Source organism: Mesorhizobium sp. M1403 (assembly GCF_040317695.1).
In the GTDB taxonomy this organism is placed as follows: domain Bacteria; phylum Pseudomonadota; class Alphaproteobacteria; order Rhizobiales; family Rhizobiaceae; genus Mesorhizobium.
This window is the reverse complement of the sequence record NZ_JAMYKY010000006.1, coordinates 1-57,671: the sequence shown is the minus strand read 5'-3', so window position 1 is coordinate 57,671 and position 57,671 is coordinate 1. Positions and strand designations below refer to the sequence as shown.

Below are 57,671 nucleotides of genomic sequence, written 5' to 3'. Positions count from 1 at the left end.
CGAGCCTGCGGGCATGCAGTGCGAGTTCCGGATAGGCGGCCGAGGTCACATAGCCGACTGATGATCTTTTGACGAAATCCGTTACGGAAAGCGGTCCGAAGGTTCGCGCCCACCGGCTGGTCGGCAGCACCGCATTGGGCCCGAGGACGAAGTTGGCGAGGGTCACCGGTGTATGCGGCCCCATGAGGATCTCGGCGGCTTCTGTGATACGTCCGAGATGCGCAAATGGCTCCGTTGACAGAATCTCGAGATGCTCCGGCGCATAGTCGTTGATGAAGCGGTAGCTGTCCTCCAGCGATTCGGTCAGCACAATACCGCCGCGTTTTCCGGTGAGCACGGCGCGCGAGAACTCCACGCGCTGTTCGGTCATCCGGGACCAGTGTTCCGGTATCGCAATCAACGCGGCTTCGGCGACCTTGCGGCTGTGCGTCACCAGATAGGCCGACGAATCCGGCCCGTGCTCGGCTTCGATCAACAGGTCAAGAGCGGCCAGGCCGCCGTCGACGCTGTCATCGGCAAAGATGATCGCTTCGGACGGACCGGCGGGGAGACCCGTGTTGATGATCGGGGACAACACGCTCTTTGCCGCCACCACCCACGGGCTCCCCGGTCCGACGATCTTGACGGCGGGCTTCACAGTCTCGGTTCCATAGGCGACAGCGGCAACCGCATGGGCGCCGCCGCACTTGTACACGGTCTCCACGCCGGCGAGGCGGGCGGCAACCAGCGTCGCGGCATCGACGGAACCATCCGAAGTCGCAGGCGTCACGATCGCGATCTGCGGAACCCCGGCAATCACCGCCGGAACCGAGGTCATCATCGTCACCGAGGGGAAGGCGCCTTTGCCGCGCGGAACATAAAGCGCAACCGAAGCGATCGGTGTGTATCGGTCACCCGCATAGGCGCCAGGCCGAACTTCCTTGAGCCACATCGTCTCCGGGCGCTGCTCCTCGTGGAAATGCCTTATGTTCTCGATGCCAAACCGGATACTCTCCACGACATCCTTGTCGACCTTGTCGAATGCCGCATCGAACTCCGCTTCCGAAGCTTTCAGTCCACCGTCGGCAACATCGGCTTTGTCGAGCTCGCGCGCAAACCGGAGCAAGGCCGCGTCACCTTCATTCTTGACGGCCTGGATGATTGGACGGACCTTTTCGATGAAGGAAGACAGATCTCCTTCGGCGCGTTTAAGTAAATTGGCCCGCTGATCGACACTGAGGGATGACAGGCGGTGGAAGCTGACGTCAGACATGGCGGCTCCTTTTCTTAGTACGCAATCACGGTTAGCGCTTGTCGATCACTTCTGGGACACGTCTCCAGCCCCCTGAAGCCTTCAAATCGATGCGAGAAAGCCTCCATCCACGGGAATGGACTGGCCCGTTATGTAGGCTGCCGCATCCGAAGCGAGGAACACCGCGATTCCGTGCAGGTCCGAGAGATCACCAAAACGGCGCTGCGGAATCTTGGCGAGCATCGATTGCTGCCATGCCTCGTTGCTGTAGAACACGTCTGTCATCGCTGTCCTGAAATAGCCAGGCGCGATGGCGTTGACCCGGATCCCGAGATCGGCCCACTCCGCCGCAAGCGCCCGCGTCATGCCGAGGAGGCCTGATTTCGACGAGCCGTAAGGCACCGCCGTGGGAATCCCGACCTCGGAGGTCAACGAGCAGAGATTGATAATGACGCCGGGCCGTCCGGCGTCTCTCATCTGCCGCGCGGCGGCTTGGGCGCAGAAGAAGGCGCCTTTGAGATTCGTATCGACAATCCTGTCCCACAAGGCCTCGTCGACATCGAGCGAGGGCCGGACCTCTTCCACACCCGCATTGTTGACGAGAATATCGAGACCTCCGAGCAGGCTGCCGGCCTCGGCTGTCGCCGCCCGGCATTGGTCGACATCGGTGACGTCCAGGGCGATGGCATGCGCGGCCCCGCCGGCAGTGCGGATGGCGGCCACCGTCTCCTCGAGCGAGGCCACGCTGCGCGCCGTGATCGCGACGTCGGCGCCGGCTGCGCTGAGCGCCTCGGCGATGCTGCGCCCGATGCCACGGCTTGCGCCGGTTACAAGCGCCTTCCTGCCTGACAGGTCGAAGAGAGATGCGTTGCGCATGTCATCCTCCTTGGTAATGTCGCGCTTGGACCGATCGCGTCGAGACTATCCGAATGCAGCTTATCTATACAAGCATGTACATCATGGCGGTAGTGCGCCATGCGGAACTTTGCTTGTCAGAGCGGCAGCGTATTGGCCGGCATCGGACCGGTCTGCGCGGTTCGCCGCAGCCCATCTGGAGTTCATCGGGAGGATAGATGAAGCGCGCAGTAGACCACGACGCGATGAGCGTGGTTGGTTATACCACCCCCTGGAGTGCGAAAGCAGGCCAGCAGATCAACCTCAGCCTGTCATGCGATCGGCCGATAAAGGCCACACGAATTTGCCGACTCGACAAGCCGGCTCCGGAATTTCTGGCCTGGCCCATCGAAGCGGTGGGTGAACCACGGCATCGGCATTTCGACCAAGGGTCGTTCCTGTTCGTGCGAGCCGGCGAACTGGCCAAAGTACAAGCCGTCCACGGCATTCGTTTTGAGCTGTTCCTCACGCGCAACGGAGGTGCGCGTACGATCCTGGAAGCAGGCGCCCTCGGGCTGCGCCTCCGCGACGGCGCATTTGCCCTGGAAATCGGCGGCGAAACCTTTGTCGAGAGGACGGCGCCAACTGGTGTGTGGCTCACTGTCGAGTTGGATCTGCGGCAGGAGCAGCCGCGTCTGCGGATCAAATCGCATGATCTCCTCGCGCCTTACGAACTTCGTGAAGGTTTTGGCAGCCCTGCGCGGAACCTTCAAGCGCACGGCATCCATTTCGGCGCAAGTGCTACTCACCACGAACCTACCCTCAACGCGAAATTTGCCGCGATCCGGCTCGAGACACCGCAGGGGACCATTGCCTGGGATTTCCCGACGCTGTTACCAACGCAGCCGATCCTGTCGTCGGGCAGAGCAGATCCGCTGCTCCTCGATGTGATCAATCAGCCAGCCTTCTGCATGACTTCGGCACGCTGGGACGGATCGAGCTTCGAACCTCGCTTCGTGCCGTCGCACTACGACGCTATCCATTGCCACGACGACGACATCGGCCCGCTTGAGTGGCCGGCATCGCACTGCGTGACAATCCCTGAAAACGCACGCCCAGGCGTCTACGCGTTCCAGATCGAATGGGAGGATAGCTACGAACGCGTGGTGTTCTTCGTCACCTCATCACAGGTTTCGTCGCCGCTGTTGTATCTCGTGCCGACGGCCACCTATCTCGCTTATGCGGACGAATATCTCCCAGATCATCTTTATGAATGGAAAAGCGACGACCGGGGACATCGCTTCGCGGTCGCCAACAATCTGAAGTCTCTTTACGACTACCACTCCGACCTTAGCGGCGTTTCTATCTGCTCCTACAAAAAGCCGAAAGTGACGCTCAGGGACGATTACGATTATCCCCTCTGCGGCTGCCCACACAATTTGCCGGTCGATCTGCACTTCCTCCGATTCTGCCACGACAATGGAATCGTGTTTGACGTCATGACCGATCATGATTTGCACGAATGCGGTATAGACGGTCTGCGTGGACACCAAGCGGTCGTCACCGGCAGTCATCCCGAATATATGTCGATCGAGATGGAGCAGGCGCTGCGGCAGTTTGTGGCCGAAGGCGGCAGCATCGCCTATCTCGGCGGAAACGGCTTCGCCGCCACTGTGGCTTTCAAGGACGATCTGATGGAGCTGCGGCGCTCGCCGCTGGAGGCCGGCCGCACGTGGGACGGCCCGGTCGCCGAACAAGCGCTGTCGATCACCAACGAACCAGGCGGCTATCTCCGCTCCCGTGGCCGCGGCGAATTCTCGCTGATCGGTGGCGCGATCTCACTGATGGGATTCGAAGGCGCACGCCCCTTCACGCGCACTGACGAAAGCCATGAAGCAGGATGCGCATGGCTGTTCGAAGGCGTTGAAAATGCGACCTTCGGTTCGGACGGCATCGTGCTGGGCGGTGCCGCGGGCTACGAAGTGGATGCGACGGATCCAGCCCTCGGCACATCCGCGGACACCGTCGTGATCGCGCGTGCGACGGGATTTCCCGACAGCTTCTTCCAGGATCCGACGCGCTGGTGCGAGGGCGGGGATACGCAACGCATCGCCCGCCGCTGCGCCGAAATGACCCTGCGAAAGCTCGCAGCAGGCGGCTTGATCTTTTCGGCAAGCTCGGTTGCCTGGTGCGGCGCGCTGCCAGCCGCAGGCGCCATGAACGATGTCGGCAGGATCACGTTTAATCTGCTTAACCGCCTCGGCGCGACGAAAGGAGAACCCGGCCGAGAAAATCGATAAGCTGATTGGTCTCATTACGAGAAAGACCGCATCCTCAAGTCGCTGAGCCCAGCCTTCAACCGCGCAATGCGGCCGCGACGAGGCTTTGCATCGAAGTGGTCGGACGACCGATCAGCCGCCCGAGGGCGCCTCCGTCATCGAACAACGCTCCGCGTGAGGCTGCGGCGTCGGTATCGGCCAGAAGCGCAGCGAGGTCGGCCGGCAGCCCGGCCCCCGCCAACACATCCTGATAGGCGGCTTGGGAAAAATCGTTGTAGGCGATAGCCTTGCCCGACTGCCGCGAGACCTCCGCCGCAAGCTCGGCGAGCGTAAAGGCTTGGTCTGCCGCGAGCTCGTACGTCTTTCCTGCATGGTCGTCGGTCGTCAGCACCACGGCTGCGGCCTCGGCATAGTCCCGCCGCGCTGCGGACGAGAAACGCCCGTCTTTCGCGGCGCCGACGAAGGCGCCGTGCTCCAGAGCCGCCGGAAGCGCCAGCAGATGGTTCTCGGTGTACCAGCCATTGCGCAGGATGACGGCGGGAACGCCCGAGTCCGCGATGACCTCCTCCGTCTGCCGGTGCTCGATTGCGAGCGTTGCGGAAGACGTGTCGGCATGCAGCATGCTGGTGTAAGCGATCAGCGAAACTCCGGCGCGTTGGGTTGCCTCGATCACCGCCCGATGCTGCGGCAGGCGGCCGCTGACCTCGGTCGACGAAATCAGTAGCAGTTTCTGGACGCCGGCGAAGGCCGGGGCGAGCGTGTCGGGACGGTCGTAGTCCGCCTCCCTTACGATCACACCGAGCTCCGCCAGATCGCTGGCCTTTGCCGGATTGCGAACCGCCGCGACGATCCGGTCGGCGGGAATGGTCTTCAGCAGTGCCTCGATCACGAGACGGCCAAGCTGTCCTGTTGCTCCAGTTATTGCATACATCGTTCAGTCCATTTCGTGGTTGTGTGATTGGAGAGCCTTCGAATAGCGGCCATCGTTACCATTGGAAACCACGTATCTTGCGGTTACCGCCATTTTCCGGTAACCAACTGGAAACTCCTCGAGAAGGGTGTGCGATGGTTCTCAAGGCGCGAAAGAAGGTGAAGGCTCCCCCCGGCTGCCCCATGTCGAGATGCATGGCGCTGCTTGGCGGCTGCTGGACACCCGAGGTGCTCTGGTCCCTGAGCGAAGGCCCGCGTCGGTTCTCGGAACTCCGCCGCGATATCCCAGCCGTTTCGGCGAAGGTACTGACCAGCAGACTGCGGGATCTCGAGGAGCGCGGCGTCCTCGGTCGCAACGTGATGGCGACCTCGCCGCCGACGGTGGAATATGAGCTGACCTCGTTGGGGCAGGAGCTGCTGCCGGCTATCAGGTCTATCGTGGAGGTCGGGTCGCGCCTGCTGCTCGGTGATTCTGTTCTTTAGAGAATCGCGAGCACATCAGAGAATCGCGAGTTTGTGGCGTCGACACTACTTTCGGCCTGCGCTTAACAGCGAGGATGACGCTTGATGTGCGTGTTGATCTGGTGGTGGAGCAGTTCCGCCCGCCCAGGTCAGCGTTCAAAATAGATGGCCAACCTTAGCCTCGGGTCATCATTTCGGACTGAAAGATACGGAGCGCCAAAGGGTGGTAATGCGCAGTGACTTGGGCCCTCCAGGAGTCTAAGCTAGCATGCTTCTGCCAGCACGAAGAAAAAACCGCCGCATGCTCCGCTTTCTTGCCGTTTACACCATGAAGCCCGAAGACCTCGCCCGCTTTCGCAGCCTGCCTAAGCCCGAGCAGGATACGATTGATGCCGTCGGCTTACAGCTGTGGGCGGACTGGGAGGAGAGAAATGCCGCATTTTTCCCCGATCGCGGCGGCATGGTCGGTAAGACGAGGCGCGTTACCAGGGACGGCATCGCCGACGCCGTGAACCCTTTCTGCGGCTATATTGTCGTCGAGGCCGATACCATCGATGCCGCCGCCCGCCTGTTCGAGAACCACCCGCATTTCACCGTCTTCCCAGGAGACGGCGTGGACATCATGCCCTTCCTCACCGACCCTGCTCCGACTTGAACATCCGCTAATCGCTTGCGATTTACCAGAAGGGGCGGCCGGCAACGCAGCCCACTCGGTCTCCCCTTGCACGCCGCCAGCCCGTCTGTTAAATACTGAACCATATGGTTCAGTATTTAATGCCCCACCTCGATGCCTCATTCGCCGCGCTCTCGGACGCCACCCGGCGCGGCGTTTTGGAGCAACTCGGACGAGCAGACGCCTCGATCACGGACCTTGCCGAAAAGTTCCACATGACCCTCACGGGCATGAAGAAGCACGTCGGCGTCTTGGAGAAGGCGGGGCTCGTCACCACGGAGAAGGTTGGGCGCGTGCGGACCTGCAAGCTTGGCCTACGCGCACTGGAGGAAGAGGCGGCATGGATCGAGAGGCACCGCCAGCTCTGGGACGCACGCTTCAACGAGTTGGACAAGGTTGTCGAGGAATTGAAACGGAAGGAGAAAGTCGATGGACGAAACAAGAGCTAGTGAGCCTACCCCCATGCAGAACCGCACGATGGTGGAACGGAAGTCCGACCGGGAGCTGGTCGTTACGCGAACCTTTGACGCGCCGGCACGCACCGTGTTCGAGGCTTGGACCAAGCCCGAGCTGTTCATGCGGTGGTGGGCACCGAAGTCGATGGGCATGTTCCTGCGTTCCTGCGAGATGGATGTTCGTGTCGGGGGCAGGTACCGTTTGGTATTCGGCCACGATGCCTCAAACCCTGACGAGTTCTTCGGTAGGTATATCGAAGTGACACCGCACTCGCGCCTCGTCTGGACCAATGACGAAGGTGGTGACGGTGGACCCATCACCACGGTGACCTTCGAGGAAAAAGGTGGCAAGACGCTGCTGGTCATGCACGAGCTCTATCCCTCAAAGGAAGCTCTCGACGCTGCCGGCACCGGGGCGGCGGATGCGATGGGCGAGACGTTCGAGCAACTGGACGAGCTTCTCGTCACGCTAGGCGCGAGCGTGCGACGGTGATGAAGTCGTCGATCTCCCGGTCGGCAGCCTGGATCTTCAACTAGGCGGAAGAGAACCCCGACGAGATCGTCGCCGCCCTCTGTGAACCTACGAGGCCAATCATCAAACTCATTGAGGTTTCGCCAACTATCGGGACCAATCGAGTGATTTTCGCACCTCGCGACGTTCGGCGACGCGCTCAGGTCGTCTCAAAAAGGACCGTCACCGCCCCAGCTAAGGCATTAGCCAGAGGCCATAGCGATCGACAAGTAACCGGTGTTGCACACACTCTGCCGCAGGCGGTGTGTTGTGAGCGCTGGCGTCCACTCGATTCCTGCCGAAATTCCGGCTAGCTTGGGCGATAGATGGCTCAGTTCTGGTCGGTGAATCATAATCAGACCGCCCGTCAAGAGATTGATGGGCAGCACTTTTGGTCCCCCAAGACCGAGAGCAATGGCGCGCGAAATGAGTTCTACAACAACATGCGCCGTGCGACGCCCGGTGACCCTGTCCTTTCGTATACCGATCAAGCAATTGACTATATGCGCAGGATAGCGGAATTCGCTTTCACCGCTCGGAAACCAATCAAGTTCGGAGAGGCCTTATTGGAATCAAGAGCGATGACTTCTGCCGATCTTTTGGACACCGCTTTCCCCTTCGATCCATCCCAAAACAACAACAGGGAGTCTCGACCCGCTCCCGCCGAGGCGATATTCGCCAATCCATCTAGTTTCGGACTCAGGCAATCAGAAAGTTATCTGACAGGCATTCCACAGAAGTAATACAAATTGAAAATCGCGGCCTCATGTTTCAAAACCAGGATGGTTTCGAAGCCGGCGGGTCGCTCACGGTCCTCAAAGCGAGAATTCTAAGAGACGTTCAACAATGACCCAGCACGCAGAAAACGCTCGAATTCTCATGTACAGCCACGACACGTTCGGGCTCGGCCATTTGCAGCGCTGCCGGACTATCGCGCATTCGCTGGTCGAGGATTTCCGCGGACTTCAGGTGCTTATCATTTCGGGTGCGACTATCGCTGGCGCCTTCGACTACCGCGCCCGTGTCGACTTCGTGAAGATCCCCAGCGTCATCAAGCTGCGCAACGGCGAATACACCTCGCTGGAAAAGGACATCGATCTGCATGAGACGCTAAGGATGCGCCAGTCGATCATCCGCCATACAGCTGAGACCTTCCGGCCGGATATCTTCATCGTCGACAAGGAACCGCTCGGCCTGCGCGGTGAGATCGAGGACACGCTGTCCTACCTCAAGACGCGGGGCACCACTCTCGTGCTTGGCCTGCGCGAGGTAATGGATGCGCCGCATCTGCTCGAAGCAGAGTGGGCACGCAGGGATGTGATGCGCAAGATAGGCCTGTTCTACGACAAGGTCTGGGCCTATGGCCCGCCGGATTTCTACGATCCGTTGACCGGCTTGGATGTGCCGCCGGCTGTCAGGGCAAAGATGAGGTTCGTCGGTTTCCTGCAACGGAGCCTGCAGCGGAACGAGTTGCCCGGCCACCGGCCCGAGGGCGACTATATCCTCGTTACCACCGGTGGCGGCGGTGACGGCGCCGAACTGATCCACGACGTCATCGATGCCTATCAGCAGGATCCGCAATTGCAGCATAGGGCCCTGATCGTGCTTGGGCCTTACATGCCGGCGCGCAAGCGCAACAAGCTGCTCAAGAAGGGGTCCAAGATCCCCTACATCAAGATCATCGAGTTCGACAACCGCATGGAAGACCTGATTGCCGGCGCCAAGGCGGTAGTGGCGATGGGCGGTTACAACACCTATTGCGAGATACTGTCTTTCGACAAGCCGGCGCTGATCGTGCCGCGCGTCGAGCCCCGCCAGGAACAACTGATCCGCGCTCGGCGCGCAGCCGAACTTGGCCTCATCGAGATGCTTTTGCCGGAGGAAGCCAAGGATTCCCAGCGGTTTGCCGATGCACTGGTGGCGCTGCCGGACCGGCCCCACCCATCACAGAGCAATCCGCATCTGACGCTGGAAGGGCTGCCTCATATTTCCGAAATCGTCGCGGAACTGCTCGACCGGCGGGCCGGCCATCACCTTTCGGTCATTGAAGGAATGACCTGAGTTGCAACATCGCAAGATCGTCGTGGTTCTGAAGGGCTATCCGCGGCTGTCCGAAACCTTCATCGCGCAGGAATTGCTCGGTCTGGAGCGCGCAGGGTTCGACCTGATACTCGTCGCGCTCAGGCGGCCGACCGACGAAAAACGCCACCCCGTGCATGACGAGATCAAAGCGCCGGTCCATTATCTGCCGGAATATCTGCATGAAGAGCCGCTGCGCGTGCTTCGCTCGCTGTTTGCCTATCTGCTGCGGCCGTGCTTCTGGCGCACGCTCGGATCGCTGGCTGCCGATCTCCCCCACGACTTTACGCGCAATCGCGCGCGCCGCTTCGGGCAAGCGCTCGTGCTGGCGGCCGAATGGCCGGAAGACGCGGGCTGGCTGCATGCACATTTCGCGCACACACCGGCATCGGTGACGCGCTATGCCAGCCAGCTTCGTGGCCTGCCCTGGACCTGCTCGGCCCATGCCAAGGACATCTGGACTTCGGCGGACTGGGATCTGGCCGGCAAGCTTTCCTCGGCGCGCTGGACGGTCACCTGCACGAAAACCGGCTTCGACCGTCTGAAAAAACTCGCTAACGGCAACTCGTCTATACATCTGAGCTATCATGGGCTCGACCTTGATCGCTTCGGCAGTTTCGGCGAGGCGCGAAAGCAGCATGACGGCTCGGCGCCGGACGAACCGGTTGTCGTTCTGAGTGTCGGGCGCGCCGTTGAAAAGAAAGGTTACGATACGTTGCTGCAGGCCCTTGCCCTGTTGCCCGGTGATTTGGCGTGGCGTTTCGAGCATATCGGCGGCGGCGAGGAACTGGAGCGGTTCAAGGCGCTGGCGCAAAAGCTCGGACTGGATGGTCGCGTCTCTTGGAAAGGCGCGCTTGCGCAGGAGGAAGTGCTTGAGCACTACCGCCGCGCCGACATCTTCGCCCTGGCCTGCAGGATCACCGCAAATGGCGATCGTGACGGTCTGCCGAATGTTCTGGTGGAGGCGGCCAGCCAGCGGCTTGCCTGCGTGTCGACCGATATTTCCGGCGTGCCGGAGCTTTTATCGCCGGATGAAACCGGGCTGCTGGTTCCGACGGAAAACGCAATTGCCCTGGCACAGGCGCTGGAGCGCCTGATCCGTGATCCCGTACTGCGCGCCCGCCTCGGCGACGCCGCAGAGCGGCGCGTGCGCGGCAATTTCGATCATATGGCAAGCATTGGACAGCTCAAGGAACTGTTCGAGCGGGAGTGGCGGGCCGCCGAATGAAGCGGCTGCGCGCTTTCTTCTATGTCCAGCACCTGCTCGGCATCGGCCATCTTGCGCGCGCCAGCCGCATTGCGGCGGCTCTGGTCGATGACGGGTTTGACGTGACCGTCGTGACCGGCGGAGCGCCGATCGCCGGGTTTCCGGGACTCGGTGTAAAATCTGTAATCCTGCCACCTGTCACCTCCGGTGATGAAGGATTTTCCGGACTTGTCGACCTGGAGGGCAACCCGATCGACGATGATTTCAAGAAATGGCGTTCAGAGATGCTGCTGCAGGCATTCCGGGATTGCAGGCCTGATATCGTCATTCTCGAGGCGTTTCCATTTGGACGCCGACAGATGCGTTTCGAACTCTTGCCGCTGATCGAGGCCATCGACGCGACGTCGCCCAGACCGCTGCTGGCGACGTCCGTCCGTGACATCCTTCAGGAGCGCGTCAAGCCGGGCCGAAACGAGGAAACGGTCGATCTCATCAACAGGCATTTCGACCTTGTTATGGTCCACGGCGATCCGGCTTTCGCAACCATCGACAAGACATTTCCGCTGGCTGGGGCGATCAGGGCCGAGGTCACCTACACAGGGCTCGTTGCCGCGCCGCCCTCGCCCGCGGCCTCCGAGCGCTTCGACGTTCTGGTGTCGGTTGGCGGCGGGGCTGCCGGAAAGAGCCTTGTCAGCTCCACCATCGCAGCGGCGCGGAATGCCAACAACGCTCGGAAATGGTGTTTGATCACCGGCCCAAACCTGCCGAAAGACGAATTTGACGCGATCGCACGCGATGCCACGCCGGGCCTGTCCATCTTCCGGTTCCGCGAGGATTTCGCCAGCCTGCTGACAGGCGCCCGCCTGTCAGTCTCGCAGGCGGGTTACAACACGATCTGCGATGTCCTGCGCGCGGGTTGTCGCTCCCTGCTCGTTCCATTTGCAGCCGGCGGGGAAACCGAACAGACGGTTCGCGCCCTGATGCTCGAAGAACTCGGTCTTGCAACGGTGCTGATGGAAAAGGACCTAACGCCTGAAGGTTTGGCGCAAGCGATCGAACAGGCGCTTGTGAGACCGACGCCATCCGCGCATCGTCTCGATCTGGAAGGCGCGCGTCGCTCCGCGCAAATCCTGCACGAGCGGTATCGAACATGGTCCCTAAAAGTGGAGCCCGGTTTCGGAAAAGCTCATGATCAAACAGACGATAGATCCTAGTCCTACTGCGTTACTGACTCAGTAGGACTAACGCACGTCGCGTCTGGTGAGTTTCGTGCGACGCGCTTCAAGTCTTGTTTTATGCATGTCGTTGTCCGAAAACCGCTACGCACTTTTGGGCGAAATACATTAAACAGTTCCAATCAGCATGAAGCGCGTATAATTTTTTGTCGGCAGTTCGCCGGAGAACCGCACCTCCCGTAGCGCCGCCATTGCTTCGAAGGTTGCAAGTGAAGCCACGCAGTTGATGTGCGTCGGCTCGCTGAAATAATCGTTCGATTGCAGCAGTACATTCGTGCCCCGCGGAAGCAGAGCAAGCCAGGCGCGCAGATCGGCTATGTGTTCGCAGCTCGTATTGACTATCAGGTCGGGCCGGACGGCCGCATAGTCGAGTGCGTACATATCTGCCGTTAGCGCCCGGAACCGGTCGCCGGCTTCCCGGTTGAGGGTCCGGGCGACCGGCGCGACTTCGGGATCGATGTCGATGCTATCGACCGCCGCGATGTCGAAGCGGGCGTCGTTGAAAAGCATTGCCGGCAATACGCCGTACCATCCACCCAGAACCCATATGCGCCCGAACCGGCCGCCGCAGCTTTCGAACAGCCTGTCGAGCGCCCACATCTTGCAGGCGACCTGCTTGTGGTTGAAGGCGTTGGCGATATCGGCCTTCGGATGCTTGGTGACGACGCGCGCCAGCCCTGCCACGAGAGGGCAGTTGACATAAGCAGCAATTCCCCGCGTGAGGTCCAAGGCTTGCTCGTGCCAGTCCATACCGGCATTGCGTGGTTGCGTGACATCCATCATATTTGTCTTGTATGTTGGGATTTCGGGCGACACAACGCAATCTTGCCTCCCGCAAGACTGTTTGATTCCGCGGACGTGATTATGCTGCAAGCCGCTTGGCTATTGCCCGGTGCCGGAGAGAGCCTGTTGCATCTGTCCGGATCATCGGCGTCCATCCGCCAGCACCAGCCGCCCAGCTGCGGCCTCGTGCTGCTCGGCTATTCGCCAACGCCCTGCGGAAGCCGCGAACCGTCTGGCCAGCTGCCTTCTTCGCTGATCAACAATGCCCATGTCGTTGTCATCGACCATGCGCCGGAACTGGATCGCGCCGCCTCGCAGGTTCCTTGCATCGTTGAGCGCAGGACAATGTCCGTGCACTGCAGCTTCGACTTTGTCGTTGGCGACGAAGAAATTGCCGATACGCCATTCGCCAGCAGGTGCGTTTACATCCTGCATCCTTTCAACTGAAGGGTCCGCAGTCGCATATGGAACCCAGCCTAGCCCGCTATATCTGGACGCACACCAAGAAGCAGCAGCTCTGGATATTGATGATCGTCGTGCTTTCGATGGTCCCGTATTTCATGTCCTTCGACCTACCGAAGCTGATCGTCAACGGCCCGATCCAAGGTAGGGGCTTCGAGCAACCGGGCGCGACCCAGCCATTCATGAGGCTACACTATAACCTGCCGTTCATTGGAGAGGTCCAGTTCTTCTCCGGTTTTCAGCTCGACCGCAAGGAGACCCTGTTTGCCCTGAGCCTTGTGTTCCTCTTGCTAGTCGTCATCAACGGCCTGTTCAAATTCTACATCAACACCTACAAGGGCCGCCTCGGCGAACGCATGCTGCGACGTATCCGCTTCGATCTGGTGGACCGTGTGCTGCGTTTTCCGCCGGTCTACTTCAAGCGGGTGAAATCCGCCGAAGTGGCGACCATGGTGAAGGACGAGGTAGAGCCGCTGGGCGGCTTCATCGGCGACGCCTTCCTGCAGCCGGTACTGCTCGGCGGCCAGGCGCTGACGGCCATGCTGTTCATCATGATCCAGAACGTCTGGCTCGGAATGATAGCGGTCGTGATCGTGGTGATCCAGATCGTACTCATCCCGCGAATGCGGCGGCGGCTGATCGTGCTCGGGCGCCAACGGCAGTTGACGGCGCGCGCGCTTTCGGGCCGGGTTGGCGAAATCGTCGACGGCATCGGCGCGGTTCACGTCCACGATACATCAAACTACGAGCGCGCCGACATAGCTGCCCGGCTCGGGCTCATCTTCAAGATCCGCTTCGATCTTTACCAATGGAAATTCATGGTGAAGTTCCTCAACAATTTTCTCGCGCAGCTCACGCCCTTTCTGTTCTATATGATCGGCGGGTATCTGGTCATCCAGGGGAGGCTGGACGTCGGCCAGCTCGTGGCCGTGATCGGCGCCTACAAGGACCTGCCGGGACCGATGAAGGAACTGATCGACTGGGATCAGGATCGGCAGGATGTCCAGGTCAAATATCAACAGGTCGTTGAACAGTTCACCGTCGAGGGTCTCATCGCGCCGAAAATCGGGGCATTGACGATCGACGATCCTGATCCGATGACCAATCCCCTATCGGCGATCAATCTGTCTATAGCAGACGATGGCGGTGCAATGCTCCTCAACCGTATCTCCCTCCAGGTCAAGCCGGGTGAGACGGTGGCGCTGGTCAGTACCGCAACAGGTGGAGCGGAGGCGCTTGCAGAAGCCTTCGCGCGGCTGAACTGGCCGGACAGCGGAAGGGTCGCTTCGGGCACCGACGACCTGCTTGAACTTCCCGAGGCAGTGACCGGCCGGCGCATGTCCTATGCCTCGTCGGATGTTTTCCTGTTCCAGGCAAGCCTCCGCGACAACCTGCTCTACGGGTTGAAGCATGCGCCGCTGACATCGGTGCCTTATGACGGTGCCGCGGCAGACCAGCACCGCTGGAATATCCACGAGGCGCGCCGGTCGGGCAATCCGGATCTCGATATCCACAGCGACTGGATCAACTATGCTTCCGCCGGGGCTACCGGCCCGCACGACCTCTTTGAAGCCGTGCGCCGGGTGCTCGACGCGGTTGTTCTGTCGCGCGACATTCTGGATCTCGGCTTGCGCTCTTCGGCCGACCTCACGCGTCACACGGAGCTTGCCAGGCGGATCGTTGAACTGCGTGCGGCGCTGCGAACCCGGCTGGAACAAGAGGGGCTGAGCGGACTGGTGGTTCCTTTCGAACCGGGCGCCTACAACAAGGAAGCAACGATCGGCCAAAACCTGCTCTTCGGCGCTGCCGCCGGCCCCGAACTGGCCGACAGGGCCCTGGCGGCCAATCCCTATTTTGCTTCTGTGCTGAGGCAAGCCGGCCTCGACCGCACGCTCTACGAAATGGGCTTGGAGATCGCCAAACAGGCGATCGAGCTGTTTGCCGACCTGCCGCCCGATCACCAGTTCTTCCAGCAGCTCGCCTTCATGAGCGCCGAGGAGATACCCGCCTACGAAACCTTGCTACAACGGCTCAAGAACCGTCCTCACGAGGCGGTTTCAGAGAACGATCGCGCCATGATCGTCACCTTGAGCTTTGCCTACATCGAGCCCCGGCATCGCTTCGGCCTGCTGAGCGACGAGCTGATGAGCAAGATCGTCGCTGCACGCAGCCGGTTCTATGAAAACCTGCCGCCCGAACTGCAAAATGCGGTCGAACGGTATGACCCTGCCAAATACATTGCCGCGGCCACCGTCATGGATAACGTCCTGTTCGGGCGTGTGGGCAACAACCATCCCGACGCACCGGACCGCATACGCTCCATCGTCTATGACATTCTTGACGAACTGGGGCTTTATGCCGAACTTCTGGATGTCGGCCTGGACTTCAACGTCGGCTCCGGCGGCAGGCGGCTGACCGGTGGACAGCGACAGAAGCTCGATGTTGCCCGGGCCCTGCTCAAGCGTCCCGATTTTCTCATTCTCAACCGGCCACTTTCGGCGCTCGACCAGCGCATGCAGGATAAGGTGCTGCGAAACGTGCTCGAGGAAGCCAGGCGCGACGGCCATTCGCCGGCAATTGTGTGGGTCGTGACGAATCCGGCAATGGCGATGATGTTCGATCGCGTTATCGTCTTCGACTCAGGTCAATTGGCGGAAGACGGAACACACGAGACACTTTTGGCAGGGAACGGTATCTTCAAGGAACTGTTGTCATAGAGCAACGGACATTCAGATGGGATCATTCTGCCGGTGCACGACATCGGGCTCGCCACCTTTCGCGTGGTTTGTCTCGCCGTCTCGAAAAGAGAATTGATTCCATCTGGGCGTCCGTTGCTCTAGTCTGGCAAACGCGAATTTTGGAAGGTTTGCGACAATGCTGCTCAAGGATGAAGTTGGAATGCTGCAACGCGTTCCCTTGTTCTCTGCCATCGAGCCGACAAAGCTCAAGCTGCTTGCGTTCACATCCGATCGTGTGAGCTACAGCGCCGGCCAGATCCTTTTCCGGCAGGGCGACGAGGGAGACGCCGCCTATGTCATCCTTTCAGGCAGGGCGGATATTCTTGTCGATTCCGACAGCGGACCGATAAAAGTTGCCGAACTGGAGCCAAATTCGATCGTTGGCGAGATCGCCATATTGTGCAACAGCTCCCGCACTGCCACCGTCAGAGCGGCAAGTCCGCTGGAAGTCCTGAGAATCCGCAAGGATCATTTCCTGAGGCTTATGAGGGAGTTCCCGGAAATGACCATCGAGATATTGCGGGTTCTTGCCGATCGCCTAAGCCATACAACCGCGGATCTGATCGACGCACGAAGCGCCAAATAACGAAGGACGTGCGCTCGATCCTCGCCGTCGTGACGGCACTGTCCTCTCGCTGAGAAGATCACCCGGAGAAAGCCTGTCTCGCCTAGCAGCAGTTGTTTGGATATGATGGGCGAAGGGGTAGCATGGACGACAACGTTTTCCTGGTCAGGTTTTGGGGTGTCCGCGGCAGCATTTCGGTATCAGGGCCAGAATTCTCTCGCTATGGCGGCAACTCAATCTGCGTCGAGATGCGATGCGGTAAGCATACGCTTCTGTTCGACGCAGGCTCTGGCCTACGGCCTGCCGGCGCGGCGCTTCAGGCGTTGGGCGTCACCGATTTCGACCTGCTTTTCACCCATTGCCATTACGATCACATCATCGGGCTGCCGTCTTTTGCGCCGATCTATGACCGGGGCGCCAAGGTTACGCTTTGGTCCGGGCATCTTGCAGGACACATGACCACCCGGCAGATGGTCGATGAGTTCATGCGGCCGCCGTGGTTTCCGGTGAAACTGGAGATCAGCAAGGCAAGCCTCGACTATCGCGATTTCGTATCCGGAGACGTGCTTCGCCCGCGCGAAGGGGTGGTGGTCCGAACCGGCAGTCTTATCCATCCGGGCGGCTGCATAGGCTACCGGGTCGAATGGGGCGGCCGCGTCGTGGCGGTGATCACAGACACTGAGCACGAGCCGGACAAACTCGATCAGACGGTGCTCGGCCTGATCGAAGATGCCGACCTCGTCATTTACGATTGCACCTACACCGAGGAGGAAATGGAACGCCGCCGCGGTTACGGGCACTCGACATGGCAACAGGGCGTCAAGCTCTGTGAGGCGGCCGGTGCGCGGGGGCTTGCGCTGTTTCACCACGATCCGACACGCACCGACAAGGAACTGGACAAGATCGAGAAACTGGCCAAGGACAGGTTTACCGGCGCTTTTGCCGCGCGGGATGGCCAGACGCTCAAACTTCCAGTCTCATTGCGCAAAAAGCGCTGAGCTATTTTCCTCTAGAGCGCTTCACCGTTTCACAGAAACGGCGAAGCGCTCTATCTCTTTGTTTTGACGCAATTCCGGACGGAAAACCGTTCACACTTTTCCTGGAATTGCTCTACCGGCGCTGCGCTCGATCAATGTCCTGATCGGAAGCCATGCGCAGGCTTCAGTCCGTGCGGTGACGGTGAACAGCCGTTCGAGGAAAAGCCAGGCCGATTCATCATGTACGAGATGGTGGGTGAGCAGACCGACCGGTTCGCCGCCATCGAATGCATGCTGCAATTGCGCGATGATAGCCTGAACCAATAGGCCGTGATCGCGGCAGCCGCGCGTGCCATGCCAATCCATGATGTCGACATTGCTGTTGATGACCGCCAGTGAAGCGCGCCTCGGCGGCCCATAGACCGACAATGCCGCAAATCCTATCGATCCAAGGTCGGATACCAAGCCGGCGTCAATCCTGTTCCAGGGTGGCACCAGCATCGGAACGGTACGTGCGCCGTGCAGGCCGGTTACGTGCGACAGCCCGCGAGCCAGATCATTGAGCACCGCCTCGCGTGGCCGATGCGCGCCGAGCTCCTGCTTTTTCTGGTCCTCGGTGGCATGATTTCGGTGCGCCCAGCCATGGATGGCGACCGTGGCATGCGGCGCCTCGTCAAGCCGGACGGCAAGCTTCTCATCAGTCAGGGCCGGAATGACGGCCAGAGTCACCGGAACCGCGAATTCACCGGTGAGGTCGAGCAGCCGATCAAGCGCAGGCGTCGGACCCACGGCGTCATCGTCGCGCAGCCAGAACTCTGCCTTGCGGTCTGCCCGTTGCCGGCACGCCAGTTCTTCCACCAAGGGCTGCCAGATCTGATCGGGTGTCATGAAACCGGGATCTTCGCAAGGAGTTCGGCCAGCCGCGCCACTGCAGCACCGAGGGAACGTTCTTCGAGGATGAAACGTCTGGCTTCCGCGGCCATGATGGTTCTTTCGTCGTTACGGGCCAGAAGCCTTTCAATGGCAGAAGCGAACGCCGCAACATCGCCCGGCGGGGTGAGAAACCCGGTCTGGCCATCCCGCACGACCTCCGGCACGCCGGCGATGTCCTGAGCCACCACCGGAAGGCCGGCGGCCTGTGCTTCAAGATAGGCAATGCCATAGGCCTCGCCGCAACCCGGCCAGACGTAAATTCCCCCACTGTAGAGGACATCCGGCACGGCGGCTGGCTCAATCGCGCCAAGCCATTCGATACGGGCGGCGGGCAAGCCGGCGAATTGCGCTTTGACCTCGTCACGGGCAGGCCCATCCCCGACGACCAACATGGTCCAGGGCAGGTGGCCGATCGGACCGAGCGCTTGCGCCAGCATGCGATAGCTTTCGACTTTGTCGCCCGGGCGCATCATGGCGACGGTAACGAGGCGCGTCGGACAACTCCGTGCCGGCGTTTCCCGGAATACCGATGTGTCGATGAAGGGCGAAAGCATGCCGAAAGCGGCGTCGGGAATCGCATCTGCCAGTCCCTGACGATCCCTTTGCGTGAAGCAGATGTTCAGCGCTGCCTGTTCGACGGCTCGCGCCACCAACGCTTGTATATCGGCCCACAAGCCGGTGTTGCGCCGCCTCGAATAGGAGGCTTCCGCTGTCACATAGGGGACACCAAAGGCCAACGCCAGCTCGGGCCCGATCAGGTCGGGCGCCTTGTAATAGGGATGATAGGTGAACCACAGATCGGGCTTGCCGTCACGATCCCAAAGCCTTGCCAGCCGCGCGGCTTCCTCCCGGGCCTCGATCTTGAGCGCGTCGAAACTTTTCGAATCCGGTTCGCGTAGATAGAAGCGTAATTCGGATGCTAGTTCGACGCTATGCCCTCCATGCTCCAGCGCCTTGACCAGCATCCGTGCCATCTGGCGGTCGCCGGAGGCAACGGGATGATTGGGCGACTTCAGCGGCGCGTAGAAGGCAATTCGCATCGCCGGACCCTATCATCGGAAAGCCTGCGCAAGTCAATTTCGAAGCATGATCGACTTCACCTTCAAGCAGTGGAATGTGCTATCTGATGCTCATGGAAACAGCTGCCGCGTCCGATCCGTTTGTCGCTTCCCTGCCGGTCTTCGCAAAGTTCGAAAGCGTTGCCGATATCGATAACTATCGGCCTCTCCCCGATGGCTGGGCGCTGGCCACCGCCGACATCGTCGGCTCGACCAAGGCGATCGGGGCTGGGCGCTATAAAACCGTCAATATGGCCGGTGCCAGCGTCATTTCGGCGCTGCTCAATGCGCTGGGTCGGCAAGATCTTCCGTTTGTCTTCGGCGGCGACGGCGCGCTCGTGGCATTTCCCGGCTCGGCGCTGGAGATCACCCGCAACGCGCTGGCGGCTGTCCAGAGATGGGTGGCGGACGAACTCGACCTGACCTTGCGTGCCGCAATCGTGCCGATAAAGGATATCAGAGCGCAAGGCCTCGACGTTCGCGTGGCGAGGTTCCAGGCCTCCGAAGCGGTCTTCTATGCCATGTTCGCCGGCGGTGGCGGCAGTTGGGCGGAAGCCGAGATGAAAGCGGGGCGCTACCGCATCGATCCTGCGCCGGCCGGCGCGCGGCCGGATCTGACCGGCCTCTCGTGCCGCTGGAACCCGATCGAAGCCCGGCATGGCGAAATCGTCTCGATCATAGCCATACCGGGGGCGTCGCGCGACGTGCGCGATTTTCAGTTTCTGGTTTCCGACATCATCGCCCTTGCCGGCAGGCAGGAACGCGATGGCCACCCGGTGCCGGTGAACGGACCGGACTACAGTTTGCTGCCCGCCGGCCTCGATATCGAGGCGCGCGCCACGGCGCCGGCAGGACGGCGATGGCTGTCGAAGCTGTGGATAGTGTTCCTGATGACGCTTACGGCTGTTACCGATAGATATGGCTGGACGATCGGCAAATTCGATCCGAAGATCTACAAACGCGACGTGGCCAGCAATTCGGATTTCCGGAAGTTCGACGACGGCTTGAAGATGACCATCGACGTTGACGCGGATGTGTTGCAACGGATCGAGAACCGGCTGAAACAGGCGGAAGAGGCGGGCATCTGCAACTATGGCCTGCACCGCCAGAAATCGGCCTTGATGACATGCCTCGTCGCCTCGCCGCTGCAGCGCGATCACGTTCATTTCATCGATGGCGCCGCCGGCGGCTATGCGATGGCTGCAGCAAGCCTGAAGGCGAAGGTGCCGGTCTGACAGCTTGCGGACATCGATTTTCCGCAATATGCCTCGGGGTTCTTGGGACCAAGTGAGCCTCGCCATGGAAGCGGACGGTCTGTCCGAATTAAGGGAAAGCAGATTTTTGGACGCCTCACGATCGACATATGACCGTCTTCTGAACCGGATTTCGACGCGCGCCGCGCAAGTCGGCGTGATCGGACTGGGGTATGTCGGGCTGCCGCTGGCGGTTGCGATCGCACGCGCCGGCTTCCCGGTTTCCGGCTTCGACGTCGAAGCCCAGAAGGTCGAGAGCCTGAACAACGGCCAATCCTATATCGAGGCGGTGACCTCGACAGCCCTTGCCGGCCAGGTGGCGAGCGGACGGTTCCGCGCCACTGCGGATTTTGCTGAACTGGCCGTCTGCGATGTCATCATCATCTGCGTTCCGACACCGCTGACGAAAAACCGTGAGCCGGACCTCTCCTTTGTCAGGAACACGGCAGGCACCATCGCGAAGCATCTGCGTCTCGGCCAGCTGATCGTGCTGGAATCGACCACCTATCCCGGCACCACCGACGACGTGATCAAGCCCATACTGGAAGAAACCGGCTTGCGGTCGAAGATAGATTTCTTCCTCGGCTTCTCGCCCGAACGCGAGGATCCCGGCAACCGAAGCTTTGAAGTCGCGACGATCCCCAAGATCGTGGCAGGCGACGGCATTGAAGCGGCGACACTCGTTCAGGCTTTCTACCAGGGCGTGGTCAAGACCGTTGTTCCGGTTTCCACCACGGCGACCGCCGAGGCGGTCAAGCTGACGGAAAACATCTTCCGCTCGGTCAACATAGCCCTGGTCAACGAGTTGAAGGTCGTGCTCGGTGCGATGGGCATAGACATCTGGGAGGTGATCGAGGCGGCAAAGAGCAAGCCCTTCGGCTACATGCCTTTCTATCCCGGCCCCGGACTTGGCGGCCACTGCGTTCCGATCGATCCCTTCTACCTGACGTGGAAGGCGCGCGAATATGAACTGCCGACCCGCTTCATCGAGCTGGCGGCAGAGATCAACACGGCTATGCCGCGTCATGTGGTCGATGAACTGGCGAAGGCGCTGGACCGGCGCTGCGGCAAGGCGCTCAGCCGCTCGCGCATTCTCATCATCGGGCTCGCCTATAAGAAGAATGTGCCCGACATCCGCGAAAGCCCCTCATTGCGGCTCATTGAACTCATCGAGGAATGGGGCGGCAAGGCGGAATTCCACGATCCGCATGTTACGGAGATCCCGACCACACGGGAGCATATGGCGATCAAGGGGCGTCGCTCGGTCGAATTGACCGAGGCGGCCTTGAAGGATTTCGATGCTGTCGTCGTTGCAACCGACCACGACGCGATTGACTATCAGGCGATCGCGGATCACGCTCTTCTGATCGTCGACACACGCAATGTTTTTGGCCGCCTCGGGCTAACCCGAGAGACGGTGGTGAAGGCCTGACGGCGTCCGAGCCGGCGAATTTGTGGCGGATCAAGGAGATTTCGAGATAGCATGAGCACAGCGCAAGCAGAAATTTCTGCCATTCTCATGGATAAGGTTGCCGATTGGCTGACCCAATCGGCGCTGGCGGGCGACGACCTGGAAACATTGGTAAAGGGCTTTTGTGAACGGCTGGCTGCTGCCGGCCTGCCGTTGAGGCGGGTGCATTTGAGCTTTTCGATGCTTCATCCGCTTTATGACGCGCTTGGCTTCACCTGGCTCCGCGGCCAGGGCTTGGAAGTAGAAGGCTTCCGTCATGACGACGGCGTTCCTTCCGACAGATTCCTGACCAGCCCATACTACCATCTGCTCAGCCACAAACTCGACCATCTGCGGCGCCGGCTCGACCCGTCGGTGCCGTCTGAATTTCCTGTTTTCGATGACCTCAAGCTTATGGGCGTCACCGATTACATGGCTTTCGTCCATCCCTTCAGCGGCAACACCAGTCAGGGCATGATCGGGTCTTGGTCCACCGACAGTGCTGCAGGCTTCAGTGACAACATGATTTCGGCGCTGCTGCGGATCCAGAACCATCTCGCTATCGCAACCAAGATGGCGGTGCTCACCAAGCTCGCCGACAACATGATGACCACTTATCTCGGCGGCGACGCCGGCAGGCGGGTGCTGGACGGCCAGATCAAGCGCGGCGAGGGCGACACAATCCGGGCTGCACTGGTCATGGCCGATATGCGCGGGTCGACAAGGCTTGCCGAAACCTCCGGCCGCGAAATCTATATCGATACGCTGAACCAGTTTTTCGATGCCATTGCTGCACCTTTCAATCGCAGAGGCGGGCAGATCATGAGTTTCCTGGGGGATGGCTTCATTGCTGTCTACCCTTGCGAAAGGCACCGTGCGCAGTCCGAGATCGCCTGCCGGGCTGCCCTTGCGGCAGCGCACAAGGCCACCGCGCGCATGATGGATCTCAATCTGCGCAGAAAGGAGCAGCGGTTGGGCGACATTAAATTCGGCATCGGCCTGCATGTCGGCAATGTGATGTTCGGCAATGTCGGGCTTTCCGACCGGCTCACATTCTCTGTCTTCGGCTCGGCTGTAAACGAGGTCCAGCGCCTTCAGACCCTGACTAAGAAATATTCGCACAGCGTTCTCGCCAGCGAAGATTTCGCCGGCTATTGCAGCGCCAACAACTGGGTGACGCTCGGCAAGGAGGAACTGGCGGGCATCAAGCAGAAGCTGACGGTGCTTTCACCCGATTTGTCGGGTGCTCTTGCACTCGATGAAGACGGTGCGCTGGAGCCGATTTACGACCGAATATCGGACGCCGAGCAGGTCATGCTGCTTCATCGCGATGCCGCGCGGCTGTCGGCGGGCGACCCGAGGAAGCTCCAGTAACCGCCACGATCTGATCCGAACGCGTTTGGTATGCAGTCCGGTCGCCGGTTCCGCCAGGGAACTGGCGACTGTTCGAATCCAAGTTGCTCTAGGCTGGCAATGCGTTAGTCTCGCCTTCTGGACGTGCCAGAGTGGGGGCTGGTGTGAGAATGAATTTGGGCGTTGATCTGCTGCGGATCGAGGATGTTGGCATCTCTTTTGCCATTATAGGGGGACCGTTGCATGCTGTCAGGCGTGCAAATCTTCGCGTCCTGCCCGGCAAGGTTACCGCGCTTGTGGGCGAGTCCGGTTCCGGAAAATCGGTTCTCAGCCAGGCAGTGATGGGCATTTTGCCGAACACAGCCCATGTTCGCGGCCGTATCCTGTTTTCCGATCCTGAAAAGCCCGGCACGACGCAGGATATCCTGCAAATGCCGCGTGACGGACCCGAAATCCGGGCGTTGAGAGGCAGCCGCATCGGCAAAATATTTCAGGAGCCGATGACATCACTGTCGCCGCTGCATACGATCGGCAATCAGGTGAGCGAATCCCTGCAGATTCATACGCCCATGGCTCGGGTGAAGCGCAAGGCGCTGACCGAGGAAATGCTCGGACTTGTCGGCTTTCCCAACCCCAAGCGCGCCTATGACATGTATCCCTTTGAACTTTCGGGAGGATTGCGTCAACGCGCAATGATCGCCATGGCGCTTATCTGCCGGCCCGCCCTGTTGATCGCCGACGAGCCGACGACGGCGTTGGACGTCACCATCCAGGCGCAAATCCTGCAATTGCTGCGCGAGCTTCAGACGAAGCTGAACATGGCGATGCTGCTGATCACGCACGACCTTGGCGTAGTCGCCAATGTAGCCGACGAGGTGGTGGTCATGTACCATGGCGACATCATGGAAGCGGGACCCGTGGAGGCGATATTCCGCCGGCCAGGCCACCCTTACCTGAAGGGCCTGATGGCAGCCGTTCCGCATTTCGACCTAAAGCCTGGCGAAAGGCTACAGGCGCTCCGCGAGGTGCCGGTGAATGTCGAGAACCTGCTCGGCAAGCAGACGGCGCCGGCATCGAAGGGGCCGGACGACCTCCTGCTGTCGGTCAAGGATCTGACAAAGACCTTCACGATCCGCAAGTCCGGATGGTTCGGCGGAGATCATCAAACCTCTGTTCGCGCCGTGGACGGCGTGAGCTTTGATATCAGGCGGGGTGAGTGCCTGGGTCTTGTCGGCGAAAGCGGCTCCGGCAAAACCACCGTCAGCAAGATCCTCATGCGGGCTGTCACCCCTAGCGGCGGCTCTGTGATCTTTAACGGCCGCGATGGTCCGATCGACGTCTTGGAAGCCGAGGGAGACGCGCTGCGCCTGTTGCGCGCGAAAATCCAGATGGTCTTTCAGGATCCGGTTTCGTCGCTTTCACCTCGCATGACGGTGGAGAACATCTTGAGCGAGCCACTGGAAATCCATCAACGCGGCAATGCCGCGTCCCGACTCGCCACGGTCAAGAGCCTGATGCAGGCAATCGGGCTCGATCCGCGCTTCATCAAGCGTTATCCGCACAGTTTCTCCGGCGGGCAGCGTCAGCGTATCGGCATCGCGCGCGCGTTGGCGCTGGGGCCTGAACTCCTGATCTGCGACGAGCCGGTTTCGGCGCTCGATGTCTCTGTCCAGGCGCAGATCCTGAACCTTCTGAAGGACCTGCAGAAGGAACTGGGCCTGACCTACCTGTTCATATCCCACAACCTGGCGGTGGTGGACTACATGGCAGACCGCATCGCGGTGATGTGCGGCGGGCGTATCGTCGAGCTCGCGCCGCGCGAAATTCTGCTTAGGAAACCGGTCCACCCCTACACGCGCTCACTGGTCGCCGCAGTACCTTTCCCCGATCTCGACAGGCCGATGGATTTCAAGACGCTGAAGCTCAGCGGCGCTTCCGACACCAGCGCATGGGGACCGCAATTCCGCGACGAGGGCAACGAGGATATGCTGTCGCCGCTCGATCTTGGCGGCGGCCACCTCGTGCTGGCCCGACGTTCGGCCGATGTCAGCGAGCTACGCCATTGATCAGCCGGCGCACCATCCTTGGACTCATGGCTTCGGCATTTCTGCCGGGCACGTTGCGTGCCGGCGATCTGGAGCCGGAATTTCTTCAGCCACAGCTGAAGGCCGGGGCGCTGCCGGCACTCGCCGAACGTCTGCCCAAGCGCCCGCGCGCGTTGAATCTCGCTGCGATGGGCCGGCAGCCCGGCCAATATGGCGGCACGCTGCGCACGATCATCGGCAGCCAGAAAGATATCCGGATGATGACGATCTACGGGTACGCTCGCCTGGTCGGCTATGACGAAAAGCTTAACTTGCAAGCCGACATTCTCGAAAGTTTCGATGTTGCGGATGATCGTGTCTTCACTTTCAAGATACGGGAAGGGCATAAATGGTCTGACGGTAGCCTGCTGACGCCGGAGGATTTTCGCTATTGCTGGCAAGATGTCTGGCTGAACGATGAGCTTTCGCAAGGCGGGCTCGCCCCGGCCCTGCTGGCGGACGGCAAGCCGCCACGCTTCGAGATCGTCGATCCGTCGACGGTCCGCTATAGTTGGGATGCGCCCAATCCCGACTTCCTGCCCAAGCTCGCCGCTGCTTCGCCGATATCGCTTGTTCTGCCAGCCGCCTATCTCAAGCAGTTCCACAAGAAATACCAGGATCCATTCCGGCTCGCCGGCCTAATGAAGGAGAATCGGGCCCAGAAATGGACGCTCCTGCATATCCGCATGTCGCGGCAGTATCGCCCGGAGAACCCGGAACTGCCGACGCTCGATCCCTGGCAGAACCGGACCAAGCCGCCGGCCGAGCAATTCGTCTTCGAGCGCAACCCGTTCTTTCATCGAATAGACGAGAATGGCCGGCAACTGCCCTATGTTGACCGGATCGTCATGAATGTCAGCTCGTCGGCGATCATCTCCGCCAAGACCGGTGCGGGCGAGAGCGACCTGCAATGCATGGGAATTGACTTCAGCGATTACTCCTTCCTGAAAGACGCGGAGAAGCGCTACCCGGTGAAGATGCATCTCTGGAAACGCACACAGGGTTCGCGGCTGGCGCTGCTGCCCAATCTGAATTGTGCCGACCAGGTGTGGCGTGGCCTTTTTCGTGACGTGCGAGTGCGCCGCGCACTTTCGCTCGCTGTGGACAGGCGCGAGATCAATTTGGCTGTGTTCTACGGATTGGCGCAGGAAAGTGCCGATACGGTCCTGCCGGAGAGCCCGCTCTACCGGCCGGAATTCGCGAAAGCCTGGGTCGCCCATGATCCCGACCAGGCCAATGCCCTGCTCGACGAGGTCGGGCTTCAGGCGCGTGACGATGACGGCCTGCGGATACTTCCCGACGGACGCCCGGCGCAGCTCGTAGTGGAAACGGCCGGCGAAAGCACGCTGGAAACCGACGCGCTCGAGCTCATCACCGATCACTGGCGCAAGATCGGCATCGCCCTGTTCATCCGGACTTCGCAGCGCGACATCTTCCGCAGCCGCGCGCTTGGTGGCCAGATCGTGATGTCGATGTGGTCGGGAATCGACAATGGCGTACCGACCGCCGACATGAACCCGTACCAACTGGCCCCCACCGTCGACGACCAGCTGCAATGGCCGCTCTGGGGTGCTCACTACTTGTCTCATGGCAAGGTCGGTGAAGCGCCCGATCTTCCGCCTGTGGTCGAGTTGATGGCTTTACTCAAGCGCTGGAACGCATCGACCGAAGCCACGGAGCGCGCCGAAATCTGGAATTCAATGCTGTCGATCTATACCGATCAGGTGTTTTCGATCGGCACGGTGAACGGAACGCATCAGCCGATTCTGGCGTCCTCGCGGCTGCGCAATCTGCCTGACAAGGCGCTCTACGGCTACGACCCGACCGCCTATTTCGGTGTCTACATGCCGGATACATTCTGGCTTGGAGAGTCCTGAGCGTGCTTCGATATTTTGTCTGGCGCATCGCCGTGATGGTTCCAACGCTGCTGGTCATATCGGCACTGGTGTTCACGATCATCGAACTTCCACCAGGCGACTATTTCGACAGCTATGTTGCCGAGCTTCGGGCTCAGGGCGAAGCGGTGGATTCCGATCGCATCGAGATGATGCGCAAGGAATATGGTTTCGACCAGCCACCGGTCATTCGCTACTTCTACTGGGTCGGCGGGATGCTGCACGGCGATTTCGGCTATTCCTTCGAATATGAGCTGCCGGTTCGCGACGTCGTCGGGGACCGAATGTGGCTGACCGTGCTGGTTTCCTTCGTCACGATCATCTTTACCTGGCTCATAGCCTTTCCGATCGGCATGTACTCCGCCACGCATCAATACAGCTGGGGCGACTACGGCCTGACTTTGTTCGGCCTTCTCGGCCTTGCCATTCCGAACTTCATGCTGGCGCTGATCCTGATGTATTTCGCCAACATCTGGTTCGGCACGTCCATCGGCCATCTCATGGACCAGCAATATCTCGGCGAGCCGATGAGCTGGGCCAAGGCGAAGTCGATCCTCGCCCATCTCTGGATCCCGGTCTTGATCATCGGCACCGGGGGCACGGCAAGTATGATCCGGCGGCTGCGCGCCAATCTGCTCGATGAGCTACATAAGCAATATGTCGTGACCGCGCGCGCCAAAGGCCTTCATCCCTTCAGGGCGCTGGTCAAATATCCGCTGCGCATGGCGCTCAATTTCTTCATTTCAGACATCGGCTCTATCCTGCCGGCCATCATCTCCGGCGCCGAAATCACGGCGATCGTGCTGTCTTTGGAAACGACCGGGCCGATGCTGATCAAGGCGCTCCAAAGCCAGGACATGTATCTGGCAGGGTCGTTCCTGATGTTCCTCGCCTTCCTGACGGTCATCGGCGTCCTGATTTCCGACCTGGCGCTGGCGCTACTTGATCCGCGAATTCGTTTGCAAGGCGGCAGCACCAAATGAACACGCAATCGCCGCTGCCCGCTCCGGGTGCCCCACTGCAACACTACGTTTCCATCGCGCCCTTTGACCTGCAGTCGGTCGAGGTGATGACGCCGGAGCAGTCGAAGGTCTTTCAGGCGTCGCAGTTGCGGCTGATGTGGTGGAAATTCCGGAAGCACCGGCTTGCCGTCATATCCGGCATATTCCTGGCGGCGCTTTATTTCGGGATACTGATCTGCGAGTTCCTGGCGCCCTACAATCTGCACACGCGCAACATGGACTACATCTATTCACCGCCGCAGCGGGTGCACCTGTTCCACAACGGCCAGCTCGTCGGGCCGTTCGTCTATGGCCGTCAGATGACGCTGGATATGGACACGCTCAAGCGGAACTACATCGAGAAACAGGATGATGTTCAGCGGATCCGTTTCTTCTGCAAGGGCGACAGTTACCGGTTCTGGGGCCTGATCGAAGGTGACAGGCATTTTGTCTGTCCTGCCGAAAACGGCCAGCTCTTTCTGGCGGGCACTGACAGGCTGGGGCGCGATGTGCTCTCGCGCATCATCTATGGTGCACGCATTTCACTGACAATCGGCCTCGTCGGCATCAGTTTCAGCTTCCTGCTCGGCATTGTCATCGGCGGACTGGCCGGCTATCACGGCGGTATCTTCGACCTGATCGTTCAACGGATAATCGAAGTTCTGCAATCGATCCCCAGCATTCCGCTATGGCTGGCTCTGGCGGCGATCATGCCGATAACCTGGAGTCCGATCCTGATCTATTTCGGCATCACCGTCATCCTCGGGCTGCTCGACTGGACCGGACTGGCGCGGGCCGTGCGTTCAAAGCTTCTAGCCTTGCGCGAGGAGGATTACGTTCTGGCCGCGCAATTGATGGGCGCCAGAAGCAGCCGCATCATCGGGCGGCATCTCATTCCCGGCTTCATGTCGCATCTGATCGCGACGGCGACGATCTCCATACCCGGCATGATCCTGGGCGAGACGGCGCTGAGCTTCCTCGGGCTCGGCCTGAGGGCGCCGATAACCAGCTGGGGCATCCTGCTCACCGAGGCGCGCAGCGTCAGCGTCATCGCGTTCTATCCATGGCTGCTTTTGCCGATGCTCCCCGTCATTCTCGTCATCTTGGCGTTCAACTTCCTCGGCGACGGCTTGCGGGACGCCGCAGACCCCTACAAGTGAGATCGCTATTCCGCCGCGCGCCGTGCCGCCGACTCGACCCGGTATGGTCCTTGTCAGCGGCCTGTTCGCTTGTTGCAATGTTCATCGTTCGCCTCGGCAAGACTCGATCTGGGTTTAACACGTCGGCGTCGGGTTTCAGCCGCGAAACGCTCTGGTCGGGGGCAGTTGATTTCGTGGACTGGTTCAGGACATACAATCGCACATGAGTCGCCTCGACAGTTTCATCCGGAGGATGACCGCACAGCGCGACATACTCGATCATGTCTGCGCCGAGGTGGCGAAAATGGAGGGGCCCGTGCTCGAGCTCGGCCTCGGCAATGGCCGGACGTTCCACCATCTGCGCGAGCGCCTGCCCGGACGCCGGATCGTAGCGTTCGACCGCGCACTTGCCGCACACGCCAGCTCAATTCCCGAAGCGGAAAATCTCGTGCTCGGCGAAATACGCGAGACCGCGAGCAGGTTCATTGGCATCGACGCCGCTCTTGTTCATGCCGACATCGGCACTGGCTATGAAGATCGCGATGCAGTGACCCTTACCTGGCTTCCCGATCTGACCGCGCGCCTGCTTCGCGTCGGCGGCATCGCGGTCAGCGGCATGCCGCTAGATCATCCGCAGTTGCAACGCCTCCCGCCGCCGCCTTCGGTGCCCGCCGATCGTTATTTTATCTGTAGGCGCGTGTGAGGGGCCGAGACGATCCAAATCTTCAGGGGCCAAGCCTTCAGGGGATCGTATATACTGCTATCTCCCGCTCAATGCCGCGCAGCGAGACCTCGTGGGGCACGGGCGTCAGCGCCTTCCTGTGCAACAGATCGGCGGTGAGATTGTCGTCGACCACCGCCCGAGTGGCGAAGATCGCCTGTGCGTTGGCAAGGTTCTGGACCCGCGAAGCAATGTTGACCGTCTGGCCGAAATAGTCCTGTCGGTCGTTCATAGACACAGCAATGCAGGGGCCGGCGTGGACTCCGATCTTGAGCAGCAGATCCTCGCGCCCGCTCTTGTCGTTGAGCGTACGCATGGCATCGCGCATCCTGAGGGCGGCAGCAATCGCACGATCAGGCGTCGCGAAGGTCGCCATCACCGCATCACCGATCGTCTTCACCACCGCGCCTGCCTCCGCTGCGACGATCTCGTGCAGAACCTGGAAATGCACGCGCACGAGATCGAAGGCTGAAAGGTCGCCCACCCGCTCGTAAAGCTCGGTCGATCCGCGCAGGTCGGTGAACAGGAACGTCAGGCTGGTGATCTTCAGGCGCTGGTTAATGTCGAGTGTATCCGTGCGATAGAAATCGCGGAATGTCTGGTTGGTGAGCAGGCGCTTGGCGGTCAGGAAGGGCCGGCGTTTTCCCAGGAAATCATGCAATGCCTGGCCGGCTATGAAGACCGTCGGCAGCACGCGGGTGTCGGTCCTGTTTTCCAGCGAAATGCGCAACGGGCCGGGTTGCATCTCCAGCGTCTGGTTCTGGACATGGTCGCGGTCGAAGGCCAAAGAGAGGCTCCGGCGCTCCTTTGTTGGTTCGCCCTTCCCGTCGATGAACTGCGCTGAATGGGTGACCGGCTCGAAGACGATGATGAATTCGGACGGAAGCTGTATGGGCAGAACCGCCTTTTCACCGGGCGCAAGCTCGATATCCTCCAGCGAGAACGCTTCCATCTTTTCCGCGAAATCCTCTTCCGGCAGATCGACGCCGGACGCCCAGTAGATCTGGCGGAAATATTCCGCCACCGGCAATTCGTGTGGATTGTGGGCGGCAATCCTGCGCACGCGGGGACTGACGGTGAATGTCACCTCGACCATCTCGTCGAGGGTGGGCGAATAGCCCTCGGAGCACAGCGCGCAGGTGTATTCGTCCTTCTGCAGGGTTTTCAGCGTGGCGTTGGTGTCGAGCACGCCGCCACAGCCGGGGCACAGAACATTCCAGGAAATGTCGAAGATGCCCACCCGCGCCGCATGGAGAAAGGCGCTTATGGCGCGCTCCTCGTCGAGGCCATGCTTGCTGGCGAAGGCTGGCGCATTGATGCGGCAAAGTTCGCGGTCCTCGCCCTCCGCGATGGTTCGCTTGATCGCGTCGATCGCCTGTGGATCGACATCGGCCGATTGTCGCAGAAGCGAGAACAGATCCTGAGCTTCGTTCATCGTGCAGGTTCCGGAAAATGCGCCCCGAGGCGTGTTGACCGGACCGGTCTTTGGTCCGAGTGCTCCATCTTACTTCGAAACAGATCGTACGGCCATTCGAATGGATAAGCCTGGTGACCGTCCAAATTCCATTCGGCGGATTTTCACCGGCCGCAAGCAGCACTATGATGGTCCATGGAGCATTCATCTTTGGGATTTTCTCCCATGCCGACATCCAACAACCCGCCATTTCCCGCGGCCCTGCGCCTTTTCTCTGCGGTGGTCATCATCGTCCTGATCGTAGGCGCCGGCCTGTTTTTCGTGCCTGTTCTGGTCAAACCGGGCTGGCCTTGGGCCGTCACGCCGTTCAATGCGCGCTTCCTCGGTGGCTTCTACACCGCCGAAATGGTCGTGATGGCGGCGCTGCTGGTCTGGAATCGCTGGTCGCCCGGCAGGCTCGTGCTCGTCATGGCCTTCATCTTCACAGTCATCGTATCGGTGGCTTCGTTCATCAATCTCGGTTATTTCAACTTCGAGCGCAAAGCGCCCTGGCTGTGGTTTTTGGTCTATCTTGCTTCGGTCGCGGTATCCGGGCTGTTCCTGTGGCGGGCCAGGGCCCGTCCTTCTGCAAAAGGCGTGACCTTAAATCCCGCATGGCGCGGCTACATGCCGGCGGAATCCGCGATCCTTGGGCTCTATGGCGTCGGCCTGTTGCTGTTTCCCCTGACATTCAGTGGCATCTGGCCATGGCCGATCGATGCCTTCCACGCTCAGGTCTACAGCGCCATCTTCCTCGCCGGTGCGGGCGGTATATATCTGGTCTGGAGAAGCGCGCCGCGCGAGGAACTGCTGGTGCTCGGCTTGGCGCAGTTTCTGGTTGGCCTGCTTGCCATCCTCGGCGTCGCCATCACCGACGCTGCGGTGCACCGGATCGACTGGACGGCGACCGGGACATTGTGCTGGCTCGTCCTTTTCGGTTGGATCGGCATCAGCGGCGTCTTCAAACTCTACGCCGCCTCCCGGTATTTTAGCTCACAATCGGCATCATAGGTTGCAGAGACGGCTGGATTTTCAGGTGACGTCCGGTGCATCGTACCGGGCCGATTGCCTTCGCCGGGAACGCCATGACCAGCACGACCTCGCCACCCTCCGAGAAAATCCAGCCGCAGCTCCGGTCCGTCCGGCCAAGCGATGCGGAGGCGCTTTGCGCTATCTTCAACATGCCGGGCTTCCGCTGGGGCACGCTCAGGATGCCTTTCGAGATGGTGGAGCAGGTGGCGCGGCGTATCGCCAAGTCCGGCCAGGAAACCACCTGGATCGTTGCCGAGCTGGACGGCAAGGTCGTCGGCCATGGCAGCCTGGTCGTGCAGGGTTCGCCGCGCCGTTCGCATATCGGCGAGATCAATATCGGCCTTGACGATGCCTTTGTCGGCAAAGGTATCGGCTCCGCCATACTTGGCGCGCTGCTTGACGTAGCCGACAACTGGCGCGCCCTGAAGCGGGTCGAATTGACCGTCTATGCCGACAACGAACCCGCCCTCCGTCTCTACAAAAGCCACGGCTTTGAGGTCGAAGGCCGGCATGTGAAGGCCGGCTTTACCGACGGGCAGTACCACGACCTCCTGAGCATGGCCCGCCTGCGGTTTTAAGATCCGCTGGTTTGGCCTTAACTGTTTAGCAACCTAACAATTCGTGCCGAGTCGGCGAACAGGCGGTTGCTTATGGAGAACTCCGTAGGAGACGGTCATTTCGGCTCACACCATCTTGATCGAGTTGACGATCTATGTGTGGGCCGGCCGCATCCAGCAAGTCTGGTCTCCCTTGGCGTTTGCACCGCAAGCGGCTAGACGGGACCAATGACCGCCGTCCTTGACCCAACGCCTACGCCTCCGGTGGAAATTCTGGCTGTGCTGTCGCTGCTCTGCCCGGAGGTCGTGCGCGACATCGAGCAGAACTGGAATGCACCGGTTTCCGATTACGCCCGCCATCTGTGGCGGCCGGTGGCAAGGCCTGCATCGGCCCCGGCGATCGCTGCCCGATCGATCCTGCGCGAAGTCTTGCATCAGCGCCTTGGTGTGATGATGCAGCCTGACGAGATCGGCAAGACCCTCGACGAGTTCGAGTACAGACCGGTGATTCAGTCCGGCCTGCACTGCCTGCTTCTGATGGACCGGATCACCTTCGATGCCCTCCTGCTTGCCTGGCTCGGCGCGGTCGAAAACGGGCTGTCGGCCTTCTTCGGCTTCATGGGAACGACGATGACCATGGAGACAATTGGCCGGGAGGGGCCGGGATGGCTCGATGTCGGCGACGACAAGGTCAACCTGTTTGGCATCGGGCGCCACAAACTGTGCCGCAAAAGCGCCTGCGTGGCCGGTCCCGTTTCCCTCAACAAGCGCGCGCTTGAGGCGGTGGGCGATGAAACGGATGCCAGCCGCTGGCTGGGCACACTGCTTGCCAGCCAGGACAAGGTGTTTGGAACCGCCGCCGATGCGCTGACAGCCCTCAACGAGGATCTGGTCGCCAATTGGGATCGTGCCGGCATGGCCCTGCCGGTTTTCATCGATGATCGGCTCGCCGCGGCTGCCATGGCACGGCATCTAGAACATGACGGCAGCCTTCTTTCCAGGCTGCTCATTGAACCCGCAAGACGCCAGCGTCTCGAACATGCCTTGCAAGAGGCCGCATCGAGCCCGTTTGGCAGATTCCTGCCCAATGCCACGGACTATTTCTGGGGCATCCGCGAGGAGCGCGTGCGCAAGCTCGTCCTCGAGAACGGGCACCTGATCGAGCCTGACAGGCCGCATGGTCTTTTAATCCCGTTCGAGCGGCTGCATCTCAAGCAGGGGCTGCTGGACGGCGTGCTGCTGCCGAACTTGTTCCTGACGTTCCTCGTCCTTGCCATATTGCCGCGCGTGCGGGTCGTGGGCGGCCTGAGACAGATTGGCTATGTAGCGCTTTTCCACTCGATCCTTCTGGCCGTGCTAGACGAAAACGCGCCGGAAGAGCGCGATCTGGCCGCTGAGCTGCAGGTTCGGGAAAATGCCTGGGGCATGCGGGTCATCGATGAAAAGATCTCGGTCCGGGAGCAGCTTGCCGGCCTGCCGGAAGGGGCGCTCTTCCCGGACCTGCTCCGACAATACCGTTTGCGGACATTTGCCGAGACGACCGACGACCTGAAACTGGTTTGCGAAAACGCCCGATGGCGCAAGATCGGCCGGGCAGAGATCAAGCCGACCTGAGCCTCACTTCAAGCCTTATTTCAGGTTGATTTTCTGGTGAGCAACCGCAAGCGACGGCGACTATCGGTGAGCCTCTGGCGTCTGGTCCGGCCGCTTTCCTTGACGCTGATGCGTTTTGGGATTTCGACGACGGCTTCCGCCTCGACAGTCATATGGCTTGCCTGAGAGCCGTCTGCAGTTCAAGGCCTGACCTGACATGGCCTCACCTGTCATTGCACGACACCGGCCTTGCGGAACCCGTCCACAGCGAGTTCGAAATCGGCAATGACTGCTCTATCATGCTTTCGGACGTTCGACACTGTCACGCCGAGCGGCCGCTCTGGGTCAAACTTTGCCGTTTAAGGCGGCGCCCCGGAACGGGCAACTTGCGCCATATCCGGACCTTGCCAGTGATGCCGTGAATGTTAAGTCTCGGCTCCGATGCGGACGTTCCGCCCGAGTTCAAAGACTGACCGCGACCGTTCTGTGGCCTTCGCATCGACAGCGCCAATAAGCTGCGTCCCACATCCTACTCCTTGCGTCCATGGGAGGGTCGTTGTGAACCAAGCCCTACTGCCCGGGCTTGTGGGAAAGCCGATCCAGCGCGTCTCGAAGCGCAGTGGCGGCATCGTCACGCTCGTCAGCGGACATCAGCTCCGGTTCAAGTTCCAGCCTGAAGTGCGGCAGCTCGGTTCGAACGGCGCGACAAGCGCCGGCTAGATTGGCCTTCAGATCGATGACGCGGTAGGTGGCGACGGGATAGGCGATCCCCTTGACCTGGACATGCCCCATCTCCTCACAGTCGATCGTGTTCTTCACTTGCGCAAACGTCTCGTAGGAAATGAGGACGGTCCCCGGTGGCGCCTCCTGTTCCAGGCGCGAGGCGAGATTCACGGCGCCGCCGATTATCGTGTAATCCATCCGGTCCTCGCTGCCGAAGTTACCGACAGTGCAGTAGTCGGTATGGATGCCGATGCGGCAGCGCAGCGGTGTCTCAATTCCAATGTCACGCCAGATTTCGGCAAGTTCGCTCATCCGCTTTTGCATGGTGAGAGCCATCTGCACACACGCCAGCGCGTCCTCCTTGACGCCGCGCGTCTCAGGGTCGCCGAAAAACATCAGGATCGCGTCGCCGACATATTTGTCGATCGTCGCGCCGTGATCCGAAGCAATTTTCGACATTTCCGTCAGATAGTGATTGAGGAGCTGGGTGAGATCCTCGGATTCCATTTTGTCAGTGGTCTCGGTAAAGCCGGCGATATCGGAGAAGCATATTGTCAGTTTCTTCCGCTGGCTGGCGATTCTAACGTCTTGGCGGCCGGCGAATATCGAGCTGTACACTTGCGGCGCCAGGTATTTGGCCAGCTTGTTGGAAAGCGCCTCGAGAGCCGTGGATTTCTCTGCGAGGTTCTCCTCTCGTTGCTTCAGCTCAGTGATGTCCGAATAGACCGCGACCGTGCCGCCGGCGGTGATCCGCCGCTCGCTTATCATGATCCATCGCCCGTCGCCTCGCCGCTGCACCCACGGTTCGCCTGGGTTGCGGTGCCGGGAGAGCCGCTCGGCGACCCATTCCTCGAGCCGCCCCTCGGCATCCTTGATGTAGCCGCGCTCAGCGGATCGGCGAATAATGTGCTCGAATGTCGTGCCGGGCATCAGTTCGATCGCAAGGTCGCTGTAGAGCAGTTCGCGGTAGCGGCTATTGCTGAGGACAAGCCGGTCCTCCCCGTCGTACAGCGCGAATCCCTCGGAGATACTCTCGATCGCATCGATGAGCCGTTGGCGCGCCTCAGCGACATCGCGCAGGTTCTTTTCCTCGACCTCGACTGCGGTGTCCCGGAAGAGCCTAAGCGCTTCGGCCATCCGGCCGATCTCGTCGCGGCCCGCGGCAGGCAGCGGCGCACGAAGATCGCCGCCGGCGATTGCGAACATGCTTTGGCTCACCTCTCCCAGACGGGCGAGAAGGCTACGGTCGACATAGAGCCAGACAACCAGAACGGAACTCAAGAGGGTGAGAAAGGCGGAGCCAAGGACAACTCCGGTACCGTAGCGCTGGACCGTCGCGGCTTCGAGACCGGACGCGGTGATCTCGCGGTCTGCCGCGGCGACCAGGCGATCGACGGCAGCGGTGAGACTGCGCGACAGCCGATTGTTTTCGGCCAGAAGCTTTTCGCCCTCTGCGAGCACTGCTAGCTCGTCCTTGCGCGCCTTCGGGATGCTGTTCCCGCCGTCGATCAATGCCTTGAACTCGCCGACCCGCTGTTGGAAACGGGTTCGCAGCCTCTCGTCGATCTCGGTGGAAACCGTGTCGAGAACGGCGAGCGACCGGCGCAGCGGAAACAGGATCAACGTCAGATCGTCTGGCGTTGGCGCGTCCGTCGTCTTGACCAGCACGTCATTGACCGCCGATATCTCCTGCTGCGCTTTCTGCTGCGGAATGTAGGCCGCAATTGCCTGGACCAGGTCGGCCGCCGCCGCCGCACCGCGATCCGGCGCGAGCGACGTGTCGGCTGTAACCGCCTGCCATTGCTGGAGCTTGGAATTCATCACGAGGATACCGGGCGCCACAAGACGCTGGCTTGCATTTGTCGTAGCCGACAAGCGGCGTAACAGTTCTTCTTTGCGCGCCACCACTGTGAGGCGGGCGACAACAAGGTCGTCGAGGGCGTTGAGGTTGCGCCGCAGACCAAGAACTGCAGCCTCGATCTCAGCCACCACCGCCGTGCTAAGCGTGGCACCTTTGAGTGCGGCAAGCAGTTCCTCGAGGCGCGTCATCTCGACCCCGACCGCGGCGGAAACCTCGCCGTGCTGAGCTTTGCTGGTCGAAGTAAGTACGGCGGGCGCAGAGGCGGCTACCCGCTCTGCCTGGCGCGACAGCTGGAGGGACGCGAGCGCCAACGGTACCCGATCCTTGGTGATGCGGTCGACGACCTCTCCTACCTGGAGGAAGGCATAGAGAGCGGCCGCTGTCGCGAGTACGGCGAAGGTGCTGATGCCGAAAAAAGCGAGCAACAGACGGCCACGTATGCCGAAGCGTTCAAGCATAACGGCGACACATAGCTCTGAACGGTCCAGCTAACTCGATCTCCATCAGCTGTCTCAAGCGGCGACGGCATCGGCGGTCCTTATTCGACCGGCACGTACTCTCCACCTCGCCAGACGTACCATACCCAGTTTTGGCTCGTGAGATCGCCCTTGTTGTCAAAGTCGATACGGCCCAACACAGTATCAAATTGATTGCCGCGCAGCGCCGCTATCACGGCTTGGAGCTCTAGTGAGCCGGCCTTGTCCACTGCCTGCGACCAGGCCTGGACGGCGGCGTAACTGAGCAGCGTGTAGCCTGCGGGCTCGAAGTTTTCAGCCCGGAACCGCTCGACGACCGAGGCGGCTTCGGGATTTCGGCGAGCGTCCGCGGGGAACGTGAAGAGGGTACCCTCAGCCGCGGGGCCGGCGATCAAAGCAAATTCCTCGGTCGCCATGCCATCGCCTGAGACTAGCTGAACCGTGTAGCCGCGGTCGCGCGCAGCGCGAACCATGAGTGCGACCTCGGCATGATATCCGCCGACATATGCCACGGCGATGTTCGCAGCCTCTAGCGCAGCGATCTCGGCCGAATAGTCGTTCTTCGCGGGTGTGTATTCCTCGTAGATCGCTTCGACTACGCCGCGCTTGTTCAGCTGTTTTCGAGTCTCGTCAGCAAGACCCTTTCCATAAGTGGTGCCGTCATGAAGGATCGCAATCTTGCTGTTGCTCCAATGCTCGGCCAGGTAGTTGCCGGCCACGATCCCCTGCGTGTCGTCGCGACCAATGACTCGAAAAACGTTGGCGCGGCCTTGTTCAGTCAACAGCGGATTGGTTGATCCTGGTGAAATCTGCAAAACGCCCGCCGCCTCGTACACCTTCGATGCTGGGATCGAGGCTCCAGAGCAGTAGTGCCCGACGACGAGCACCACACCATCACCCACCAGTTTCTGGGCTGCGGCGACCGCTTGCTCGGGATCACAGAAGTCGTCGGCCGTGATGAGCCTCATCTGCTGGCCGAGTACGCCACCCGTCGCATTGATGTCGGCCACGGCCATCTCGGCGCCACGCTGCGCCTGCTCGCCGAACCAGGCGAGCCGTCCCGTCATCGCAGATGAAACCCCAATCAGCACCTCCGCCCGCGCGGAGCTGAACGCGGCCGCGAGAACTAAGATCGCCATGGCGATGATGCGGTGCATGTGTGCACCCCCTTAACTGTAGCTTACGCCAATCCCGTCAGAGCCGACAGCCCCTTCGGCAAGCGCGGCTGTCTCGGCGGCGTTCGCGGATCCGAGAACTATTGCGCCTTCAACAATGCCTGCCCGCAGCGCCCTGCCACCGGACCCACACTGATCGCTCGATGCCCATTTGCGCTGCCGCTTGCCGGTCGACGACTATCGGTGCATCCTTGCGAATAGCCTGGCCGTGAAGTGCGTGGCGAGGTCACGCCGGGACGGCCTCTAGTGAGGTCTTGTTCGATGGACTGCTCGGGCTGCGGTTTCGAGGTTGAGGGCGGTTACGCCTTCTGTCCGAGGTGTGGCAGGCGCCAGCCCGTGCCATGCGCCAGTTGCGGCTACCCCTGCGCACCTGATTTCGAGTTCTGTCCGAAATGTGGGGCAAACGTCGGTGCGCCCGCAAAAGTCGTCGAACGGCCTGCTCCGACACCAAGCCGGACCATTGTGCCGCCTTCTCGAACTCCATCGATGCTTCCGGACATCGAAAGCGAAGAAGGGCTGCATCCCTTCTCTGACGCCGATCGCCGGACGGTAACGGTCCTGTTCGCCGACCTTTGCGGCTTCACGACGCTCAGCGAGCAGCTCGACCCCGAGGTCATGCAAGCGCTGCAGAACAAACTGTTCAAGGAATTGACGGCGGCCGTGCGAAACTTTGGTGGTTTCGTCGACAAATTCATCGGCGATGCACTGCTCGCGTTGTTCGGTGCGCCGGTCGCGCATGAGGACGATCCCGAACGTGCGCTTCGCGCCGCTCTCGACATGATCGCCCGGACGGCGCGGCTCGGCGAAAGCACCCCCCACTCCGGCTCGCCTCTGTTGCTCCACATCGGCATAAACACTGGTCCGGTCGTTACTGGCGGATTGGGCATCGGCACCGCCAAATCCTATTCGGTGACCGGCGACACAGTGAATACGGCGCAACGCCTGCAATCGCTGGCCGCACCGGGTGAGGTGCTGGTAGGCGAGCTCACTCACAGACTGACCCGGCATGCCTTCTCTTACGAGTCGCTGGGTGATGTCGTGTTTCGCGGCAAGGCTGGCAGTGTGCTCGTCCATCGACTGGATGCACCGCTTGCGACGCCGCGTGCAGCGCGTGGGCTCGAGGCGCTCGGCCTCAGTGCGCCGATAATAGGTCGTGGTGCGGAGCTCAGTAGAATGATGGCGAGCCTTGACCAGGCGTGCAGCGGCTCGGCCCAACTCGTCCGCCTCGTCGGAGAAGCCGGTATCGGGAAATCGCGGCTGGTGAAGGAGTTCGTCGCCCGCGTCGGCGACGAGGATCGTTTTCGCAACGTCGCCGTGCGGCTGGCCACGTGCTCACCGCTGGGCGAACAATCATTTGGCGCCTTGGGCGCAGTGGTGCGCAGCGCTGCCGGGATGATGCAAAACGACAATGGGGACGAAATGCGGGGGAAGCTCGCAGGCTTGCTTACCGATCTCGGCCTGCAGGGCGAGGAGGCGAAGCGGCTGATGCCTTTGCTCTACCATGTGCTCGGCCTTGGCGACCCCGATGCCACCTTGCAGCATGTCGAACCCGAGCAGCTGCGGCGGCAAATTCTCTACGCAGTCCGCACAATCATCGAACGGCGGCTTGCGTTGTCGCCGCTGTTGATTGTCGTCGAAGACCTGCACTGGGCCGACGCCGTGTCGCTTGAGGCACTACGTTTCGTGATGGACAGGTTGGAGCGCACGCGGTTGATGTTGCTGGTCACGCATCGTCCGGCGCCGGATAACGACCAGCTCGACTCAAGTCGGGTCAGTCACACAGCGCTCAGGCTTCCGCCGCTCAGCAGTGATGACGGACGCAGCCTGCTGGCGGCGCTTTTCGGCGAGAGTTGGGTAAACTCCGCAGGAGGGCTTCTCGACCAGATTCTCGAGCGCGCGGGCGGCAACCCCCTTTTTTTAGAGGAGATCGTTCGCGGCCTTATCGATCGCGGTGTACTGATGCGAGAGGGCCAGCGATGGCGGACTGTGGCAGGCGAAGTCGCAACCGGCATCCCCGCCACTATCCAGGCAATGTTGCTTGCCCGCGTCGACCGGCTGCCCCAAGAGGTGCGCCGGTTGGCCCAGGAGGCCGCGGTAATCGGCCCGCGCTTCGATGCCACACTTCTGAAAACTGTGACAACCGACCCCGGCCGGCTCGAAGCCGGCTGCGAACTGCTTTGCGATGCGGAAATCATCGAGGAAGTTGCCGGATCAGGCTCGGTCTCGTCGCAAAGCTACCGCTTTACGCAAACATTGCTGCAGGACGTGATCTACCAGAATCTACTCCTGCAACGGCGGACCGACATCCACGGGCGGGTCGGAGCTGCCTTGGAGCAACTGTGCGGCGACAAGCCGGAGCGGCTCGAGGATTTGACCGTGCTCGGTCATCATTTCGCACAGAGCGCCGAGCGGGAGAAGGGCGCGCATTACCTGCAGGCGGCGGGCGATCGCGCTCGCATGATATACGCCAACGACGACGCCCTTCGTTTCTACGAGCGAGCACTGACTGCGTTGGGCGCGATCGGGCAAACACCGCTCAAACTGGCAATTGCAGAGCGCATTGCCGATTTGAGCGGCCCGGCAGGCCGCCGCGAGATCGCGCACCACCATTACGAAACGGTGTTGCAGGTATACCGCGAGTCGGCCAATCGCGTCGCGTCGGCGCGAGTTTTACGCAAGATCGGTCGGCTGCTCTGGGACGTCGGCAAGCGGGACGACGCAGAATCCCGCTATGCTGAAGCGGCAGCGCTCCTCGATGGAGCGGATGCCCCGATCGAGCAGGCGCATCTCTGGCAAGAACGTGGCCGACAGGCGTTCCGTAGCGGAGATCACGCTCTCGCGGCAAAATGGGCAGACGCGGCGCTGGATTGCGTACGCACTCTGACAACGGAGCATGTCTCCGAGGTAGGGCGTGATGCCACCCTTGTGACCGCCGAGGCACTCAATACCAAGGCTGTTGCGCTGGCTCGCCTTGGGCGAAACCGTGAGGCCGTGCGTCAGGTTGAGCATAGCATTGAATTGGCCGAAGCCGCCGGTCTACTGGGCGCGGCCTGCCGCGGCTACACCAATCTCGGCGTGCTTTACACGACCATCGATCCGGCGCACGCGATGGAGGTCTGTCGGCGCGGTCTTGAAGTGGCGCGCCATATTGGTGATTTGGGTTTCCAGGCGCGCCTCCTCGCCAATCTGGCGGTCGCTTGTTGTACTTTCACGGATCGCTGTCCAACGGAGGGCGTACCTGCTGCCGAGAAGGCCATCGAGATCGACCGGGCGCTCGACCAGCGCGAGCACCTGCCGGTGCCGTTGATCGTGCTTGGGCAGATCCACCAGTGCAACGGGCGTCCGGAGCTGGCGGTTGGCTTGTTCCACGAAGCACTGGACGTAGCCCGCGAAACGGGCGAACCCCAACTGCTGTTTCCGTGCTATGATGGTCTTGCAACGCTTAATCTCGACCTCGACAATCTGGCCGAGGCCGAACGCTACTTTTCCCTGGCGCAGGGTATATGCGCCCAGCACGGGCTCGACCCGGAAGCGCTTGTGGTGCTGCCTTTTCTCGACTAGCCGGGGTTGGAGGTGGAAAATGTCCGCGCGTAGTGACTTGGTACCGCTTCAACCGGGCGACCGTGCGCCGAACTTGATACTCGACGCCATTACCCAGGAAGGCAAGATCGCGCTTGACGACTTTCGCGGCCAAAAGCCGGTGCTGGTCGGCCTGTTTCGAGGTCTGCATTGTGCGTTTTGCCGGCGCCATATCGCCGCCCAGGCGCGGCTTGATCCGGAGCTGCGCGAAAAGGGCGTGGAGAGCCTGACGGTGGTCAACACGCCAATCGAACGGGCGCGTCTCTATTTCCGCTACCATCCGATGCCGAATCTGCTTGCGGCCTCCGACCCTGAACGCGCTTCACATCGTGCTTTTGGACTGCCCAATCTCGAATTCACCCAAAACGAGACGAACTGGCCGTACAAGGTCTCGATGGCAGCGGCAAAGGATATGCGGGTCGATATACCAGGCGAGTTGCCCGGTCCTATGGACCCCATTGCGGCCAGCGAAATCCTTAATAAGAGGGACCATTACGAACTGACCGAAGCCGACGAGCAGATGATGGCAACGGGACACGGACAACTGGTCGGTCAGTTCCTACTGGATCGGCAGGGGATCGTCCGCTGGAGCTTCACGGAGGTTCCAGAGGGCGGGCGATATATGTTTGGGGCGCCAAGCCCGCAGGAGCTGATGTCAGCCGTGTCCCAAGTGGCCCAATAGACTTGCGAACGAGGTAAACGGGCGCGACACTGAACAAAAAGCGGAACCAATTTGTTACAAATCTAACATTGGCCTCGACGAGCCAGAATGTACGGTCCTGGCAATGCTTTCTGTCGCCTCTGGACTAGCGATGTCCTCTGTGGATGGCTCCTGTATCGTGGGGTGGCTGCGACAGCACCCCTTCCAACCGTCAGAACGCTGTCGTCAACAACAACAATCTCGAAAGAGCGCGCAGCTGCGGAGCGTCTCGTCGATTGTATCTTGCGCATTGTGAGCGGGAATGATGACACTGACAAGCTCACCGTTCATTCGAGCACGGCCTCGATACGGGCAACAAAGTAATCGAGCGAGCGATCCCCGCGAATCTCGATCCGCGGAAGGTCGATGGGATCGCAATCGAGGTCCGCCGGCCCGTGTCTGCCGCCGAAGCCGATCCGATAGCCGCACTCCTTGGCCAGCCTGCCAAGCCGTCGGTCGGTGACCGAGAAGGGTGCCGCGAACGCCGTGGTTGGCCGACCGGTCCACCGTTCGATGAACATACGAGAGCGCAGGAGTTCGGCGGCCAAGTCAGAGCTCGACAGACCATCGATCGCGCGATGCGTCGCCAGATGGCTTCCGAAGAACGCACCTTCGCCGGCGAGGCGTCGCACTGTCCTGGCGTCCATAATCTGCGTCGGCGGGCCACTGTAGGCGTCCCACTGTGCACTTTCACCCACCAGGTCCGTCACCAGGAACACTTCCGCGGTCAGGTCGTTCGCGCGCAAGGTCGGCCAGGCATGGTCGGCAAAGTTCTGGAAGCCGTCATCGAAGGTGATGAGCACTGGGCGGCCAACGAAAGGCTGACGGTTGGCGATGAACCATTCCAGCTGCTCGGACCTAATCGCGTGAAAGCCATTGGCGCGCAGCCATGCCATCTGGCTGGCGAATGCGGCGGGCGTGAGCCGAAAACGGGCGAGCGCGGCTGGACCTTCATCGGAGACGCTGTGATACATGAGGACAGGGATACGCTGTCGCCGCTCGCTACGTGCGACGTCGCGGCGCAAGGCCCGCGCCCCGCCCCAGACGATTTTCCGCACGACCCCGATTTCGACGGGCGCGCGGATTGGCACGTGATCAATCATCGGTTCCGTCGCCACGTCGCCTGGTGACAGGCGGCGGAAGCGGTCTATGCGGTAGAGCTCGGTCTGGATCGATTGCTCGAGGACGAGGCCGTCGGTCGCTGCCAGCGTCCCTGAGATCGCTTGTGCACCGAATGTGTTCCAGTCGAAGCCCGTCCTTTCGATATTGTCACGTAGCACGAACGCGTGTGCGCTGATGAAACTGCCGCCAGGCGCCAACGCCTCAACGAGTTTTTTGGCGATGCGCCGCAACTCGGCGAGATCATCCAGGTAGTAGAGCACTTCCGAACAGACGATCAGATCCATCTCACCCGGCAGCGTGTCGGCGGAGAAATCCAGTACGCCGAACTCAACGTTCGGCTGATCGCCGCATCGCGCGCGCGCCCGCCCGATGGCTACGGCGGAGATGTCAGTTGCGGTCAAATGGCCCACCCGCGGCGCCAGCTGACGCGTGAAGTGGCCCTCCGCGCAGCCCAGCTCAAGCGCCCGTCCGATGGGACCGGCAGGCAAAATTTCGAGCTGCCGCTCATATTTTTCCTGCTCATAGGGCGAGCCGTAGTTCCAGGGATCCTCGGTCGCGAAATGGCGATTCCAGAAAGACGTGCGATCATTGTCGTGCCCATCCGCGGCCCGTGCACGGCGCGGCGCTGCTAGAGGCTCTGTAGCTTCGGCGCTCGACCCAACCAGCGCCTGCGCTTCCACGGCCAATCCCGCGAGTTTGCCGAAATGGCTGTCCCGATCAGACCGGCGTCCCGCCATGGACAACAATGCCTCGGCTGCAAACATGTTTGACTTGTCGGTACCGGCGCCCTTTTGCGGTGCAGATAAAGGTGATCGCCTCGCAAGCGGCGCGGCACTGTGCATAAGCCGCTCAGGGGGCACGAAATTCAGGATCAACTCAGTCCAATGACGCCTTGTCACTTTCCCGAGTACGCCGAACTGTACGAAAGCCTCGATCTGGCCATCCATCATCAGATAAGCATAAATTTGATCGATTCCTTCCGGAAGCTCGATCGAGGTCGGATTTCGAGCGTCGACGCGAATGCCGAGTGTCCGCGCCAGTTTGCGCGGCGCGGCAAGATCGTCGAAGTCGAGAAGCATTTGCTCAAGGTGATACTGGACGCGGCGACCCGCTACGGGATCGTCCCAGACCTTGCCGAGTTCGATGATCAATTCGGTGAGGGAGCCGCCGAACCTGTCCCACTTGGCAGCCAATTGCGCTGGCACCGATAGGCTTCCTACCATAAGGCCATCGAAGACCACCTTGGCGATCTCACGCGCCCACTTACGTCCTGCCGGGAGCGCGCGCAGGGACTGCGGGTTGATCGAGCGCGAGCCGCAGCCGCAATCCGATGCGGCGTTCCACAACGCGAACCACGCGAGTGCTTCGGAAGCGGTGCGGCCGTTCGCCTCGATCGCTCCATTGGCGTGAGCCGATGCTGGGTGTTTGACCCTGGGATCAGCAGAAAAACCGCGGGCGATCACGATTTCCGCATCTGCCAGCATCTGCGTCGAATTGCGGCTGAGCGAGTTGGGGCTGACCCGATGGAAAGCGAGCGGCTCGTCGACCATCACCCAATTTTTGCCTAGACGTGCGAGGCGCTGCCACAGATCCCAGTCCTCGCAGGTGCGCAGCGACACATCGAAACCGGCCAACTCGACAATTGTCTCCCGGTCGACCAGCAGCGCGTGAATGGCGATGGCACACCGGCGGGCGAATGTCTCGAAGGGCTGGATCGCAACCTCCGTTGCGATGCTCGACGGGGTGAGTTCGCCATCGGGCATCACGCGCCGAGAACCGCAATAGGCGGCGACCGCATCGGGCGCTGCTTCAAGTGCGGCCAGCATTTTCGCAAGGAAGCTGGCATCCACCCAATCGTCCGCATCCAAAAACATGAGCCAGTGGCCGCGCGCTGTCGAAATCCCGCTATTGCGCGCGCCGGCGGCGCTGTACGCGCAAGAGCTTAACGTCCGAAATCGGGCATCGTGCTCCACATAACCGGCGATGATCGCGGGGGTGCGGTCCGTGGAGGCGTCGTCGACGATGATCGCCTCCCAGTCCATTATTTCCTGATCGAGAAGGCAATCGAGTGCGCGCGCCAGCGTTACCTCCGCGTTGTGCGCAGGAACCACGATTGAAACCAAGGGATTAGGCGCCACGCCGTCTTACTCGCGCCCGGTTCGAAGGTAGAACAAGATGCGTCGATCTTTCTCGGCATAGGCCGTCACGATCGACGCCGATCAGTCCATCGACCCATCGTCTACCACGACTATATCCAGTATCTGGTAGGTCTGCCGGCGGATGCCGGCAAGCGTTGCGCCGACGGTTTGCTCGGCATTGAGCATCGGTACCACACCGCCTTGCGGTAGCATTGTCCTGGATCATCGAGCTTTCGTTTTCTTCGGCAAGAGTCGGCGAATGTCAAAACCGGATGACGGCATCGGCTGGCAGCACTGCCCTGTCAAGATCGGGGCGAATTAGAGGCAGGCGAAAAAGACTTGAAGACAGGCCGAATGGCAAGCGCGCATGCCCGACGGCTTAGACTGAGGCCGATGCGCCGCGGCATTTCCTTTCGCGCATTTCATCTGCAAAAAGATGATCGCGGGCGAGACGCGAGCGTAAGCTGATCCGGATCGAGCCGCATGTCCAAATCTACCCGAATGGGGACGCACGAAACGACTTAAGCCGAGAAGATTCCGGCTTGCGGGTCGGCTATTTTGCTGACATGTTTATCAGTTGCTAAATTAGCGCTGTGACAATGTTCAAAAGAAGGGGCATGGGATGGCCAAGGAATCTTCGAGTACCGCTTCTTCGGCAAATAAAGCGGACGCAAATCTGATAAGTAATGCAGACGGAAACGGGCTGACCTTCGTGGCGGGCCAGGCTCGCGAGAGCGGGGCCCCCGGCGACGCTGTAGGTGTCGACAAGATACGTGATCTGCTGTTCGGCAACCAGATGCAGGACTATGACCGCCGCTTTTCCAAGCTTGAAGAACGGGTCTTGCAGCGCTTCAAGGATGTCGAATCCGAGGCCAAGCGCAATCTTGAAATGTACGAGTCAAATGCAAAGAAGCAGGTCGACTCGCTTGCCGCGCAATTGCGGAACGAAAAAGACGCGCGAGCCGACGCCGACAAGGAGATTGACCGGAATCTTCGCGAGCAAAATCAGGCGCTTGAAAAGCAGGTGCGCGCGTTGTCGGATCAGTTGAGCGAGCTTGAGCGCGAAGTTGCGGACCGGATAAATCGAAACGACCATTTGCTGCGTGAGGAAATCAAGCAAAAGAATGAAAGCATTCAGATGCTGATGGAGAAAATGTTTTCCGATCTCGGCAATGTCAAGACCGACCGAAATCTTTTGGCTGGCCTGTTTGTCGAGGTTGCAAAATGTCTAAATCAGGATCCCGTCGGCAGCAAGAGCAACTCGGAGCGTACCTGGAAAGTGAGTTGATCGGAACTTGACGTCGACCGTCGACCCAATCAGCCTTCCTCAAAGAGCAGCTTCGAACGATACAGAGATTGATCGCGAGGCTCTGGCTCGCCTTTTGATCGAAATTGCCCGGAACGTTGATCCGGACTATCGTGCGCGTCTCGACGGAATCCCAACCGCCGATCCTCGCATGGAAACGCTTCGCCAGTTGCTGGTCGGCCGCGAAATTTCGGAGCTTTCACGAGTTACGCACCTGCTCGACGAACCTGAGCAGCTTGCGGCCGCAGTGGGGGGCGTCCTCCCCAGTGCAGCCGCACACGCGTCTCATGCGCAACTCGGCGAGGCCCTTGCGCCAGTTGTCGAGAGGGCTGTGCAACGGTCCATCCAGAAAAGCCCGCGCACGCTGACGGATATATTATACCCGGTGTTTCTGCCGGCTATTCGCAAGTCGATCGGCGAAAAGATCGACCAAACCTTTCAGTCGCTGAATGAAACTTTAAGACATATATTTACTTGGCATGGGCTCAAGTGGAGATTTGAAGCTTGGAGAACGGGGGCAAGCTTCTCAGAAGTTGTTCTCAGGCATTCTCTTGTCTATCGTGTAGAACACGCCTTTCTCATTCACCGCAATTCCGGGCTTTTGATCAAGCATGTAACTGCCGAAAACGCAACCAGCGAAGATCCTCAACTGATCTCTTCGATGCTTAGTGCAATTCAGGATTTTGTAAAAGACTCGTTTAACGAGAAAGAACAGAGCGGCCTGGACACTATTCGTTTTGGGGAGCTTCGTCTCTGGTCGGAAGTTGGACCGTTTGCGACCCTGGTTGCGGTGATCCGGGGAAATCCGCCGGAGGAATTACATGAAATAATTCGCGATGTATTGCTTCGCATCCATGATGAATACTCACAGGCTCTAGAGCGGTTTGACGGCGACAGTTCGCAGTTGGCTGGCGTCGAGACGCAGTTGCAGACCTGCGTTGAACTGAAGCAGGAGGAATCAAACCAGGGATTTCCGTGGCTGGTCGTGGCTGCAATCCTGCTGGTTTTGATTCCTGCAGGCGGTTGGTTCTTTCTTTCCTGGCAATCCGGGCAGCGTTGGCAGGCGTATGTGTCGCGACTGGGGACCCAGCGGGGCATCATCGTTGCCGAACAAAAGGTGCGCGATGGCCAATTCTATATTGCCGGCCTGAGAGACCCGCTTGCCGCCGACCCGCAGTCGCTGTTGGCCGGAACGCAGGTCGATCCCGCCCGCGTTCATTCACGCTGGCAATTCTATCAGAGCCTCGAGCCGGAGTTCGTGTTGAAGCGGCTAACGGCGTCGCTGGTTCCGCCGGATTCAGTACGACTTTCGATCGTCAATCATCGCATCGTTGCCGAGGGTGAGGCTCCCGACACCTGGATAGATCGCGCACGCGCAGCGGCCCGACAGCTTTCGGCAGGCGGACCGGAATTCGACATCTCCAGAGTTCGTGATGTGAGCCCCGAAGCACGCGCGGCGGAGCACTGGCAGACTTATCTGTCGCGATTGGAGGCCCAACCGGGAATCATCGTCGCCCAACAAACGGCGAGGGGCGGACATTTCTATATTTCCGGCCTGAGAGACCCGCTTGCCGCCGACCCGCAGGCTCTGCTGTCCGGAACGGAGGTCGATCCCGCCCGCGTTCATTCGCAGTGGCAATTCTATCAGAGCCTTGATCCGAAGTTCGTGCTGAAGCGGCTGATAGTGTCGCTGACCCCGCCGAAATCGGTTCGGCTTTCGATCGTCGAGGATCACATCGTTGCCGAGGGTGAGGCTCCCGACACCTGGATAGATCGTGCGCGCGCAGCGGCCCGACAGCTTTCGGCAGGCGGACCGGAATTCGACATCTCCAAGGTTCGTGATGTGAGCCCGGAAGCACGCGCGGCGGAGCACTGGCAGACTTATGTGTCGCGACTGGAGGCCCAAGCGGGAATCATCGTCGCCCAACAAACGGCGAGGGGCGGACATTTCTATATTTCCGGCCTGAGAGACCCGCAGGCCGCCGACCCGAAGGCTTTGCTGTCCGGAACAGGGGTCGATCCTGCTCGCGTTCATTCACAGTGGCAATTCTATCAAAGCCTTGATCCGAAGTTCGTGCTGAAGCGGCTGATGGCGTCGCTGGCTCCGCCGAAATCGGTTCGGCTTATGATCATCAAGGATCGCATTGTTGCCCAGGGTGAGGCTCCTGCCGCATGGATAGATCGGGCGCGGGTCGCCGCCCAACAGCTGGCCGCGGACGGACTCTCTCTAGAAATCTCCGAGCTGCGTGAGTTGACCCCTCCGCAACTCACTCATTTGAGGGAGGCTATTCAAGCGGTCAACATTTTCTTCGATTCTGGCAAGGCTGTACCGGGACCAGAGCAACTGCCGGTTCTCGACAATTTGGCGAATCAGTTGAAGCAATTGGCCAAGGACGCCCGCAACGCAGGCGTGACAGCACAGTTCATGTTGACCGGCCATTCGGACGAGACGGGCCGTGAAACGGCCAAATTGTCGATCAGCGCCGCGCGCGCGGAAACAGTTCGTGCGCTTCTCAAGAAGCGCGGCGTCGATCCGGAGTTGCTCTTGGTTCGCGGCGCGGGCACCTTTGAGCCAGCGGAGATTGAAAATAGCCGAACGGGGAACTCCGCCAACCGCAGAGTTTCGGTTACGGTAAACTTCCACTAGGGCGGAGCCCAGGAAATTGCAAAAGAAGATCTGCATGTTGGGCGGGTTCGCTGTCGGAAAGACGAGTCTGGTTCGCAGGTTTGTGCAAAGCATCTTTTCAGAAACCTACTTGACCACGGTGGGAGTGAAAATCGACAAGAAGAGTGTCGCATTCCCGGACAAAACCGTGGATCTGATTTTGTGGGATTTGGCCGGCGAAGACGATATCGGCTCATTCCGCGTCAGCTATGTGCGAGGTGCGAGCGGGCTCGTGCTTGTCGTCGATGGAACCCGCGCCGCTACTCTTGCCGTGGCGCTCACGTTGCGCGAGCGGGCCGAGGCGGAATTCGGCGCTATGCCGTTTGTATTGCTGTTCAACAAATCCGATCTGGCCGATCGGTGGGCAATATCGGATAGTGAAATTAACGAACTGAGGCAACTTGGATGGCAAATCTATCTAACAAGTGCGCTTTCGGGTGAACATGTTGATGATGCGTTTCGTCATCTTGCTTCGATGGTTAGCAAATAGACCATGCATGAATTGCCACGAGAAGTCAGAAGCTGGATTTACGATTTCTTCGACAACGAGCACTCCGTCGCATATCTGAAAATCGACGCCCAGCTTTGCATAGCTGCGAAGGGCGGTAACGTTGAACATTACGGACTCTCATCAGTTCGCATAGGTAAGCCTGTTGCCGAGCAGCTTGAATTCATGGAAGGTTTGCTGCCCTGCCCGGAGCTTCCATATCATATGGCCATGGTCGAACTGCCCAGCGGGCGTGTCGCGGACCTCCATCTTTTTGCTGACAATGCCTGCGTGTGGCTGCTCTTTCTTGACGCCACTGCCGAACGCGACAATAGGCAGCGACTTCAACAGAAGGCTTATGAAATGACGCTCCTGCAAGAGAGGGAGCGTCAACTCAACGAGAAATTACAATCGATGAACGAGGCGTTGAGGGCGAGCCAAGAGGGATTGTCGCGTGAATACCAGCGCGCCGAAGCCCTGCTCCTCAACATTCTTCCGGCGTCTATCGCGGAGCGGCTAAAAGCGCACGAAGAAATTGCAGACAACTACGCAGAGGTGAGTGTGCTTTTTGCCGACATCGTTGGTTTTACGGAAAGAGCGCGGAACGTCGGAGCCGTGACGACGCTCGCTATTTTAAATTACTTCTTCAAGGCGGCGGATCTGCTCTCGGAGCGATACGGCTGCGAAAAGATCAAGACAATCGGCGATTGTGTGATGGTGGTCGCTGGCCTGCCCGCCGCGCGATCCGATCATGCGGAAGCCCTTGCGCACTATGCACTTGAACTGCGGAAGGCGGTTAAGCTCGAACGCTTCGCAGGAGAACCGATAAGACTCAGAATTGGAATTCACTCAGGACCAATCGTGGCGGGCGTCATAGGCAAAAGGCGGTTTGCCTATGACCTATGGGGCGACACCGTTAATCTCGCCGCACGTATCCAAACGTCCGCGGAGCCCGATGAAATCCGTATTTCGGATGCAACTCACAAACTGCTTGGACCAAATTTTGCTTGCGACCCACTCGCGGAAACGGAATTGCGTGGTACAGGTCGTGTGCGAATGTGGCGGCTCCCGGGGGAAATCGGATCCTGATATCTGACGTCGCCATCGTTCTTCCCTGCACGGTCATGCGCCCAGTTTCCATCACATAGCCTCGGTCGGCGATGCCCACCGCGGCATACGCGTTCTGGCCTGGGGGATCCTGGTGCCGGGTCTTTTACGCCCAGCATCACGGATGCGCAGTTCATATAACGGCTGGAGGCTGGGCCTAGGTCGGAATGCCCTCCCCCGGCGGCTAAGTAGACACCGCGAAGTACCCGGCGTAACGGTCTGGGTCGAAACGATGACGTCTTGCACCGCAACATCGGTTTCTTCAAGGTAGGGCAACAACGGACATAGATGTCGTTGCTAGCCGATCTGACCGGAAGGTTAACAGCACGATGCCACGCATCACTCGACGATTGGGGGCCAGGAACCTGGCGCGCCTGGCACGGCGTCTCGGAGACCTGACTGCGATGTTTGCCCTGATTGCCAGGCCGCTCGTCTTTGGGATCGCCCTTTTGTTGACAGGTCAGGCACAGGCGCAGGCGCCGGCGACCGCCCCGCCTGAAAGGGTCAAACAGCTGCTCGAGCTTCTCGACGATCCATCAGTGAAGGCCTGGGTGGCCGAACAGCGAAATCAGGACGCCGGGTCAACGGGAGCGCCTGCCGAGACAGGAGCTTCGCCGACCGACGCATCGTCCGGCGCCGTGGCCGCACCCGGCCAGATGAATACGATGGCATCCTCGACGCTTGATGGGATCAGGCATCATATCGAAAGAATCGTGCGAACTTTGCCCTTGCTGCCAGGCCAGTTCGCGCGCGTTCGGGCAGAGACGATGGAGGATATGTCCAGCAAGGGGTCAGCCGCCGTATTTGTGCTGATTGCGATGTTCATCGCTGCCGGCCTGGCACTCACTTGGGCAACGTTCAAGTTCACCCGTCCATTTCGTCTTTGGATTATCGCGCAACCGAAGGATACGCCGATTGGGCGAGCCAAGAAGATTGGTGGTCGCATGCTTTATTCCAGCATGCTGATCGTCTCTTTCGCACTGGGCAGCGCCGGCGCGTTCATGTTGTTCGACTGGCCAATGCTTATCCGCGAGATTGTACTGACATTTCTGATGGCGGCAGTCGTTACATGGGGTGTGCGCATGTACGTCATGGCCATGCTCGTCCCTTCCTTCATGAACGTCGAGAACGCCGTCGAGGTTCGTGCTTTGCCGATCACCAACGAAGCGGCTGACCATTGGTCCTATTGGCTACCCCGGATCGTCGGCGTCTTCGCCTTCTTCGGCGCCGCGTTTATCCTCTTGCCAGGTCTCGGCATCGATCAGGACGGAATGATGGTCCTGTCACTGGGCGCCGACTTCGTGCTGCTGGTGCTCCTGCTGCTCGCGATTTGGCGTCGGCCAAGAACGCAGCGAGACGGTGCGCGCCACATCGGTCACACGGAAGCGACATGGCTATTGACTGCTTATTTCGTCGTCCTGTTCCTGCAGCGCATCGCCGGCCTTTATACATACTTCTGGTTTACCTTCGCCGCATTCTTCCTGCCTTTTGCAATCGTGATGACGCAGCGCGGGGTTAATTTCGTTCTGCGACCAGGTTCGGAAGATGTCGGCCGGCCTACGATCCCGGCGGTGACGATCGCTGTCATCGATCGCGCAATCCGAATGATTTTCATCTTGGCGGCGGCTTACTTTCTCGCACGTGTCTGGGGTCTGGACATGCAATCCATGCGGGACAGCGATACGACGACGACGTTCATATTGCGCGGCTTGGTCAATGTCGTGGTCATTGCCCTAGCAGCCGATTTCGGCTGGTCGATCATCAAAGCTTTGATCGAACGAAAGCTGGGCATCGAAACACCGCACCCTGTGATCAGCGACGAGGATGTCCCGGTCCTCGATCCGCAGCAGGCGCGGCTGCACACGCTCTTGCCGATCCTCCAGAACATTCTGCTCGCATCGATCATCGTGATGGCGGTGCTTATGATGCTCGCCTCGCTGGGTATCCAGATCGGCCCGCTGATCGCCGGCGCTGGCGTCGTCGGCGTCGCCGTGGGCTTTGGGGCACAAACCATCGTCAAGGACGTCATTTCAGGCGTGTTTTTCCTGCTCGATGATGCGTTCCGTGTCGGCGAATACATTTCATCGGGCAATTACAAGGGTACTGTGGAAAGCTTTTCGCTGCGCTCGGTGAAGCTGCGCCACCATCGTGGTCCGCTGTTCACGATACCTTTCGGTGAACTCGGGGCAGTCCAGAACCAGAGTCGTGACTGGGTTATCGACAAATTCAACATCACCGTTGGTTATGACACCGATATTGACTTCGCTCGCAAGCTGATCAAGCGGATCGGCCTCGAACTGGCGGAAGATCCCGAGTTCAAACACTGGGTGCTCGACCCGATCAAGATGCAGGGCGTACAGGAGTTCGGCGAATACGGCATCGTATTGAGGGTCAAGGCCACAACCAAACCGGGAGGCGCCTTCGGTATGAAACGCAAATTCTATGTACGCCTCCGCCAAGTCTTCAAAGAGCAGGGCATCGAACTCCCATTTCCGACCGTCCAGGTCCAGGGGCTACAGAACCCACATGGGGCAGAGAATGCGCCGTTGGAGATCACACCCGAGTTGAAAATGGCCGTTGCGCAGTCGCACACTATTCGGCGCAGAAAAAAAGCCAGCACACCGGAGTAGGAAAGCTGTGACACCTGCCGGTCACAGCGTCGCTTTCCGCGCATCGCCCGTGGCAGGGATACTCTTCTATCTTCAACCGTTAAGACGAAAAAGACGGTCACGAGGCAGTCTACAACCAGAGTCCGTCCCGAGATTTACATCGGGCTGCGTAAGTTGATACAGCGGTACGTTCGAGACAGCGCCATCGGCTACCTGCCGCGCGTCAGTCACGCGATAAGGACCGTCCCGCGAGAAGCGGCGCGTACGCGGCGAGCCTGCGGGATACGAACTCGGTGAAGAGCCGCACGCGCTTCGTCTTGCGTGTCTCCCCCTGTGTGAGAAGCCAGAGCGTTCCGTACATGTGCAGGTCGGTGCCCGGCACCCTCACCAGTAGGGGGTCGGCATCTCCGACGAAGCACGGCAGTGTCGTCATCCCGAGCCCTTGCCGTACTGCAACGATCTGCGCCTCGCCGTCCGTGGTCCTGAACGGAACCCCCGTGGTACGAACCTCACCCTCGCTGGCCCAATCCGGGATGCCATGAATGCTTATGACGATCCACCGGATGGGATCAGGCGCGCCCGCACGCCACGCGGCTAGTCGATCGCGAGACATGTAGACGCCGCCGAACAGCTCCGGTCCCTTCAGGCCGTGAAGATTGAGCGGCAGGGTTTTGCGGTCGTAGACGACGCGGATCGCGACGTCGGCCTCCCGGTTGGTCAGATTTGCCAGCTCGCCGGACGACAAGATTTCCATCTCGATGTCCGGATGCAGACGCGCGAAATCGGCGAAATCCGGCATGAGCAGGTGTGTCGCGAGGGGCGGTGCCAGCGTCACCCGCAGAAGCCCGCGCACGCTCTGGTCGCGCCCGAAGACGCGCGTCTCCAGCAGGTGCGACGACACTTCCATCTGGTCCGCGAACTCGAGGACCTCCTCGCCCGCAGCCGTCAGGCGGTAGCCCGAAGGCAGCTTTTCGAACATGTGCACCCCGAGGCGTTCCTCGAGCTGGGCGACGCGTCGCAGCACGGTCGAGTGGTTCACACCGAGGCGCTCGGCGGCAGCCCGCACGGAGCCTCCGCGCGAGACGGCAAGAAAGTAGCGAACGTCATCCCAGTCGATCATGGTGCAATCCGGCACCGCGCGGTGCGCCTTCCAAAGCCCGTATCTAACACATCGAACAGCAGTACGGGCGGTCATCATAGCCTATGTCGACGAGCGCGGGCCAATTTCGAACGGCGGACGCCGATCGTCGCGGCTGGCCTCAGTCGTCCAGCCGGATCGATTTCGCACCACCGATGTGCGTGCTTCCGCACTCAACACCTGACGCCTGCGGACCCATTTCGAGGTTCTCGGAGGCAGATGCTGTCCCGACACCACGAAAGGAGAAGTCATGGGAAAGCTTGAGGGTAAGGTTGCAGTCATCACGGGTGGATCGAGCGGCATGGCGCTGGCGAGCGCCAAGCGGTTCGTTGAAGAAGGCGCCTATGTTTTCATCACGGGCCGGAGACAGGAGGCGCTGGACGAGGCCGTCAAGCTGATCGGCCGGAACGTGACCGGCGTGCGCGGCGATGCGGCCAATCTCGACGACCTCGACCGCCTGTTCGATACAGTCAAGCGGGAAAAGGGCAAGATCGACGTCCTGTATGCGAGCGCCGGCACGGGCGAAGCCGTCCCACTGGGCGAGATTACCGAGCAGCATTTCGATGCGACCTTCGGCCTGAATACGCGCGGCACGCTGTTCACGGTGCAAAAGGCATTGCCACTGTTCAACGATGGCGGATCGATCTTCATGACCGGATCAGTTGCTTCGGTGAAAGGTTTTCCTGGTTACAGCGTGTATGCGGCGAGCAAGGCGGCGTTGCACGCATTTGCACGCGGGTGGCTCAACGAGCTGAAGGGCAGGAATATCCGGGTGAACGTGCTGCACCCGGGGCCGATCGCCACACCGATGCAGGACCAAGTTCTCGACGAGGAGGGGAAGCGGATGTTCGAATCCCTGATCCCGCGGGGAAAGATGGGGCGTCCTGAGGAAATTGCGACGGCCGCGCTGTTTCTTGCTTCAGACGATTCGAGCTTCGTGAATGGGCTGGAGTTGTCTGTCGACGGAGGCTTCTCGGCCATCTGAAATCGCGGCGGATCGCGGGAAGCGGCTGACCGGCGGGAACTAGCGTGTCCATGGTGGAACGCCGGGACGTCTACGCAAAGGACGCCACACAGTAGAACGGATAACCCAGCGCCGTTGAGGGCCGGGGAATCAAGACCAATACGGATCGGAGAAGCACTATGAGCTACGCTATTGTAGGATTCGGTAAGATAGGCCAGGCCCTCGCCCACGCCTTCGCCCGTAAAAACATCGACGTGACCGTCGCGAGCCGCCGGCCGCCCGAGGCGCTGGCGCCGCAGGCTCGGGCGATTGGACCCACGGTCGTCGCCAAGTCGCTGCGGGATGCACTCGAGGCCGACACAATCATCTTGGCGGTCCCGTTCGGGGAGCATCGCGAGGTTGCGAAGGCCCTGCCGAGCTGGAAAGGCAAGACGGTCATCGACGCGATGAACGCGTTTCCAGTCCCTGAAGAGCTGGACGATCTCCCGTCCTCCGCCTTCGTCGCGAAGGCGTTCACCGGCGCCAAATTCGTGAAAGGGTTCAATCACCTGATTGCGGCCACCCTGGCTGCCGATCCGATCGTCGAGGGCGGGCACCGGGTCGTCTTTCTGTCGAGCGACGACGAGGACGCGACCGCTCCGGTGGCGGCCTTGGCCAAACAACTCGGGTTCGCACCCG

45 protein-coding genes (1 of these 45 running past the window's edge) are annotated in these 57,671 nt (G+C 60.4%); 33 read left to right on the top strand and 12 right to left on the bottom strand.

Annotation, left to right across the window (positions count from 1 at the left end; genetic code table 11):
* Both hisD and NKH01_RS13130 read right to left on the bottom strand, forming a co-directional pair.
* Window positions 1-1,252, bottom strand: the 5' portion of a protein-coding gene (gene hisD / locus NKH01_RS13135; protein WP_352638894.1) for a histidinol dehydrogenase. The gene continues 71 nt to the left of window position 1, outside the view; the window shows 1,252 of its 1,323 coding nt (coding positions 1-1,252); the start codon lies at window positions 1,250-1,252; the stop codon falls past the left edge of the window.
* Between the two features lie 81 nt (window positions 1,253-1,333).
* Window positions 1,334-2,107: an SDR family NAD(P)-dependent oxidoreductase gene (locus NKH01_RS13130; protein ID WP_023716546.1), complete on the bottom strand. Its 774-nt coding sequence runs from the start codon at window positions 2,105-2,107 to the stop codon at window positions 1,334-1,336.
* A gap of 197 nt (window positions 2,108-2,304) precedes the next feature.
* On the opposite strand from NKH01_RS13130, the gene NKH01_RS13125 reads away from it, so the two are divergent.
* The gene (locus NKH01_RS13125; protein ID WP_353020416.1) at window positions 2,305-4,365 is read left to right on the top strand and encodes a N,N-dimethylformamidase beta subunit family domain-containing protein; all 2,061 of its coding nucleotides are present in this window, start codon (window positions 2,305-2,307) and stop codon (window positions 4,363-4,365) included.
* A gap of 55 nt (window positions 4,366-4,420) precedes the next feature.
* On the opposite strand, the gene NKH01_RS13120 is transcribed toward NKH01_RS13125, so the two are convergent.
* Window positions 4,421-5,275 (bottom strand): SDR family oxidoreductase, encoded by an 855-nt coding sequence (locus tag NKH01_RS13120; protein WP_352482882.1) that lies wholly within the window; start codon window positions 5,273-5,275, stop codon window positions 4,421-4,423.
* A 194-nt stretch (window positions 5,276-5,469) separates the two neighbouring features.
* On the opposite strand from NKH01_RS13120, the gene NKH01_RS13115 reads away from it, so the two are divergent.
* The 8 genes from NKH01_RS13115 to NKH01_RS13080 all read left to right on the top strand — a co-directional run bounded on the left by NKH01_RS13115 (window position 5,470) and on the right by NKH01_RS13080 (window position 11,875).
* Window positions 5,470-5,757, top strand: a complete 288-nt coding sequence (locus tag NKH01_RS13115; RefSeq protein ID WP_245278483.1) for a winged helix-turn-helix transcriptional regulator — start codon at window positions 5,470-5,472, stop codon at window positions 5,755-5,757.
* Window positions 5,758-6,037: 280 nt separating this feature from the next.
* Entirely contained in the window at window positions 6,038-6,391 is a 354-nt protein-coding gene (locus tag NKH01_RS13110; protein ID WP_353020413.1) for a hypothetical protein, read from the top strand.
* Window positions 6,392-6,495: 104 nt separating this feature from the next.
* Window positions 6,496-6,858: an ArsR/SmtB family transcription factor gene (locus NKH01_RS13105; RefSeq protein WP_023716541.1), complete on the top strand. Its 363-nt coding sequence runs from the start codon at window positions 6,496-6,498 to the stop codon at window positions 6,856-6,858.
* Entirely contained in the window at window positions 6,839-7,357 is a 519-nt protein-coding gene (locus NKH01_RS13100) for an SRPBCC family protein (protein WP_023716540.1), read from the top strand. Before NKH01_RS13105 ends, NKH01_RS13100 begins: the two co-directional genes overlap by 20 nt.
* Window positions 7,358-7,701: 344 nt before the next feature.
* A complete protein-coding gene (locus NKH01_RS13095) occupies window positions 7,702-8,118 on the top strand; it encodes a hypothetical protein (RefSeq protein WP_352493877.1) in 417 nt (138 codons plus the stop codon).
* Between the two features lie 103 nt (window positions 8,119-8,221).
* Complete coding sequence (locus NKH01_RS13090; RefSeq protein WP_023716538.1) at window positions 8,222-9,436, top strand: glycosyltransferase family protein; 1,215 nt, start codon at window positions 8,222-8,224, stop codon at window positions 9,434-9,436.
* A 1-nt stretch (window position 9,437) separates the two neighbouring features.
* Window positions 9,438-10,682 (top strand): glycosyltransferase, encoded by a 1,245-nt coding sequence (locus NKH01_RS13085; protein WP_353020410.1) that lies wholly within the window; start codon window positions 9,438-9,440, stop codon window positions 10,680-10,682.
* Window positions 10,679-11,875: a glycosyltransferase family protein gene (locus tag NKH01_RS13080; RefSeq protein WP_353020408.1), complete on the top strand. Its 1,197-nt coding sequence runs from the start codon at window positions 10,679-10,681 to the stop codon at window positions 11,873-11,875. Before NKH01_RS13085 ends, NKH01_RS13080 begins: the two co-directional genes overlap by 4 nt.
* Before the next feature lie 129 nt (window positions 11,876-12,004).
* Here the strand turns inward: NKH01_RS13080 and NKH01_RS13075 are convergent, their stop codons facing one another.
* Entirely contained in the window at window positions 12,005-12,676 is a 672-nt protein-coding gene (locus NKH01_RS13075; protein ID WP_031193291.1) for a class I SAM-dependent methyltransferase, read from the bottom strand.
* Between the two features lie 189 nt (window positions 12,677-12,865).
* Between NKH01_RS13075 and NKH01_RS13070 the strand changes: the two genes are divergently transcribed.
* The 4 genes from NKH01_RS13070 (at window position 12,866) to NKH01_RS13055 (ending at window position 17,442) form a co-directional block, all read left to right on the top strand.
* Entirely contained in the window at window positions 12,866-13,126 is a 261-nt protein-coding gene (locus NKH01_RS13070; protein WP_156947991.1) for a hypothetical protein, read from the top strand.
* 17 nt (window positions 13,127-13,143) lie between these two features.
* Window positions 13,144-15,858 carry an ABC transporter transmembrane domain-containing protein gene (locus NKH01_RS13065; RefSeq protein WP_352638886.1) on the top strand — a complete coding sequence of 905 codons (2,715 nt, stop codon included), beginning with the start codon at window positions 13,144-13,146 and terminating at the stop codon, window positions 15,856-15,858.
* A 157-nt stretch (window positions 15,859-16,015) separates the two neighbouring features.
* Entirely contained in the window at window positions 16,016-16,465 is a 450-nt protein-coding gene (locus NKH01_RS13060) for a cyclic nucleotide-binding domain-containing protein (RefSeq protein ID WP_254023581.1), read from the top strand.
* 122 nt (window positions 16,466-16,587) lie between these two features.
* Window positions 16,588-17,442, top strand: coding sequence for an MBL fold metallo-hydrolase (locus NKH01_RS13055; RefSeq protein ID WP_352715985.1), 855 nt, complete (start codon window positions 16,588-16,590; stop codon window positions 17,440-17,442).
* Window positions 17,443-17,532: 90 nt separating this feature from the next.
* On the opposite strand, the gene NKH01_RS13050 is transcribed toward NKH01_RS13055, so the two are convergent.
* Window positions 17,533-18,309 (bottom strand): polysaccharide deacetylase family protein, encoded by a 777-nt coding sequence (locus NKH01_RS13050; protein ID WP_353020405.1) that lies wholly within the window; start codon window positions 18,307-18,309, stop codon window positions 17,533-17,535.
* Window positions 18,306-19,394, bottom strand: coding sequence for a glycosyltransferase family 4 protein (locus tag NKH01_RS13045; RefSeq protein WP_023716529.1), 1,089 nt, complete (start codon window positions 19,392-19,394; stop codon window positions 18,306-18,308). The genes NKH01_RS13050 and NKH01_RS13045 overlap by 4 nt, the downstream gene beginning before the upstream one ends.
* A gap of 92 nt (window positions 19,395-19,486) precedes the next feature.
* Between NKH01_RS13045 and NKH01_RS13040 the strand changes: the two genes are divergently transcribed.
* The 8 genes from NKH01_RS13040 (at window position 19,487) to NKH01_RS13005 (ending at window position 30,290) form a co-directional block, all read left to right on the top strand.
* The gene (locus tag NKH01_RS13040) at window positions 19,487-20,647 is read left to right on the top strand and encodes a DUF3095 domain-containing protein (protein ID WP_352791329.1); all 1,161 of its coding nucleotides are present in this window, start codon (window positions 19,487-19,489) and stop codon (window positions 20,645-20,647) included.
* A gap of 106 nt (window positions 20,648-20,753) precedes the next feature.
* Complete coding sequence (locus NKH01_RS13035) at window positions 20,754-22,097, top strand: nucleotide sugar dehydrogenase (protein WP_031193288.1); 1,344 nt, start codon at window positions 20,754-20,756, stop codon at window positions 22,095-22,097.
* Between the two features lie 51 nt (window positions 22,098-22,148).
* Window positions 22,149-23,489: an adenylate/guanylate cyclase domain-containing protein gene (locus NKH01_RS13030; protein WP_353020403.1), complete on the top strand. Its 1,341-nt coding sequence runs from the start codon at window positions 22,149-22,151 to the stop codon at window positions 23,487-23,489.
* Between the two features lie 149 nt (window positions 23,490-23,638).
* Complete coding sequence (locus NKH01_RS13025) at window positions 23,639-25,534, top strand: ABC transporter ATP-binding protein (RefSeq protein WP_353020401.1); 1,896 nt, start codon at window positions 23,639-23,641, stop codon at window positions 25,532-25,534.
* Window positions 25,531-27,429, top strand: coding sequence for an ABC transporter substrate-binding protein (locus NKH01_RS13020; protein WP_353020399.1), 1,899 nt, complete (start codon window positions 25,531-25,533; stop codon window positions 27,427-27,429). The genes NKH01_RS13025 and NKH01_RS13020 overlap by 4 nt, the downstream gene beginning before the upstream one ends.
* Before the next feature lie 2 nt (window positions 27,430-27,431).
* Complete coding sequence (locus tag NKH01_RS13015; protein WP_023716523.1) at window positions 27,432-28,430, top strand: ABC transporter permease; 999 nt, start codon at window positions 27,432-27,434, stop codon at window positions 28,428-28,430.
* Window positions 28,427-29,608, top strand: coding sequence for an ABC transporter permease (locus tag NKH01_RS13010; protein WP_352482321.1), 1,182 nt, complete (start codon window positions 28,427-28,429; stop codon window positions 29,606-29,608). Before NKH01_RS13015 ends, NKH01_RS13010 begins: the two co-directional genes overlap by 4 nt.
* A gap of 202 nt (window positions 29,609-29,810) precedes the next feature.
* Window positions 29,811-30,290: a class I SAM-dependent methyltransferase gene (locus NKH01_RS13005; RefSeq protein ID WP_352493870.1), complete on the top strand. Its 480-nt coding sequence runs from the start codon at window positions 29,811-29,813 to the stop codon at window positions 30,288-30,290.
* Window positions 30,291-30,327: 37 nt separating this feature from the next.
* Here the strand turns inward: NKH01_RS13005 and NKH01_RS13000 are convergent, their stop codons facing one another.
* Complete coding sequence (locus NKH01_RS13000; RefSeq protein WP_353020396.1) at window positions 30,328-31,743, bottom strand: adenylate/guanylate cyclase domain-containing protein; 1,416 nt, start codon at window positions 31,741-31,743, stop codon at window positions 30,328-30,330.
* A gap of 204 nt (window positions 31,744-31,947) precedes the next feature.
* Here NKH01_RS13000 and NKH01_RS12995 point away from each other — a divergent pair, with 204 nt between their 5' ends.
* The 3 genes from NKH01_RS12995 to NKH01_RS12985 all read left to right on the top strand — a co-directional run bounded on the left by NKH01_RS12995 (window position 31,948) and on the right by NKH01_RS12985 (window position 34,964).
* Window positions 31,948-32,772 carry a hypothetical protein gene (locus tag NKH01_RS12995; RefSeq protein ID WP_352482324.1) on the top strand — a complete coding sequence of 275 codons (825 nt, stop codon included), beginning with the start codon at window positions 31,948-31,950 and terminating at the stop codon, window positions 32,770-32,772.
* A gap of 74 nt (window positions 32,773-32,846) precedes the next feature.
* Window positions 32,847-33,371 (top strand): GNAT family N-acetyltransferase, encoded by a 525-nt coding sequence (locus tag NKH01_RS12990; RefSeq protein WP_023716519.1) that lies wholly within the window; start codon window positions 32,847-32,849, stop codon window positions 33,369-33,371.
* A 207-nt stretch (window positions 33,372-33,578) separates the two neighbouring features.
* On the top strand, window positions 33,579-34,964 hold the full coding sequence (locus NKH01_RS12985) for a hypothetical protein (RefSeq protein WP_353020394.1): 1,386 nt from the start codon (window positions 33,579-33,581) through the stop codon (window positions 34,962-34,964).
* 549 nt (window positions 34,965-35,513) lie between these two features.
* Here the strand turns inward: NKH01_RS12985 and NKH01_RS12980 are convergent.
* On the bottom strand, window positions 35,514-37,985 hold the full coding sequence (locus NKH01_RS12980; RefSeq protein ID WP_352482326.1) for an adenylate/guanylate cyclase domain-containing protein: 2,472 nt from the start codon (window positions 37,983-37,985) through the stop codon (window positions 35,514-35,516).
* Between the two features lie 80 nt (window positions 37,986-38,065).
* On the bottom strand, window positions 38,066-39,160 hold the full coding sequence (locus NKH01_RS12975) for a branched-chain amino acid ABC transporter substrate-binding protein (protein WP_352482327.1): 1,095 nt from the start codon (window positions 39,158-39,160) through the stop codon (window positions 38,066-38,068).
* 279 nt (window positions 39,161-39,439) lie between these two features.
* Between NKH01_RS12975 and NKH01_RS12970 the strand changes: the two genes are divergently transcribed.
* Window positions 39,440-42,739, top strand: coding sequence for an ATP-binding protein (locus NKH01_RS12970; protein WP_352590481.1), 3,300 nt, complete (start codon window positions 39,440-39,442; stop codon window positions 42,737-42,739).
* Window positions 42,740-42,758: 19 nt separating this feature from the next.
* Window positions 42,759-43,439 carry a redoxin domain-containing protein gene (locus NKH01_RS12965; protein WP_023716514.1) on the top strand — a complete coding sequence of 227 codons (681 nt, stop codon included), beginning with the start codon at window positions 42,759-42,761 and terminating at the stop codon, window positions 43,437-43,439.
* A gap of 305 nt (window positions 43,440-43,744) precedes the next feature.
* Here NKH01_RS12965 and NKH01_RS12960 read toward each other — a convergent pair whose 3' ends face one another.
* The gene (locus tag NKH01_RS12960; protein ID WP_353020391.1) at window positions 43,745-46,717 is read right to left on the bottom strand and encodes a trifunctional glycosyltransferase/class I SAM-dependent methyltransferase/polysaccharide deacetylase; all 2,973 of its coding nucleotides are present in this window, start codon (window positions 46,715-46,717) and stop codon (window positions 43,745-43,747) included.
* 81 nt (window positions 46,718-46,798) lie between these two features.
* Window positions 46,799-46,930, bottom strand: coding sequence for a glycosyltransferase (locus NKH01_RS12955; RefSeq protein WP_084642351.1), 132 nt, complete (start codon window positions 46,928-46,930; stop codon window positions 46,799-46,801).
* Window positions 46,931-47,339: 409 nt separating this feature from the next.
* On the opposite strand from NKH01_RS12955, the gene NKH01_RS12950 reads away from it, so the two are divergent.
* From NKH01_RS12950 to NKH01_RS12930, 5 genes are all read left to right on the top strand, one after another.
* Entirely contained in the window at window positions 47,340-48,005 is a 666-nt protein-coding gene (locus tag NKH01_RS12950; protein WP_031193285.1) for a DUF3450 domain-containing protein, read from the top strand.
* A 7-nt stretch (window positions 48,006-48,012) separates the two neighbouring features.
* Entirely contained in the window at window positions 48,013-50,670 is a 2,658-nt protein-coding gene (locus NKH01_RS12945; protein WP_352845746.1) for an OmpA family protein, read from the top strand.
* A 16-nt stretch (window positions 50,671-50,686) separates the two neighbouring features.
* Entirely contained in the window at window positions 50,687-51,178 is a 492-nt protein-coding gene (locus NKH01_RS12940) for a Rab family GTPase (RefSeq protein ID WP_353020389.1), read from the top strand.
* Window positions 51,179-51,181: 3 nt separating this feature from the next.
* Window positions 51,182-52,264 (top strand): adenylate/guanylate cyclase domain-containing protein, encoded by a 1,083-nt coding sequence (locus NKH01_RS12935; protein ID WP_352482335.1) that lies wholly within the window; start codon window positions 51,182-51,184, stop codon window positions 52,262-52,264.
* A gap of 422 nt (window positions 52,265-52,686) precedes the next feature.
* Complete coding sequence (locus NKH01_RS12930) at window positions 52,687-54,912, top strand: mechanosensitive ion channel family protein (RefSeq protein WP_352810415.1); 2,226 nt, start codon at window positions 52,687-52,689, stop codon at window positions 54,910-54,912.
* A gap of 202 nt (window positions 54,913-55,114) precedes the next feature.
* On the opposite strand, the gene NKH01_RS12925 is transcribed toward NKH01_RS12930, so the two are convergent.
* A complete protein-coding gene (locus NKH01_RS12925) occupies window positions 55,115-56,011 on the bottom strand; it encodes a LysR family transcriptional regulator (RefSeq protein WP_023716506.1) in 897 nt (298 codons plus the stop codon).
* Window positions 56,012-56,279: 268 nt separating this feature from the next.
* Between NKH01_RS12925 and NKH01_RS12920 the strand changes: the two genes are divergently transcribed.
* Both NKH01_RS12920 and NKH01_RS12915 read left to right on the top strand, forming a co-directional pair.
* Window positions 56,280-57,014 carry an SDR family NAD(P)-dependent oxidoreductase gene (locus NKH01_RS12920; RefSeq protein ID WP_292208972.1) on the top strand — a complete coding sequence of 245 codons (735 nt, stop codon included), beginning with the start codon at window positions 56,280-56,282 and terminating at the stop codon, window positions 57,012-57,014.
* A 158-nt stretch (window positions 57,015-57,172) separates the two neighbouring features.
* Window positions 57,173-57,671, top strand: a 499-nt coding sequence (locus NKH01_RS12915) for an NADPH-dependent F420 reductase (protein ID WP_353020386.1), incomplete at its 3' end; no start/stop codon positions are given.

Bases quoted from the DNA above. Each gene is read 5' to 3' on its own strand.
- NKH01_RS12985 (WP_353020394.1), top strand. From the start codon at position 33,579: ATGACCGCCGTCCTTGACCCAACGCCTACGCCTCCGGTGGAAATTCTG.
- NKH01_RS13030 (WP_353020403.1), top strand. From the start codon at position 22,149: ATGAGCACAGCGCAAGCAGAAATTTCTGCCATTCTCATGGATAAGGTT.
- NKH01_RS12975 (WP_352482327.1), bottom strand. From the start codon at position 39,160: ATGCACCGCATCATCGCCATGGCGATCTTAGTTCTCGCGGCCGCGTTC.
- NKH01_RS13025 (WP_353020401.1), top strand. From the start codon at position 23,639: ATGAATTTGGGCGTTGATCTGCTGCGGATCGAGGATGTTGGCATCTCT.
- NKH01_RS13040 (WP_352791329.1), top strand. From the start codon at position 19,487: ATGGAAACAGCTGCCGCGTCCGATCCGTTTGTCGCTTCCCTGCCGGTC.
- NKH01_RS13060 (WP_254023581.1), top strand. From the start codon at position 16,016: ATGCTGCTCAAGGATGAAGTTGGAATGCTGCAACGCGTTCCCTTGTTC.
- NKH01_RS13045 (WP_023716529.1), bottom strand. From the start codon at position 19,394: ATGCGAATTGCCTTCTACGCGCCGCTGAAGTCGCCCAATCATCCCGTT.
- NKH01_RS13125 (WP_353020416.1), top strand. From the start codon at position 2,305: ATGAAGCGCGCAGTAGACCACGACGCGATGAGCGTGGTTGGTTATACC.
- NKH01_RS13055 (WP_352715985.1), top strand. From the start codon at position 16,588: ATGGACGACAACGTTTTCCTGGTCAGGTTTTGGGGTGTCCGCGGCAGC.
- NKH01_RS13120 (WP_352482882.1), bottom strand. From the start codon at position 5,275: ATGTATGCAATAACTGGAGCAACAGGACAGCTTGGCCGTCTCGTGATC.
- NKH01_RS12930 (WP_352810415.1), top strand. From the start codon at position 52,687: ATGTTTGCCCTGATTGCCAGGCCGCTCGTCTTTGGGATCGCCCTTTTG.
- NKH01_RS13075 (WP_031193291.1), bottom strand. From the start codon at position 12,676: ATGGATGTCACGCAACCACGCAATGCCGGTATGGACTGGCACGAGCAA.
- NKH01_RS12990 (WP_023716519.1), top strand. From the start codon at position 32,847: ATGACCAGCACGACCTCGCCACCCTCCGAGAAAATCCAGCCGCAGCTC.
- NKH01_RS13080 (WP_353020408.1), top strand. From the start codon at position 10,679: ATGAAGCGGCTGCGCGCTTTCTTCTATGTCCAGCACCTGCTCGGCATC.
- NKH01_RS12925 (WP_023716506.1), bottom strand. From the start codon at position 56,011: ATGATCGACTGGGATGACGTTCGCTACTTTCTTGCCGTCTCGCGCGGA.
- NKH01_RS12950 (WP_031193285.1), top strand. From the start codon at position 47,340: ATGGCCAAGGAATCTTCGAGTACCGCTTCTTCGGCAAATAAAGCGGAC.
- NKH01_RS13050 (WP_353020405.1), bottom strand. From the start codon at position 18,309: ATGACACCCGATCAGATCTGGCAGCCCTTGGTGGAAGAACTGGCGTGC.
- NKH01_RS12995 (WP_352482324.1), top strand. From the start codon at position 31,948: ATGCCGACATCCAACAACCCGCCATTTCCCGCGGCCCTGCGCCTTTTC.
- NKH01_RS13110 (WP_353020413.1), top strand. From the start codon at position 6,038: ATGCTCCGCTTTCTTGCCGTTTACACCATGAAGCCCGAAGACCTCGCC.
- NKH01_RS12970 (WP_352590481.1), top strand. From the start codon at position 39,440: ATGGACTGCTCGGGCTGCGGTTTCGAGGTTGAGGGCGGTTACGCCTTC.
- NKH01_RS13090 (WP_023716538.1), top strand. From the start codon at position 8,222: ATGACCCAGCACGCAGAAAACGCTCGAATTCTCATGTACAGCCACGAC.
- NKH01_RS12980 (WP_352482326.1), bottom strand. From the start codon at position 37,985: ATGCTTGAACGCTTCGGCATACGTGGCCGTCTGTTGCTCGCTTTTTTC.
- NKH01_RS13010 (WP_352482321.1), top strand. From the start codon at position 28,427: ATGAACACGCAATCGCCGCTGCCCGCTCCGGGTGCCCCACTGCAACAC.
- NKH01_RS13095 (WP_352493877.1), top strand. From the start codon at position 7,702: ATGGCTCAGTTCTGGTCGGTGAATCATAATCAGACCGCCCGTCAAGAG.
- NKH01_RS13065 (WP_352638886.1), top strand. From the start codon at position 13,144: ATGGAACCCAGCCTAGCCCGCTATATCTGGACGCACACCAAGAAGCAG.
- NKH01_RS13105 (WP_023716541.1), top strand. From the start codon at position 6,496: ATGGTTCAGTATTTAATGCCCCACCTCGATGCCTCATTCGCCGCGCTC.
- NKH01_RS13115 (WP_245278483.1), top strand. From the start codon at position 5,470: ATGGCGCTGCTTGGCGGCTGCTGGACACCCGAGGTGCTCTGGTCCCTG.
- NKH01_RS13005 (WP_352493870.1), top strand. From the start codon at position 29,811: ATGAGTCGCCTCGACAGTTTCATCCGGAGGATGACCGCACAGCGCGAC.
- NKH01_RS13130 (WP_023716546.1), bottom strand. From the start codon at position 2,107: ATGCGCAACGCATCTCTCTTCGACCTGTCAGGCAGGAAGGCGCTTGTA.
- NKH01_RS12965 (WP_023716514.1), top strand. From the start codon at position 42,759: ATGTCCGCGCGTAGTGACTTGGTACCGCTTCAACCGGGCGACCGTGCG.
- NKH01_RS12955 (WP_084642351.1), bottom strand. From the start codon at position 46,930: ATGCTACCGCAAGGCGGTGTGGTACCGATGCTCAATGCCGAGCAAACC.
- NKH01_RS13100 (WP_023716540.1), top strand. From the start codon at position 6,839: ATGGACGAAACAAGAGCTAGTGAGCCTACCCCCATGCAGAACCGCACG.
- NKH01_RS12935 (WP_352482335.1), top strand. From the start codon at position 51,182: ATGCATGAATTGCCACGAGAAGTCAGAAGCTGGATTTACGATTTCTTC.
- NKH01_RS13000 (WP_353020396.1), bottom strand. From the start codon at position 31,743: ATGAACGAAGCTCAGGATCTGTTCTCGCTTCTGCGACAATCGGCCGAT.
- NKH01_RS12920 (WP_292208972.1), top strand. From the start codon at position 56,280: ATGGGAAAGCTTGAGGGTAAGGTTGCAGTCATCACGGGTGGATCGAGC.